The organism is Solibacillus sp. iso_87, from assembly GCF_056173085.1.
In genome coordinates, this window is the sequence record NZ_CM149656.1 from 362843 (window position 1) to 420513 (window position 57671).

The window sequence follows — 57671 nt, forward strand, 5'->3', positions numbered from 1 at the left end:
GATGACTGTTTCTTTTGAAATTTCCTCACCTGTATATTTACGAACAGATGTATGACTGCGTAATAATTCTTTAGTATTCACGTGAACATCTCCCTTTTATGTAATAAGTAACTTGTATATCCTTCAACCTTATTTTAGTCAATATTTTACTTGAAGTCGATTATTAGCGTCTGTTCAATTCATAGGGAGGAGATTTTTGCATATCGTTAAATACAGATAAGAGTAATCAGAATAGAAATCTGAAAATTTTAATTTTTTGTGTTGACATATCGGATTAGTATGTTTTATACTGAGACTCAACGATGGAACACAAATCACATAACTCTTATCAAGAGCGGCGGAGGGAATAGGCCCTGAGATGCCCGGCAACCAGTAAGTGATGAACTGACTAAGGTGCTAAATCCTACAAAATGGACAATCATTTTGAAAGATAAGAGGAGGCAAACTTGCTCATGCGCAACCCTCTTCTTAACTGAAGAGGGTTTTTTTCATTTAAAAAATCCTCCTCAAAAAACACCGATTTCACCATCGATTAAATTTTTGGGGGTAATAAAATGACAAATTTAAGACCAGAAACTTTATTATTACACGGGGGTCAAAAGCCAGACCCGGAAACAGGGGCAATCGCAGTTCCGGTTTACCGTACAACGGCCTATGCATTTAACGACACAGCTCATGCGCAACGTCTATTTGCATTACAGGAAACAGGAAATATTTATTCTCGTATTATGAACCCGACTGTCGGGGCATTTGAAGAACGGGTTGCTTTATTAGAAGGGGGCACAGCTGCAGTAGGGCTTTCATCTGGCGCAGCAGCAGTGGCATTTTCGATTTTAAACGTAGCCGGTGCAGGGGATGAAATTGTTGCGGCAGGTTCACTTTACGGTGGGACTTACAATTTATTCGCAACTACATTGCCTCGCTACGGTATTACAGTAAAATTTGTGGATGAATCAGATCCTGCAAACTTCCAAGAGGCAATCACGGATAAAACGAAGGCGATCTTCGCTGAAATTATCGGAAATCCAAGCTTGAAAGTACTGGATATTGAAGCGGTAGCAAACATCGCTCATGACAACGGTCTTCCTTTATTAATCGACAGCACATTTGCTTCCCCGTACGGAAGTAATCCGATCGAATTCGGCGCGGATGTTGTCATTCATTCTGCAACAAAGTGGATTGGCGGTCATGGAACGACAATCGGCGGAATTGTCGTTGATGCCGGGAAGTTTGACTGGACGCAAGGAAGACATCCAGGATTTACAGAACCGGATACTTCTTACCATGGTCTACGCTACGGAATTGACACAGCAGGCGCTGCATTTGCGACAAAGCTTCGTGTTCAACTATTGCGTGATTTTGGTCCAACATTATCTGCTGACGCGGCATTTAACTTCCTGCAAGGACTTGAAACGCTTCATTTGCGTATTGTCCGTCACAATGAAAACACACAAAAAGTTGCCGAGTATTTAAGAAACCACCCATTTGTGGAATACGTAAATTACAACGGCTTTGAAGATTTTGCGACACATGATTTAGCGAAGAAGTATTTGAAAAACGGCTTCGGATCAATTATTACGTTCGGCATTAAAGGCGAACGTGAAGCAGGGCGTCAAGTAATTGATAACGTGAAATTGTTCTCACATGTAGCAAACGTTGGGGATGCCCGTTCGTTGATTATCCACCCTGCAAGTACAACGCACCAACAGTTATCTGCGGAAGAATTAAAAACTGCCGGCGTATCGGAAGAGCTCATTCGCTTATCGATCGGGTTAGAAGCAGCAGAAGATATTATCGCAGATTTAGAGCAGGCATTAGCGAAAGTTGCGATTGAAGTAGGCGCAGAAACAAACGCATAAAACTTAAAAAGGCTTAGCTTTTCCCATTCGAGAAGCTAAGTAACTTTCAGAAAATTAATTCCTACTATTTTCATAAGTTTTATTGACAAATGTAATACCGAGTAATACAATTGGAATAATAATATTACCAACCGGAAAAAATTTAAAGTGATGTTGCAGCATCATTGGAAGAAAAGGAGTTGTTCAACATGGGGAAAGTATACAGTGCACAAAACGTTGCTGCCTATATTATTTATGAACTAAATGACGTAAAGGAATTTGTGAACGCTTGCGCGATCCAGCAAATTTTGGCGGATGTGAATACTATGTGGCAGCATGTTTTTGGACACAGTGCTTTCTCAGAACAAGCTCACGATCATGCCACAGCGGGTTATGTTATAAAAGAAGTTGCCGAAGAATACAAAATTCATGGTACAGCCCATATTTTATCGCCAGCCAGAGAATGGTTCTTAAAATATGGTGAATTTCAGTTAGTGGAGCGCCCATACGCGGTCCCTAACTACTCGGCAAAAGAGGAAATCGTCATGACCAAGATTTTAACTGCATATCGTTTACGGGCATACAATGATATAAACGTGGCAGTATAAAATAATTCCGGAACACTAGCGAGCCCCCTTGCTAGTGTTTTTTATTTTTTTTACGGTGTATGCCGTTTATTAGAAGAATAGAAACGGTTATTAGAAGAAGTTTTGGGGATATTAGAAGAAATGGTGATGTTATTAGAATTTGGATGAACTTGGGGTTTGGGTATGCATTTTTGAAGGCAAAAAACGGGTGCTGAAACGGTGGTAACGTTTTTATTAGAACATTGGTGCGGGTTATTAGAAGAAGTGTGAGCGATATTAGAAGATTAAGCGAGGATTTTAGCACATTCCGGCCTCATATTAGAACATTAAATGTTTATATTAGAAGACCACAATTTTATTAGAACATTTTAAAATATATTAGATGATTTCCGAATATATTAGAAAATAACAAAACGCTCTTACCACCTAGCCCCAAATACAAGAAATGACTGGAAATACTTACGTCATAGTCCCTAAATTAGCTCTTAAAGAATAAAATTTGGATGAATATTGACCGTTTACAGTAAACAAATGTCCTTCTAGGCGAGATTCCCCTTGTTTTCATGTATTATATAGGATAGAATTTTCTTTAAGATAAATTTTTTGAATTATTCGTTAATATATGTGTGTTAAGAATTTGGAGGAGAAAGGCAATGGCAACAATCAAAGCAGCGATCTTAGGATTTGGCACAGTAGGTCAGGGAATTTACCATATTTTAAATGAAAAGAGGCAGGAGCTTCGCGAAAAGCTAGGTGTTGAACTGGAGGTCGCGAAGATTTTAGTAACCGATGCAAGCCGTGAGCGTGTACCGGGCACAAAACATTTAATGACGGAATCAATGGATGACGTACTGGCGGAAAATAATCTGCAAGTTGTATTTGAAGCGATTGTAAATGAAGAGCCGGCATTCACTTACTTAAAGCGCGCTGTTGAGGCGAAATGCCATGTCATTACAGCGAATAAGGTAATGCTTGCAAAACGGGGCGAGGAGCTTGAAGCATTGGCGAAAGTAAATGGTGTTTTCGTAGGCTTCGAGGCAACGGTAGCAGGCGGTGTGCCGATTATTAAAACAATGAAAAACATTCTTCTTGTCAACGAAGTAAGCTGTGTTCAAGGAATTTTAAATGGAACGACAAACTATATTTTGACAAAGATGCGTGCGGAAGGCTGGAGCTTTGAACAAGCGTTAAAAGAAGCGCAGCAATTAGGCTATGCTGAAGCAGATCCATTTAATGATGTGTCGGGTCAGGATGCATTCAAAAAGCTTATGATTTTATCGAGCCTTGCATTTGGAGAACAGCCAAATTGGGCAGATGTTGAAGTGATCGGCATCGATACAATCTCATCAGAGCAAGTAGTGGAAGCAACAGCGCAAGGTCTGCGTTATCGTCATGTGGCGGAAGTGGAAAAACTCGAAGACGGTACGATTCAGGCAAAAGTGGCACCATTACTAGTAAACAATGAACACCCGCTTTATCCAGTAGACGATGTGTTCAATGCAGTAACGATGGAGACAAACTACATCGGAACATTATCTGTAATTGGACCTGGAGCGGGAATGTATCCGACTGCAAGTGTAATGGTAGAAGATTACGCTGAAATTATCGGTAAACGTGCGGGATTTACAGTAACTATATAATAAGAAGAAAATAAAAAAGAAGCGAACTCTATGGACGAATTCGCTTCTTTTCTTTTAATCTTCATCTTTTATATCGATATCTTCAGGAATCGGTGTGTTCCTCCAGATTTCGATTTCTTCTTTAATTCGTTCGAGTTGTTGATGGTACGTATAAAATTGCGCACTATTAATTAAAAAGTGTTCACCATCATGCACTGCTTTAATGCGACCAGCATAAATGTACTGTAAAACCTGATGTTCAGGCATGCCTATATCTGCTGCAGTTTGTTCTACCGTTTTATACATCATGATGCCTCCTTTTTAGTTTTAGTTAACCTTATTATAAAACGATTTTAATAAAACTTCATCTCGAATAGACTTACAACGTATGATAGCATAATTAATATAATTAAATGGGGTGTGGGATGTGAATATTTTACCGTATCTGTTTGTGCTGCTGGCTGCAATGCTTTGGGGGACTGTCGGAACAACACAAACTTTTTTGTCAGAAGGGATTTCTTCCTTTGCGGTAGCGGGTGTAAGGTCTGGTATTGGAGGCGGGGTGTTGCTGCTGGCGGTTCTTTTAATGCGGAAAATCTCGTTCCGTAACTGGTCATGGAAGTGGACCATTTTAGCAGCAATTGCGATTGCTTTATTCCAAAGTCTGTTTTTCACATCTGTCCGTTTTACAGGAGTTGCAGTAGGGACGGTTGTAACAATCGGTAGTGCGCCGGTATTTGCGGGAATCATCGAGTGGGTGTTTTGGAAAGTCCGGCCAACCCTCGTATGGGCAATTGCGACAGTACTCGCCATTGTCGGCTGTTTACTATTATTTATGAATCAAGGTGAGACGGCGATTAACCCGCTTGGCATTGGGTTAGCATTGACAGCAGGTTCCATGTTTGCGCTCTATACGAATGTGAGCAAGCAGTTGATGAAAAGGGAAGAAACATTGCCTGCTGTGGCAATGACTTTTTCCATCTGCGCACTGTTTTTGTTGCCGCTCGCAGCAAAAGACGGTTTTGGCTGGCTGACAGAAGGCGTAAATATTTGGCCGATTCTTTTTATGGCACTTGCTGCTACAAGTTTGGCATACATATTATTTTTAGGTGGCTTAAAGAAAATCAGTTCGTCAGCCGCAGTGACATTAAGCTTAGCCGAACCTTTAACAGCCGCATTACTCGGTGTGTTTTTAGTAGGGGAACATTTAACATTTGTTGCATGGATCGGTGTTAGTTTATTATTAGGTGGAATAGTTGTGCTAACATTCGGCACAAAGAAAGCTGCTTCATAGGAGGCAGTTTTTTTATTGGCATAAGTCCGCGGTGAAATTGGAACCTCTTTGAATTTAAATAAGAAATCTTAAGAATTTCTTCAGATTTACAGTAGTGAGATGTTAAGAAATGGGCTTTATTATAAACTTATAAGAAAAAGTTGTGAGGTGAGCAAGATGAATCAGCTGACGGTGCTCGTAACAGATGATGATCAGGACATCCGGGACGGCATAGAAATTTATTTGAAAAATGAAGGCTACCGGGTGTTAAAAGCGGCAGACGGGCTTGAGGCAATCGAACTGCTTGAACAAAATGAAGTACACTGCATTATTTTAGACATTATGATGCCGAATATGGATGGAATTACCGCCACATTCAAAATTCGTGCAGAACGCAATATCCCGATTGTTATGCTCAGCGCAAAGGCGGAACAAACCGATAAAATCCACGGGCTTTCAGTAGGGGCGGACGATTATATTACAAAGCCGTTCCACCCGCTTGAACTGATGGCACGCGTAAAGTCACAGCTTAGACGCTATGTGAACCTCGGCACGGTAGGAGAATCCGCTCCGCTTGTCGAAGGACTTGAGCTGGATGCTGCGGCGCGGGAAATCCGTGTGGACGGAGAGCCTGTCAAACTGACACCGACCGAGTATAAAATAACCGAGCTTCTATTAAAGAATGCGGGGCGCGTCTATTCGATCAGCGATATTTATGAGCTCGTATGGAATGAACCCGCTTATAATGCCGAAAATATTGTTGCCGTGCATATCCGCAAGATCCGAGAAAAAATTGAAGCAGATCCAAAAAACCCGCGTTATTTAAAAGTAGTTTGGGGATTGGGTTATAAAATTGAAAAGTAAAATTCTCTCTTGGGTTGGAGCACTCGGCGCGGCATTCGGTTTTTATTTTCTCGGGACATATTTTATCGACTATTTGACAGGGCGTTTTGTACCTTTAGTAAAGCAATTTCTATATTTTTTATAATTAAGTGAGGAGGAAGAAAAATGAAAAACAATAAATTATACCTCCAGCTTTTTCTTATATTTATGGTGGCAACTGCAGTCAGTTTAGTTTTTACTAATGGCGGTCGTTATTTAGGAAAGAATTTTTATGAATCGCAAAATTTTAATAATGAAGCAGAGCAGCTAGTATATGAACTTTCGCAAAATGTATTTAAGAGCCCCACAGAAGAGGATTTTAAAGAAGCATTAACAGCAAGTGAAGAGGAAATCCACAATTACCGTACATATTACGGCACGCTTGCTGAGCAAATTCAAAATATTAAAGAACAATATGCCGGCGATATAGAGGTAGCACAGGATTCTGAAGTCGTTGAGGCGATTGAACAAGAACGAGACGCTAAAATTGCCGACATTAAGAAAAACTTTGAAGATGATGAATATGTAAAAGAGAAAATTATTGCAATAAAGAAAAAAGCGATTCAGCAAGAGCTGAAGTATATGGAAGATGAAAAGAAAAGTATTTCAAGTAATCACCAATACTTTGCTTATGAATTTAAAGATGAAAAAACAGGGGAAGTATACCGTCGCGGAGATGTAGATGAGCAGTCGCTTTATGAAGAAACGTATAAAAATGTTGGAACAAACTTAACAGGTAGTTATACGATTGATTTTATTGAGCATGATGATCTCGGTATTCTAAATAGCAGCTATACAATCGAGCGAGACTTGTCAGGCATTTCCGGTGTTGTGACGGTACCGAAAGCAGCGTTTGCAAATTCGCAATTAGGAAAAGAAAAGCAGGCATTTACTGTTACAAAATATGTGTATTACAGCATTATTCTTGCTGGAATCATCAGTTTTATTTTATTAATGACGTCTTTAGAACCAACGCTTGAGCAATTTAATCGTAAGTTCCAGCTACGTGAAATATTCGAACGTTTCCCGATTGATATTCGCATCGTGGCAACTCTTATTGCAACATACTTCGCGTTTATATTTAACGGTTCTTTTACAAGATCCATCCAGACGCTAATCTATTACTATACGGATAATCGTTCCGGCTTTCTTATGGATTTTATCGTATCAGGCGTTTTAAGTTTTGCGCTTATTGTCGCAATCGTCTTTATGGTTTCCTCAATATTTATAAGTTTAAAAGGGCAGCGTGATCTGGAGGAAATCTGGCCGGAGACATTTACAGCGAAGTTTGTAGATGGTGCCATCTCAATGTTTGAAAATCGTTCAATCGGGATGCAGTCACTAATATTGCTTCTTGTTGTTTTCCTTGGAGGCTTTGGATTTGCTGTTGTTATGACATCAGGAAGTTTCGGCGTTTTCATGTTCTATATGTTCTTATTTGTAGTGTTCTTCATTCCGGCACTTTACATTTTTATGCGTCGTATGGGCTACCTGAACCGTATTATGCAGCATACTGAAAACATGGCGCATGGCCGTCTTACAAAGAATTTAAAGGTGAAAGGGAATTCTCCGTTAGCGAGACATGCCGGAAATTTAAATGGGCTTCGTGAAGGTGTCCGTAACAGTATGAATGAACAGGCAAAAAGTGAGCAGATGAAAACAGAGCTGATTACGAATGTCAGCCATGATTTGCGTACACCGCTCACATCGATTATAACGTATACGGATTTACTGAAAAATCCATCGATCACAGAGGATGAGCGAAAAAAATATATCGAGATTTTAGATGCGAAATCGAATCGTTTAAAAACATTAATTGAAGATTTATTTGAAGTATCGAAAATGGCAAGCGGCAATGTAGAAATTACGAAACAGCGCATCGACTTAGCACAACTGTTGCAGCAGGCGGTCGGTGAGCATGGCGAAGACTTTGCAGCTGCCAATTTGGATTTACGTATCAATATTGCGGAGCAGCCGATTTATGCTCGTGTGGACGGGCAAAAGTGGTGGCGTGTTATTGATAACTTGATTATTAATGCACGGAAATATTCGTTGGAAGGCACACGTGTTTACGTCAATTTGAAGTCGCATGAAGGCAATGCGGAATTGACCGTGAAAAATGTAGCGAAGTACGAACTGAACGAGGAAGCATCCCAATTAATCGAGCGTTTCAAACGTGCCGATACATCACGTCATACAGAAGGCTCAGGGCTAGGGCTAGCGATTGCACAGTCGATTGTTGATTTGCATGACGGGCAATTGGACATCGCAGTTGATGGGGATTTGTTTAAAGTGACGGTTAGTATCCCGACAGATAAATAATGAATGAAAACTGCAGCGAGGGAAGTGTGCCTTGCTGTAGTTTTTGTTTTGGGGGGCGAGGATATTAGAAAATCCCGTTTATATTAAAACAAGTGAACGTCATATTAAAAAAAAACAGTTTTATTAGAGAACTGTAACCGTCACACCTCTCACCACTTTATAAAAGCTTATTGACTAACGCCATATACTCAAAATATAGTAAAATAGCAACATTACAGATGACAAATAAAGTTAGGAGCAACATTACGATGCGTATACTTTTGGGCATAGTGGCATTAGTGATATATAGCGGCCTTACATTTTATCTTGGCTGGAATTTTAGGGCATGGCTGTTGTCGATTCAGCAATTTCGCTGGCCGATTGTTTATTGGACAGTGCTGTTTCTCGTATCATACGGTTATTTTATAGGAAAGCTCCATCCACTGTTAACGCCACTTTCGGTGCTTGGCAGCTATTGGATGTTCTTTTTGCAGTACGGGCTTATCCTCTGTATCATTGCAAATTTAATCATTAAGTTTACACCGCTTACAACGAAACTGGTTGGTACAGGAGTAGTCGGTTTACTGATCGTTTTATTAATTGCAGGTACATATTTTGCATATTCTCCGGTAGTACGAAATGCTACAATTAACATCGATAAGCCTGGAGAGGATATGCGTATTGTTATGGCATCGGATTTCCACCTTGGTTTGTTGTCAGGGAAAGGGCATTTGAATAAGTTTGTTGCACTTTCAAATGAACAAAATCCCGATTTAGTGCTTCTTCCGGGTGATATTGTCGATGATAGTCCAAAGCGCTTTGTCGAAAAAGATATGGGCGAAGTGATGAAAAATCTAAAGGCGACATATGGTGTATACGGAGTACTGGGGAACCATGAATATTACGGCAATGAGATTCCTGAATTTAAAAAGGAAATGGCTGAGGCGAACGTTAACATTTTAATGGATGAAACAATTTTAGTGGCGAATCGTTTTTATTTAACAGGGCGGGAAGATGCGACAAATGTGAACCGCTTAGCTTTAAAAGAGATGCAGCCTGAAAATGAAAACTTACCTTGGTTTGTCATGAACCATACACCGCTGGATTTGGATGAGCCAGCCCGTTTAGGTGTGGATTTTCATGTTTCCGGACATACGCATCGCGGTCAAATGTGGCCAAACCATCTCATAACAGAAAGAGTTTTTGAGTTGGATTACGGTCTTCTTGAAAAAGAGCAGTTACATGCGCTTGTTTCGAGCGGCTTTGGTTTTTGGGGGCCTCCGACACGTATCGGCAGTCGCTCCGAATTATGGGTTATAGATGTAAAATTTAGCGAATAAGATTGCAAAAAGGGGAACGGAAAAATGGAATGGATTGAGCTTTTAAAAGCTTTAATTTTAGGATTTGTCGAAGGGATGACCGAATTTGCGCCTGTTTCCTCAACAGGACATATGATTATTGTTGATGATATGTGGCTGCAAACGAAGGAATTTTTAGGGTCCGGCTCGGCAAATACATTTAAAATCGTAATTCAGCTTGGATCAATATTAGCGGTCGTTTTCGTTATGTGGAAACGATTACTAAGTTTAGTTGGATTATATAAAATAGAAGGTCAGAAAAAGACGCGTTTTAATTTAGGACATGTAATTGTCGGTATTATTCCAGCTGGTATTTTTGGAGTGCTGTTTGAAGATTTTATCGATGAAAATTTATTCAGTATCAAAACTGTAATTATAGGATTAATTATCGGAGCGATCTTTATGATTATTGCCGATAAATTTGGACCGAAAAAACCGGCAATTACGTCATTGGATGATATTTCGTACAGTAAAGCATTGAAAATAGGACTTATCCAATGTCTATCGCTTTGGCCAGGGTTTTCACGCTCAGGCTCAACGATTTCAGGCGGGGTACTTCTTGGGTTGGATCATAAAACAGCTGCGGACTTTACGTTCATTATGGCCGTGCCGATTATGGCAGGGGCAAGCGGTTTGTCGCTTGTTAAGAACTGGGACCAAATTAACGCCGATCACTTTTGGTTTTATGTAGTCGGCTTTGTGAGCGCATTTGTATTTGCACTTATTTCGATTAAATTCTTCCTAAAGCTGATTTCAAAAGTGAAATTAACGCCATTTGCGATTTACCGAATTGTACTGGCACTAATCTTAATTATTGTTTTAGCTGTATAAAAAGGAAAAGGAGCAGTCCTGAATTCGGGACTGCTCCTTTTTGTGCTTATTTATTGAACAGATCAAATAATCCGCCGATACCGCCTTCACCTGCGTCTTTACCGCCACCACCTTGAGAAACTGGTGCTGCAGCAAACACACGGCTAGCCAGACGACTGAATGGTAATGATTGTACCCAAACTGTACCAGGTCCGGAAAGCGTTGCAAAGAATAAGCCTTCCCCACCGAATAAAGCCGTTTTAATGCCGCTTACCATTTCGATATTGTAATTTACGTCTTGTGTCATCGCGACTAAACAGCCTGTATCAATGCGCAATGTTTCGCCTGGCTGCAGTTTACGTTCGTAAATTGTTCCGCCTGCATGTACAAAAGCCATACCGTCTCCTTCAAGCTTCTGCATAATGAATCCTTCACCACCGAAGAATCCTGTACCTAATTTTTTCTGGAATTCTACGCCAACCGAAACACCTTTCGCCGCAGCTAGAAAAGCGTCTTTTTGACAGATGATTTTACCGTCCAATTCGCTTAAATTCATCGGAATAATTTTACCTGGATATGGAGAAGCGAAATATACTTTACGTTTGCCCATGCCATTGTTAGTGAACGTTGTCATGAATAAGCTTTCGCCTGTGATTAAACGTTTTCCTGCGCCAAGTAATTTCCCCATCAATCCGGAGCCCTGATTTGCCGAGCCATCACCGAATACGGTTTCCATATGGATTTGATCTTCCATCATCATTAAACTTCCGGCTTCAGCCACAACCGTCTCCTGCGGGTCAAGCTCCACCTCTACAAACTGCATATCATCGCCGTGTAGGACGTAGTCGATTTCATGATTTTTCATTTTTATATCTCCTTACAATTCAATTTAATATTTACAATAATAGATACGCTTGAAAATTCCAAAAGTTTCAAAAGGATGAAAATAATATTTGTCATCGAATAATATGTATCTGTTATTCTTTTTGAGAAAAAAAGGGAATAAAGTAGAGAATGTCGAATAATTAAAAGGTAAATGAGAATTTGTGAGGTGGAGAAATGAAGCTGTTAAATTTTATTGGTGGAGAATGGATAGAAGACGATTCATTGCAAATGATGCCTGTGATCAATCCTGCAAATGGTGAACAGTTAGGAACGATACCACTTTCGACAAAATTCCAAGTCGAACTCGCTGCTCAAAAGGCGAAAGCGGCTCAAAAAGAATGGGCGCTTGTCCCTGCGCCAAAACGAGCGGATTATTTATATGAAATTGCATTTAAACTAAAAGAAAAGAAAGAACATCTCGCGCAAATATTAACGAAGGAAATGGGCAAGGTCATTGAAGAAGCGCGCGGAGAAGTACAAGAAGGAATCGACATGGCACTTTATATGGCAGCGGAAGGTAGACGTTTATTTGGAGAAACGGTCCCGTCGGAATTGCCGAATAAGTTTGCGATGAGTGTGCGCGCTCCGATTGGGGTGGCAGGACTTATTACGCCGTGGAATTTCCCGATTGCAATTGCGACATGGAAGTCATTCCCTGCGCTCGTTGCTGGTAATACGGTTGTATGGAAGCCTTCTAACGAAACGCCTTTTATGGCTTACGAGCTTGCAAAAATATTTGAAGAGGTCGGCTTGCCGCCAGGTGTCGTCAACGTAGTATTCGGTTCAGGTCCTACAGTCGGAACAGCGATTGTCGAGCATCCGGACATCCGTGTAATTTCTTTCACAGGGTCAACAACGACAGGCAGCAAAGTAGCAGAGCTTGGCGGAAAACATCTGAAAAAAGTTTCGCTTGAAATGGGCGGGAAAAATGCGGTCATTGTAATGGATGATGCTAATTTAGATTTAGCTTTGGAAGGGATTTTATGGAGCGCATTTGGTACGGCAGGGCAGCGCTGTACAGCATGCAGCCGTGTAATTGTGCATAAAAATGTAAAACAGGAGTTGGAAAATCGTCTTGTGGAAGCAACGAAGCAGCTGACAATCGGGGACGGGTTGGATCCTTCAATTAAAGTAGGTCCTGTCATTAATAAGGCTGCGCTGGAAAAAATCAATCATTATGTACAGATCGGTAAGCAGCAAGGAGCGAATTTGCTGATTGGCGGAGTAATTTTATCTGAAGGCGAATTGGCAAAAGGCTATTACTATGCCCCGACAATTTTCACCGATGTGGAAGCATCAAGCATTCTCGCACAAGAGGAAATTTTCGGTCCTGTCATTAGTATTATTGAAGTCAGCAGTTTGGAAGAGGCCATTGAAGTAAATAACGGTGTAAAGTTTGGCTTATCAAGCTCGATTTTCTCGCAAGATGTCAACACAATCTTCAAAGCACAGCAGTTGCTTGATACAGGTATTGTTTATGTAAATGCCGGAACAACAGGCGCGGAAATTCACTTGCCGTTTGGCGGGACGAAAGGTACAGGAAATGGTCACCGCGATTCAGGTCAGGCAGCTCTTGATGTTTATACGGAATGGAAGAGTATTTATGTAGACTACAGCGGCAAGTTGCAACGTGCCCAAATCGATAATAACGCTTGATGATTCATTTTTAAGAATCATCACATCTCAAAATTCTGGACGCAATCACGCTGATGCGTAATTGACTTAATAAAAAGGGGGATGTTTACATGAAAGTAGTAGTGTTAGGTGCAGGGTTGATGGGGAAAGAAGTAGCGCGCGATTTAGTCCTTAGTGAAGATGTGGAAAAGATATATTTAGCCGATGTTTCAACAGGTCCTGCAAAGGAATTCGTTAATACATTGAATACAGATAAGGTGGAAGTAATTCAGCTTGATGCAGAAGATGACAAAGCATTGCACGATGTCATCAGCCGTGGTGATGTAGTAGTGAATGCCCTGTTCTATAAGTTCAATGAACGTGTTGCCAAAGCTGCAATTGATGCAGGGGTGCACTCGGTAGATTTAGGTGGCCACATTGGCGGAATTACAGAATCTATTTTCGAACTGCACGGTCAGGCAGTCGATAGAGGTGTGACGATTATTCCGGATTTAGGTGTAGCACCGGGAATGATCAATATTTTGACAGGTTACGGGGCAACAAAGTTTGATTCTGTAGATTCGATTAAACTTTATGTAGGTGGTATTCCAACAACGCCACAGCCTCCACTGCATTACATTCGTGTGTTCTCGCTGGATGGGGTATTCGACCACTATACAGAGCCTTCGAAAATGATTCAAAAAGGTGTTCTTACAGAGGTCGAGTCTTTAACTGGACTGGAGCCGATCTACTTTGACGAGTTCGGAGTCTTAGAAGCATTCTATACATCAGGCGGAATTTCAACTTTATATAAAACATTCCCTCATGTGAAAACACTCGAATACAAAACGATCCGCTATAAAGGTCATGCGGAACAATTTAAATTGCTAGCTGAACTAGGCTTCCTTGATAAAAACAATAAAGTTGAAGCAGGCGGCCGTGAAGTAAATGTCCGGGAAGTAACGAGGGAAGTATTACAGAAAAAACTGGATATCGGCGATAATGTCGATGCTGTCCTATTGCGTGCAATTATTTCAGGAGAAAAGTCGGAAGAGCAAATTACGTATGAATATGAAATGGTCGTAAGAAAAGATACTGAGCAAAATGTGACGGCGATGGCACGTGCAACGGCAAATACAATTTCAATCGTGGCCCAAATGATTGGCAAGGGACTGATTGTGGAGCGTGGTGTATTTGCACCTGAAACTGTTGTGCCAGGTCGTGAGTTTATTCAGGAAATGGCGAAGCGAGGTGTGGATATTAAAGAAACATCACACCGTTCATCAATGATTGTAAAGTGGTAGGAGTGAGGGTATGAACTTCGAATTTACGGAAGAACAGAATCTTTTACGAAAAACAGTAAGACAATTTGTTGATGCAGAAATTATCTCTTATATTGCCGATTGGGATGCTGGCGGCGGTTTTGATCCAAATTTATGGAAGCGACTTGCTGAACTGGGGTTAATGGGAGTTTGTGTACCGGAGAAATACGGCGGAGCAGGAATGGACTATAATTCACTTGCAATTGTCTGTGAAGAGCTGGAGCGCGGGGATACGGCATTTCGTACGGCCGTTTCCGTGCATACTGGCTTAAATAGTATGACGCTCATGCAATGGGGCACAGAACAGCAGAAGCAAAAATATTTGCTGCCTCAGGCAAAGGGCGAGAAAATCGGTGCATTCGGACTGACAGAACCTGGTGCCGGATCGGATGTTGCGGCGATGAGTTCATTTGCAAAACGTGATGGCGATTATTATATTTTGAACGGTCAAAAAACTTGGATCTCCTTATGTGATATCGCAGACCATTTCCTTGTATTTGCCTATACAGATAAGGAAAAAGCACATCACGGCATTTCGGCATTTATCGTGGAGCGTGAATGGGCTGGGTTTAGCTCGAAGGCGATTAAAGGCAAATACGGTATTCGTGCAGGCAATACAGGCGAACTGTTCTTTGAGGATGTCAAAATTCCGGCAGAAAACTTGCTCGGTGAAGAGGGAGAAGGGTTTAAAATTGCGATGTCCGCTCTGGATAACGGCCGTTTTACGGTTGCTGCAGGCGCGGTCGGCTTAATTCAGGCATGCATCGAAGCGAGCGTCAAGTACTGTAAAGAACGCGAAACTTTCGGCAAACCGATTGGTGAGCATCAACTAGTCGGTCAAATGCTCGCAAAAATGGAGGCCGGCTATGAAATGAGTCGCCTGCTTGTGTATCACGCAGGAGAGCTGAAAAATAAAGGCGTGCGTAACACGAGGGAAACATCGCTCGCCAAATGGCAAGCGTGCGACTTTGCGAATAAAGCAGCGGATGATGCGGTTCAAATCTACGGGGCATACGGCTATTCCGATGAATATTCAGTAGCCCGTTATTTACGGAATTCCAAAGCACCGGTCATTTATGAAGGGACACGCGAAATTCATACAATGATGCAGGCAGATTATGTGCTTGGGAAACGTGCAGATAAGAAGTTACGCTGTATGCTGCCAAGCTGGCCTTTTGAATAATTTGATGAGGCGAAAGGTTTTAGTGACCTTTCGCTTTTTTGTATTGCAAGCGGGGGACTGGTGATCCGGTTGTTTTGGATGGGGCTTGGCGAATATGTTGCTGGAGTAGGCGGTTATGTTGAGTGAACTGATGAATATGGAAAAGAAGTTGACGAATAAGTCAGTTCAAGTGGCGAATACCGTCTAGAAACTGGCTGTTAAATTTTCACATGTGTAGCAATAGATGTCTGTAAAATTGAGGAATTAGCCTAATAAATAAAGGTGTCGTTATACTTTGGTAATTCATGTTAATATTGACTTATATAACTAATCAGAGTTAAGGAGGAGAGAGTAAAATGGCACTAATTCGTACAATGCATGCTGAAGACATTCCACAAGTTCAGGATGTGGCAAAAAAATCTTGGAATGCTACATATGAGGGAATCATTCCTTTGGAGATTCAAGAAATATTTCTAAAGACGGCCTACAATGATGAAAGGATGAAACAGCGATTGGAACGTTCTTTTCTTTTTGTAGCTGAAATCGATAGCAATATTATAGGGTTCGCGAATTTCTCTCCTGTTAATGAAGAAGGGAAAGCTGAACTAGGGGCTATTTACCTTTATCCAAAATACCAGGGAAAAGGGGTTGGCTCGGCTTTATTGCAAAAAGGAATTAATGAACTGGGCGGCTTAAAGGAAATCTATATAAATGTTGAAAAGGATAATGAAATTGGCAAGAGCTTTTATGACGCAAAAGGTTTTCAAGTGGTGAAAGAGTTCGATGATCAATTTGAAGGCCATACGTTAAAAACAGTGCGAATGGTATTGAATGTGTAGCTTTGTCAGTAAAATCAAGGGGAGAAATTAATATGAATACTGAAGTTCAAAACCTTTACAATAAACTAATTGATGCCTGGAATAGACGTGATGCCAAAGAGATGTCTGATCAATTTGCAGATCAGGGAGTCCAAATTGGATTTGATGGCAGTAAGTTAATTGGCAAAGAAGAAATTTTGGCGCATCTTACGCCTATTTTTGAAAATCATCCAACAGCTCCATTTATAACGAAAGTAAAAAAGATACGATCGCTTGGAACAGATGCAGCAATTTTATATGCGATTGCGGGAATGATTCCTCCTGGAAAATCAGATATTGAGCCTGCCGTAAACGCCCATCAAACACTGGTCGCTGTGAAAAAGAACAACGGCTGGCAAGTGGAGCTATTTCAAAATACTCCTGCACAGTTTCATGGAAGGCCGGAATTAGTGGAGGAAATGGCGGAAGAATTAAGGCAGTTGCTTTAGTTTCAGTGGAGAGTGATAGGAATGGTTAGCTGGAAGAGTAAGGGTGTGCTGGGTGCGGTCGTTTTATGTGGTGTAGTTTGGTTTGTCCACCCGGCACAAGATCGGGTAAACGAATTGGAAGAACAAATAAGTGCGCAATATACATACGCAAATCCTCTATTGAGAGATACGGTTAAAGCTCTACTTGAATACGACTTTAGTGAACCATTAACTGATGAAAATGAAGAGGATTTCAACAGGCTTACTAAAGAGTTTTGGAATGTAATTAATCTGTTTTTCAGTGGCGGTACGGTACATTCAGAATGGCAGGATACAGTGGATGATACAAAAATCTATTTTATGAATTATGCAAATGGTTCACCGCTCTCTGAAAAAGAAGTTGCAGATTTTTATCAAGTACTGAAGGCTACCCGTTTAATATCCATGGACTTAAGAGACTATACGAAGCATAGTGAGTTCTATGACGCAATGCATTCAGAGGATCATGAAATGGTGGAAGAAGTGAAAAAACGATTAGCTTGGAAATATAAAAATAGGGAGGAATAACTTTGAAAATAGGCGATATCATTACATTTGAACGTACATCTACAGCAAAAGATGTTGAATTATTTACGGAAGTTTCTTGTGATGAAGATGTTCATCATATTACACCGGATGAACAGGGAAGGCTCGCAGATTTTGATTATGCAATGTATCCGGTGCTGCTGAAATTGAAAGACGCAAGCTTTAAAAAAATAACGGATCGTCTTTGGGCGAATATAGAGTGAAAAGGGGGAGCTTAGTATACTGAGCTCGCTCTTTTTTTATGAAGCAATTTTACATTCTAAGTTATAAATAAGCTGAAAGAGCAAATGCTAAATGAAGTATAAATGACTAAAAGAAGTGTAGATTATGATTCTATATACGGAAAAAGGAATAGGTTATATTAACCGAATTTTAATATTCCAGTATATTTATTTGGATAAAATAATTATATATGGAGTAATTTTATTATTCTAGAGATAAGAGGAGCTACAGAAGATGAAGAAACTTGGATACTTATTTTTAGCAATGTTCTCAAGTTTGATGCTTGCTGCATGCGCGGAACAAAAAAGTGAAGAAAAAGAAGTAATTACAACAAGTGCTAATCAGAGTGACTGGTCTTATGAGGAATCGACTGGACCTGAACACTGGGGAGAACTCGATCCCAGTAATTTAACATGTGTGAATGGAAGCGAACAATCGCCGATTAATGTTGAAATTCCCGAAGTAAAAGCAGATGAAAATTTAAAAGGGACTGAGATTCACTATGAACCAAGACCGTTTACATTAGAAAATAATGGTCATACGATACAGGCGAATGCGACAACAGAAAGCAATCACATTATTATTGAAAATAATGAGTACAAGCTTTCACAATTTCATTTCCATACACCAAGTGAGCATCAGTTTAACGGCCAAAACTATGATATGGAACTGCATCTAGTACATAGTGACGAGAATGGAAAGCTGGCAGTTATTGGGTTGATGATTCAAGAAGGAAATGAAAACAAACTTCTTTCTTCAATGTGGAATGAATTACCGACAGATAAATCGGCAAAAGGTGATTCCGAAGAACATGTCATTGACTTACAAGCTCTACTGCCAGAAAATGAAACGACTTTCCAATACGCCGGTTCATTAACGACACCTCCTTGTACAGAAGAAGTACAGTGGATTGTTTTTGAGCAGCCGATTGAAATGTCAGAAGCACAAATAAAAGCATTCCAGCAAATTTTCCCGGACAATCACCGTCCTGTTCAGCCGATAAATGAACGGGAAATTAATAAAAATGGAGAATGAAGAGTTAAGTAAAAACACGCAAACCATGGTTTGCGTGTTTTTTTATGTTAATGTTAACGATTCAATTATATAGCAGATTCCTTTTATTTACTGTATACTTATCTTGAATTCAAGATAAGTTATTTCGATGATGGAAAGGTGATTCAGAGTGATTGTACATAATCCTTCTACTAAGCGTTTTACAGCAAAAAATGAATGGCAAGAAACACATTTTAGTTTTTCATTTGGTCCGTATTATGACGAAAAAAATATCCAATTCGGTCCATTGCGTGTTTTAAATGATGACATTGTTAAACCGAACAAAGGCTTTGGCATTCATCCGCACAGGGATGCAGAAATTGTATCCATTGTATTAAAGGGGCAGTTAAAGCATGAAGATAATTTAGGGAATGTCGGTACACTTCAGTACGGCAATGTGCAAAGAATGACAGCTGGTACGGGAGTCCTTCATTCGGAGGTGAATCCAACAGAAGCTGAGGATACTCACTTTTTACAGTTATGGATTCTTCCAAATCAGAAACAGTTAACGCCATCATATGAAGATATTACGTTTGACCCTGATAAGTTAAGAAATGAATTGTTACCAGTCGTTTCTCATAATGCGGGGGGAAATGTAGCGATGATCCATCAGGACGTTACACTATATCTTTCAAAATTAGAGGCGGAAAAAGAAATTCAGTTCCGGCAAGAAGAAGGACGTAAAATTTACGTATTTGTCATTGAAGGAGAAGTTTCACTAAATGGGGATGTTACGTTACAAAGACGTGATGATGCACGAATCACCGACCTTCATTCGTTAACAATAAAAGCAAAAAAGGATGCATTTATCCTTTTAATAGATCTGCCTGGAGGTGAAGGATAGATGCTATATGTACGTCATACTGTCGGCAGCAGACTATTCTGCGAAACTACAGAATATGAGATCAAACCAGTTGAAAACAGTTGGGAAATTTCATTTAAAGTTGATCAAGAAATTGCCAATACATTATTAAAATTCAGAGATGAACTCAATATTTTTTATGTGGAAGAAGATAACCAGAATCAAAAAACATGGTTCTATTCATCAGAAGGGGATGTGCGTTTCTTAGAGGATGAAAGTAAATGTATAATCTTGGCTGATCATAAAACCGTTTATCCGGTGTAATCATACACGATAATAAAAATGAGGGTCCCTGCCTACTATTTAGACAGGACCCAAGTTCATTTATTTCAGCATTGTCGTTTTTAGAAATTCTTTTGTTCGCTCTTCTTTCGGATGATTGAAAAACTGATCAGGATCACCGCGCTCGATAATTTCCCCATCATGCATATACACGATCCAGTCAGCCACTTCTCTGGCGAAGCCCATTTCATGGGTAACAACAACCATTGTCATTCCTTCTTGAGCCAATTCTTTCATCGTTGTTAAAACCTCTCCGACAAGCTCTGGATCAAGTGCTGATGTCGGTTCATCGAAAAGCATGATGTCCGGTTCCATTGCAAGCGCTCTGGCAATTGCTACTCGTTGCTTTTGCCCGCCAGATAGTTTATTTGGATAGACATCGGCTTTATCTTCCAAGCCGACTTTTTCCAGGAGTTGTTTTGCTTTGGAGATTGCCTCCTTTTTGTCAATGCCTTTAACCATTACCGGAGCTTCAATAATATTTTCCAAAACAGTTTTGTGGGGGAATAAATTGAAATGTTGAAATACCATTCCTACTTTTTCCCTTATGTTGTTAAGGTTATCATTTTTAGGATCGACTTCTTTGCCCCCTATGGTAATACTGCCGCTATCTTTTCTTTCTAAAAAGTTTAGACATCGAAGGAGAGTACTTTTTCCTGAGCCACTCGATCCTATTAAACAAACAACATCGCTTTCGAAAACGGTCATATCGATATTTTTTAATACATGTAAGTCTCCAAATGACTTATTCAATTGATTAACTTTAATCATTTCATTTGCTTCCATTGCTTACGCCTCCTACCTGTCGCTAATTGCTAATCTCTTTTCGAAACGGTTTACTAAGAATGTTAATAATGCCACTAACACTAAGTAGTAGATCGCTACGATAAGTAAATAAGTCATTTCGTCAAAGTTATTAGATCCTAGCGTTGTTGCTACATTAAAGAGTTCATTCATCGAGATAAATGCGGCTAACGAAGAATCTTTCAAACCGATAATGAACTGGTTACCCAATGGCGGTAGCGCACGGCGGAATGCCTGCGGAAGAATAATTCTTCTTAATGTCAGAACCTTGGTCATCCCTAAAGAACGTCCTGCCTCCATCTGACCTTTATCGACTCCTTGGATAGTACCTCGAAGAATTTCAGAAATGTATGCGCCATTGTGAAGTGCCAAAGCAAGTGAAGCAGCCCAAAAATCAGGAAGAAGGAAAATTCCGCTTAGTCCAAAGTAAAGGATAAAGATTTGAACAATTAGCGGTGTTCCGCGGACTAAAAAGACATATATATCTGAAATGAGTTCTAAAACTTTAAATTTTGATATTTTCATTAACGCAAAGAAAAGCCCGATTACGATACCGATTAAAATGGATACAACCGTTAACTCCAAAGTTAAGAGCATGGCTTTAAGGAAAACATCTTTTGTATCTACTAATACTTCTAGAAAATGTGAAAAACTTGGCACTGTACCTACGTCCTTTCTTATTTAGAGGATTGAATTATTCAGGTTTTTTTGTAATGTCCTCACCAAAATACTTCATGCTAATCCGAGTAAGGGTTCCATCTTCCCGGAGTTTTTCCAGCGCCTCGTTTACTCGCTTTAATAGGTTAGGGTTATCTTGAGGGAGTACAATCGCTTGTTCACTGCGTTCGATTAACTGCTGCCCTTCAACTTTAAAACCTTCTTTTGCAGCATTTTTTCCGGTAACAAAATCGGTGATTACCGCATCATGACGACCGCTGTTTAACGCCTGCAAAGCAGTGATGTCACTGTCATAGGTTTTAACATTATCGGTATACCTGGAAGCTGTATCAGCGTAGGTTGATCCTTTAGCTACAGCGACTTCCATTCCGGCTAAATCATCAACAGTTTTGATTTCACTTTCTAGACGGGTAAAAATCTGCGGTCCAGAATAATAATAGGGGGTAGAGAAAGCAACATGTTTGCTTCGCTGTGGATTAATCGTGTGGCTGGCAACAGCTACATCTGCACGGCCAGTCTTGACTCCTTCTACAATACCTTTAAACTTGATCCGTTTTTGAACCGGTTTTAGACCGAGTTCTTTTGCGATCGCTTCACCAACTTCGATATCAAAGCCTGACATCGAAAGGTCCTCATCGTTAACATAACTGAATGGTTTAAACTCTCCAGATGCAGCAAAAACAAACTGATCTTTATGTATCAGTTCAGATCCGTCGGCAAGCTTTTCCTTCTCCGCACAAGCAGATAAGAAGCAGGCCGCGATAAAACTGAATATCAATATTAACTTTTTTTCCAACCGCATATTACGTATCAACTCCTCTCGTGTATTTCTGCAATTTTTTTGCTAAGTATCTTACTAATAAGTGTGAATACCCTTTTAATTCCTCTAATAAACAACGAGTGTCATAATTTGTACAAATTTTATACGATTTTTTTCATCTCAAAATGTCGAGTATTTTTATAATTGCTTTGCTAATATGTATCCATGAAGGAGGGATATGTTGCTAAAAGAATTAAATCAGGTGATTGAATATATTGAAGAACATTTAACCGAGGACTTGTCCCTTGAAAGCATTGCACATTATGCCGGGGTTTCCGATTATCACTTTAGAACAGTATTTTTTCACCTTTCTGGGATGACATTAAATGATTATGTGAAAAACAGAAAACTATCGGAAGCGAATAAGGACTTAATAAATGGAGAAAAGGTAACTGATGTTGCGTTTAAATACGGTTACCAGTCAGTTGACGGTTTTACTAGAGCATTTAAAAAATGGTGTGATTGCTTACCTTCGGATGTCATCAAAAAGAAAATAAGTAAATCATTTCCTAAACTTACATTCGTTATTACAGTAAAAGGAGGAATTTCGATGGAATGGAGAATTGAGAATAAACAAGCTTTTAAATTAGCAGGGGTAAGCAAACGTGTGCCTATGCAGTTTGAAGGGGTAAATCAGGAAATCGTAAAGCTGGCCCAAAGCATAACGGAAGAACAAAGAAAAGAAATGCGCGCACTGCAAAATATAGAGCCTTTTGAAATTGTGAATGCCTCTTACCATGCTGATGCGAACTTCCTGAAAGAAGAAGGGGAGTTAACGCACTTGATCGGTGTCTTAACAACTGAAACTGAAGTAAGTGATCGGTTAGACAAAATGCGAGTAGAAGCAAGTACGTGGGCGGTATTTCCAAATGAAGGACCGTTTCCTGCCACGTTACAAGAAACAATGGCTAAAACATACTCGGAATGGCTTCCTACTTCCGATTATGAGATTATTCAAGCACCCACTTTTTCGTTTACTAAAATGGATGAAAATAAAGAAGGTTATGCTTACAGTGAAATTTGGCTTCCTGTTCGGAAAAAATAAAAGGCAGGATATACTTGTACTAAGGTAGAACAAGTGTAACTAAAGTATAAATAGCGGGAGGGGATCGAGTGGCCCTATTCATTCCAAAATGTATGAAATGTAATAATGAAATTAAAGACGATGAAAAAGTATTGATTCATATGCGTTACCCGAAGCGAAAAGGGTTTACGGAAATCAAAGCTTATTTGAATCTGGAAGGCAAATTTATTTGTGAAAAGTGCTTAACGGAAATCAATATTTAAACATAAAAAAGTTGCTCCATTGGTAAATGAACCTGGAGCAACTTTTCGTATGTTTAGGCAACTTTTTTACATGCTTCTGCACATTTAAAGCATGCTTCCGCACATTTTTGGCAATGGTCATGATCATGCTTTTTGCATTCATTTCCGCATGCTTCACAAATTTTTGCGCAAACGGCAGCCAGCTCGTAAATAAACGGTGTACCTCTAGAAATCGCCTGTTCCAAGTAGTTACAAATATCTGCGCATTCTCTGTCCAAACGGATACATTCCGTCATCATCTGAACGTGATCCTCTTTTAAGCAGGCGTCAAAACAGTGGTTGCATGTTGCCATACATTCATGTAAAGTTTGCAGCAATTGTTGATGTTGCTCATGTGACATAGCCTATTCCTCCTCATTACATCTTGTACACTTTAATTTTCCCGTTATTCTTTTCAGTAAACTCACCTAAATAATCTTAAAAAATTGTAAGGTTATCTTATACCTTGTAGGGGTATAATAAGTTGGTGATCAAATTGAAAAAAAGGGAGAAATGCAGCGATGAAAAGAAAGAAATTAGTAAGAGGTGCGCTAGTTTTATGTACAGCGTTTGTTTTAGCAGCTTGCGGTGGAAATGAAGAAGAGTCAAAATCTAAAAAAGAAATGGACCATTCACAAATGGATCATACCCAAATGGACCATTCAAGTTCAGGTGAAGTACCAGAAGGACTGGCTGATGCGAAAAACCCTACATATCCTGTGGGTGGTGAAGCGGTGATAAACGCTGATCATATGGGAGGTATGGACGGTGCAACAGCAACAATTACCGGTGCATTTGATACAACTGTCTATATGGTTACTTATACTCCAACAACTGGTGGTGAACCAGTTGAAGATCATAAATGGGTCATCCATGAAGAACTTGAAGATGCCGGAGAAGAACAATACAATTCCGGTGAAGAGGTAGTATTAAATGCGGATCACATGGACGGGATGGAAGGCGCGGCAGCTACAATCGATTCGGCTGAGCAAACGACCGTATATATGGTGAGCTATAAAGATACAGAAACTGGTGAAGAAGTAACGCATCATAAATGGGTAACAGAAAGTGAACTTTCCCCTGTGGAATAAATTGCGAAAAATAATTAAGCCTTAGTTAATAAATAGGTAAGGTCCTTCACATAATGGTGTGAAGGGCTTTTACATATTGGACAAAGCGGTAGATTACATGAACTAGCGATTTTAATGTTAAACTCATTAAATGAACATATAGTTAATATAAAAAATGAATTTAATTATGAGCGATATAGAATCCCTTTAAAAGTAATTGGATTATGTAGTTTTCTTTAACGCTGATGAAGGGAGAGATGATATGGTAAAGGACTTCGAAAAAGTAATGGATTCCCTTTCAAAAATAAATGTTTTATCCAATCCGAATAATGAGCCAGTAACAATCATTGGTGAATCAGAAGATATAAAATGTGTAGGGATCGGGACCGATGCGGCAGTTTTTCAGTCCGAAAATGCCCCGGCGTATGCCTTCAAACTATATGCGAAAGACAAAGCAGCAAAAGTAATGTTGGAAGAAGGTGTTTACCGAAAGTTAGGCAATTCGCCTTTCTTTTCAACATGCTATGGCTCGAACGACAATTGTCTCGTATTAAGTTACGAGGAAGGGAAAACGCTCTTCGACTGCATTCTTGAAGGCATCCATATTCCGGAACAGATAATACAGGATGTTGAAGAAGCAAGAGAATATGCGCGCAGCAAGGGGCTGAACCCGCGTGATATTCATTTGAAAAATATACTGCTGCAAAACGGCAGAGCTAAAATAATCGATGTTTCCGAATATATGATGTCCGGTAATGATTTTCGATGGGAACATTTAAAAAAGGGCTATGAGCAATACTATCATTTAATTGACGGGAAATCCGTACCGATCGGCGTAGTTGAAACCGTTCGCAAGTGGTATAACAGGCGAGGGAAGAATTCCTTGTCATTTGAAGAAATTACAACACCTATTTTAAAACTTTTCTTTAAAAATTGATGAGCTATATGCCATTCTACAAAAAAGCTTCGCAATTCGATGATCTAAATCATCCGAATGCGAAGCTTTTTTAGATAGATCGATTTCGTATTTTTTCGATTAGTGAAGAAATCCATTCACCTTCATTTTCAAAACGACTTATAAAATAGCCTGTTAAAAAATCTCCACCTTCTTTTTTAGAACCTTCCAGCTTAACCTGCATATTCAAGCTTTTAATATGATCTCTTTTCTTTTCAAGCTTTCGTAATTTCTCTTCAAGAACCATAATGATTTTTGCACGATCCACAAAGTCCAGATTCATTAAACCTACAATTGTATCTGATAAGGAATCTGCTTTTTCGAAAAGCTGATAAATTTTGTTTGGAAGCAATGCAAGACCCTGTTCTGTAATGGCGAAAACTTGCTTATCCGGCCGGTTCTCTTCTTTAATAATTTCTGTTGGCTCAATAAGTCCTTGTTTTGTCAAAGACTCGAAATGATAATAGAGCTTACTTTCTGACAGATTGGCCAGTTTGTCAAAAGGAATCGGTTCTGACAGCTCTTTTTTTAGTTTATATGGATAACTGTTTTCTTTCGCTAACTTGCTCAATATATAAATTTGGATGGACATAGTATTCTCCTATACTTTATACATGTTAATTTCCGCTTACATAAATACAACTCGTGCCTGAAAATAGCACGAGTTGTATTTTTCCTTAGTTTAACAAAGTTATGCGATAACTTCATCCGCTTTTTTTAAAGAAGCTGGTTGTTCAGCAGGTGCATCAACTGGCAGCGGCTTATGGAAGATCCAAACAATAAGGACATTAATAAGCATTGCTCCGGCACCTACTGCAGCTAACCCCCATAGGTACGGGGCAGGGCTGATCGAACCGAACATAATCGCTAAATAGGATTGAACCGAATGGTACATCGGTGTAATATAGCTGAACCATTCATATGGTGCGTACATCATATCACGAGGAATTGTTGCACCGTTTGCCAATGTTTGCATTAGCAGAATCGGAATGTTAAGAATCATACCGCCTTCACCAAGGATAAAGATTGGAATTGCACACACATTAAATGCAGCCATATACAATAAAATCTGCTGACCGGATACAGGCAACAATACTGCCATGTCGACATCTGCAATTGAAAAGGCAACAGTTAATGAAGCGATAGTTGAAAGTACCGCAATCATTAATGCAGTCAATTGTACATACATAAATAAGCGTGTTTTGCTCGCTTTGCCACGGCTCACTTTAAATGAACCGACCAACTGCATACCTGCAATCATTGCACCTACATAACAAGCCATTGTTAAAAACATTGGCAGCATACTGTTATGCATTCCCGTTGGCACATCATTCATAATGACAAAGTTTCCAGTGTAGCTGTTTTCGATTTGCGTTGCCATTTCAGCAGCCTGTTCTTCCGGAAGGTTAAAGTTCATTAAAATACCTTGGGCTGTTTGCTGTGAGAAGTTTGCACTTAATTCGTTATTAATCTGAGTAACTACAGATGACATAGAAGATGAAACCATTGTTGATGAAGCTTCATTTACTGTGAAATCAATGTTAGTACCTTTACCGCTCTGTGCATCCGCCGAAAAGTTTTCAGGGATATGAATAACTAATGCAAGTTCATTATGCTCTAAATCTTTCAGAGCCTGTTTATTTGTTAAGTCTGTTTCGATTGTCTTAAATGGTAAGCTTTCGCCTAGCTGACCGGCAATCTGACTGCCAGCTTCGCCTTTGTCATCATTTACGATGGCAATTTTTAAATCATCCATATTGCCGGGTATTGCTGTATATCCAGGTAAAAAGATTCCGAGCATCGCTACCGCATAAAATATTCCCATAAAAATAGAAGCAATTGCTCCTTTTGATTTTAAAAACTGTTTAAATTTCACTTATTGTTTCCTCTCTTATACAAACTTTAATTTAAGTACTCTAATTAAAGTACTTTGCTTTTAGTATTCTATAATATTAATGATTTACCTGTAAAGTAATAAATAGGTCATAAATATCACGATACTGTGAACAGGTCGAAAGAGAACTTTAATTTACCCATGGAGATGTCTAGTATAAAATTTAAAAAATTCTGTAACTTTTACACTCTTTCCCAGTCTAATTCAATACAAAGTATGGAAAGGGAGGGTTTACATGAAAAACGGCAAACTTTTCGGGATAGGGCTTTTCGCATCACTTGTAGCGGTTTTGGCACTCGGTTATTTTATGTTCGCTAAAAATGCGGAAGTGCAGGCAACGGGTATTTTATTCGAAGGGGAAACGTATTCAATTACGTTAAAGAAGCCAATTACGGAAAAAAGTTTAACAGATGGGTCCATTCTAGTTGTCGATGAAAACGGCAATAACGCTAAAGTGAAATTTTCAGTTGTTAAAGCCGGGACTGCTTTATCTGTCGAAGGGCTTAGCGTAGGGAAGTACACACTCGAAATTAAGCAAACCGCATACGCGAAAAATGCAAAGTCGCAGCAGGAACAGTCGGTAGCACTTGAAGTTGTAAGGAAAGTGGAAAAACTTACTACAACAGAAGATTTAAAAGATTACTTTAGGGCGTTTGTAGCGCAAGAAAATGCGGGATCGAGTCGCTTTAACGATATGGTAAAAGAAGAATCGGCAATGTCGATGGAAAACAAAGATTCAGGCAGTGGCGGACCGAGCTACTCTACAACAAACAACCAGGTTGAAGGAATTGAAGAAGGTGACATTACGATTACGGACGGCCAATCGATTTATACGATTGTCGACAATAAAGTAATCATTGTTGATGCTAAAACTTTGCAGGTAGTAAAGCGTTTAAAGGTCGGCAAAGATATTTATCCATCGCATTTAATGCTGCATGATCAAACATTAATTATCGGATACACACAGTATGTGGAAACACAAAGAGAGCCGTATTATGACAGGAAATCGGTTACGAAAATTGCCTTCTATGATGTGAAAGATGCAAAAAATCCTACATTAGTACGCGAAGTGGGGCATGACGGGGATATTACGAGTCTCCGTAAAGCAGGCAACTATTTGTACGTTGTATCAAGTCGTATGCCCAACTACTGGCTGCTGCAGGAAACACCGGATGTAGAGCTCCGTCCATCTACGTACGATGGGGAAAAGGAAACTGTTATGCCGGTCGATAAAATCCGTATGCTGCCTGAAAGCAATGAACCGAATTATTTGATCGTATCTGCAATCGATATGAGTAATGTAAAGTCGAACGCATGGAAAACAGAGAGCTTCCTAGGTAACAGCGGGCAATTGTACATGTCAGAAAACGCAATCTATATTGCATCGATGAATCAATATCGTTTCTGGCCAGCAATGGAGAGCACATCCACATCATCGGATACAACGGTATCCAATACAATGCCGGTGAACCAAAACGATGAAACGACAATTTATAAAATTTCTATTGATAAAACAGCGGTGAAAATGACAGCACAAGGTAAAGTTCCTGGTTCTGTATTAAATCAATTCTCAATGGATGAGCACGATGGGCATGTCAGAATCGCAACTACAGAAGGCAGTGCATGGGGAACAACAGCCAATTCGAAAAACCATCTTTTCATTTTGGATGAAAACTTAAAACAAGTAGGTGCGGTCAAGGACCTTGCGAAGGGGGAACGCATTTACTCCGCTCGCTTTATGGGAGACAAAGCGTATTTAGTAACATTTAAAGAAACAGATCCGCTCTTTGTTATTGATACGAAAAATCCGATGGCACCGAAAGTGTTAGGGGAGCTGAAAATTCCAGGTTTCAGTAATTACTTGCATCCAATTGGCGAAAATCACTTGTTAGGTATTGGTTATGATACGGAAGTGAAGATGGAAGAAGGGTCAAAAGAGCCGGTTGTCTATACAAAAGGAATGAAACTGAGCCTGTTTGATGTGACGGATTTCAATAACCCAAAAGAACAGCAGGCGGTTGTAATCGGTGGTCGTGGTACTTATTCTCCTGTGCAGTATGACCATAAAGCATTGTTCAGAGATTCACGTCAAAACTATTACGGCTTCCCAGTTACGATTTACTCGCCAACAGGTGAGGAAGACCAGCTGAAATATGAAGGAACAGGTACTCATATTTACAAAGTAACACCTAAAGGAATTGAGCTTGCAGCGGATATGATCGAAAAGGCGCGTCCTGGTGAACAATATGAAGATTCATATAATGTTGTACAGCGTCTTCTTTATATTGATGATGAGCTATTTACAGTATCCCGCTCAAAAGTGACGAGCTTCAACGGTAAAACATTTGAAAAGCAACAGATGGTAGGTTTCTAATAAAGATTCAACCACAAGCACAGGTGGTATTGTGCTTGTGGTTTTTTCATGTCCAAAAAAACATAAGGAGGGATTCAGGATTTCTTAAGAATTTCTTCATATTTAGCCTTTCTAAATATTAAGATTTGCCCTTTACACTAAAGTTAAGTGAAAAGGAGTGAACGATGATGATTAAAGTAACGAACTTACAACATACATTCTCTATCGGTAAACGCGGAAAGGAAAGACAGGTTCCGGTTCTGAGAGATGTATCATTTGATGTTAAGAAGGGGGAAATCGTAGCAGTTGTCGGAAAAAGCGGATCGGGTAAATCGACACTGCTTCAGATTTTAGCGGGCTTTATGAAGCCGGAACACGGATCGATTGTAGTAAATGCACAGGAAATTGCAGCATTCAATGAAGTTCAGAGTGCAAAGTTCCGGTTAGAAAACTTCGGCTTTATTTTTCAAAACTTTCAGCTCATGCCAAGTTTGACGGCATTTGAAAATATTGAATTACCGTTAAAACTGCAAGGGATGAACGTATCGGAACGCAAAAAACGGGTTGAAGTAATCATGAAAAAGGTCGGTTTATCGGAAGTGACGGACCATTATCCGAATGAATTATCAGGCGGACAACAACAGCGGGTTAGTATTGCTCGTGCACTTGTGACGAATGCACCGATTTTGTTGGCGGATGAGCCGACAGGAAGCCTCGATTCAGAGACAGAGCAGGATATTTTAATGCTTATCCAGCAGCTGAACCGCGAATTGGACCTGACATTTATTATTATTACGCACGATGAGGAAGTAGCGATGATTGCGGACAAGCGTTATCGCATGCATGACGGTCAATTGGTGAAAGAAGGTGAACACAATGCTTTTTAAAGATCAGGTAAATTTTGTGATGCAGCATATTAAGAAAAATAAGCTGCGTGTATTTATGACGGTACTTGCCGCAACGATGGGCTGTGCGTTTTTAATCGTGCTTGCTTCAATCGGCTTTGGATTGCAGGATTCGATTGAAGATGAGATTTTATCGAGTGAAACGGTGACTCAAATTGAAGTGCTCGGCAGTCAAGCGCTGTTTACTGAAGAGGAAGTAGCGGATATTGAAGCAGTAGAAAATGTACAAACGGTATTAAAAACGACAAGTGTGGATGCTAATGTAGCAGGCTACATGGGAGACCGTGATACGTCTACATCACTGCGTTTAGTGGATTTTAATGATTATGCATCGGTAGCGAAACCGTTATCGGAAGGGAAATATCCTGAAAATGAAAAAGAAATTATTGTCGGCTATCATTTCGGCCAATCATTATTGAATGAAGCGGACCGAAAATTAGTTGAGGAAAAATCAAAGGCAGCAGAAGCGGAAGGCACTTATTACGACGGTGCTGAAGAAGGATACAAGGATTCGCTTATCGGCAAGGAAGTGGAAATTGCTCTAAGTACACATGAACAGCCGGATGTACTGTCAGAGCGTATGACGTACACGATTGTCGGTGTTATGCCAGAGCCGGCTTACGAATGGGCAACTGAAAACTGGATTTATATGATGGATGAGCAACGTGAAGTGATTGAAGATATGTATAGCGAAGTAATTGCTGATGTAGAGGTAGCTAGCGATTTTGAACTGTTTTTTGAGCGCTTTGATATTTATGCGGAAAGCTTGGAATATGTAAAGCCGATTTTAGAAGAGTTACGCGGGAAAGGCTACGGTGTTTATTCCGTTACAGAACAGCTGGATGAGTTAAATGTCTTTTTCCTAGTATTGAAAGCCGGACTTGTTTTTGTTGGAACAATAGCAGTATTGATCGCATCAATCGGAATTTTCAACACGATGACAATGGCTGTGACAGAACGTACGCGTGAGATTGGTGTATTAAAAGCAATTGGTGCCAGCCCAAAACTAATTCAACGTCTGTTTTTAATGGAAAGTACGTTTATCGGAGTTATTGGAACAGTTCTAGCAATTGCAATTTCATATATTGTAAGCTTTGCATCAAATGCGCTATTGCCGCTTATTTTAAAGGCAGCAACAGGTGAAGATGGATTCAACAATGTACAATTTTCAGCGATTCCGTGGCAGCTCGTAGTGATTGCTGCAGCGATCAGTATCGGCGTGGCGATGATTTCAGGTTTGCGTCCGGCACGTAAAGCTACAAAAATTGAAGTAATGCAGGCGTTAAGACAGGAATTATAAAATCAAGATAGCTAAATTAATTTAAGGACCAAACATACTTGTGTTTGGTCCTTTTAATTTGAAAGTTCGATATTGCAATTTGAAATGAGAAATCTTCAACCTTAAATTCCCGTTTACTACGTTAGACAGGCATTTTTGATTGATTGCTTAAAGGGTTCGAGCGCATAACTAATGTAAACCAGACGGCAAACCCAAAATAAATTAATGTCAAAATTAAGAGTATGAAATGAAACTGCTCCGCCAACTGCCGGATTAGGGCGAAAAAGACAACAATACAATGCATCAGATTTCCTAATACGACGGGCTTGTTATAGATGCCCCCGATTAAGGCAGAACGTGTAAACCAGTTTAACATTGCGAATCCTAAATATAGTCCACCGATGATTTGCAGAAGAATCAGAGTAACAGGTGAAGGGTCAATCCCTATGGTTTTTGAAATTTCTTCGGGAATAAATGTTCCTGCCAACCCCACCAAACCCATCATCACGCCACTACTACTCAAAAGCCATGTCGTTTTCATTTTGCTTCCTCTTTTCTTAAATAAAACTTAAATAGCAACAAGAAAATTCTAAACAAGGCATGTGCCAGTTTTAAATCGCAATAAACTAAAAGAATAGTACTAAGTAAGTTAGCAGGACACGTTAAACGACCCTGTGGTTTTGGTATACCCTAATTTTTCCGAAACGTGAGGCGGTGCTGGCGGCTGGAAGTTCTAATAAATCTTAAAATGTTCTAATATATTTTTATTTACTCTAATAAACTTTCGATTTTCTAATATCGCTTTCTGATCTTCTAATATCGAGACGAGTTTTTCTAATAACCAAACTTTTGTTCTAATATAAGTTCCCTCTCTACTCCTGAAAACAACCTATGGGTAGGTAATTTAATATATTCGGGGTAACACCATATATTACCTTTAAGCAAATTAGGTGTAATTATTGAAAAGGAATGGAGTCCGGTTCTAGGACGAAATCAACCGTGCCACCAGCCGGTTTTACAATTGATGTAGACTAAATATTCATACTCGCCTTTGCCATTCTTTTGAATAAACACTTCATAGTATGAATTTCTGTCGTACACTAAACGATTTTATCGTTTTTCGATACAAATTGTTCCTTGATGTTGGTGATGGCTTTCGCTTTCACACCCGGCGCCCATGTAATATTGTTAATTTTTTCATAATGAATCATCCATTCTACGCTATTGAATTTATTAAATTGGTAATGCTTATTTTTTCCATTTCTAATACCGCCTCTTAATAATAGGATTTATATCTGGGGAAAGGGTTACAAAAAAGTTACAGTTAATATTCAATGGGGGATAATGAAGAGGTGTATTATTAGAAATCCTTTTTCAGAGCTGCATGAATACAAAAGCGGTCCTCCCTAATTTGGGGAGGACCGCTGCTTTTATCTGATTTACTAATTAGATAAAATAAATGTTACGAAGCTCTACGCATGGATTTCATAATAAAGCTTACAACGAATACAAGTATAATAGCACCTAGTAAAGCAGGGAAGATATAGAAATCAGAAACTTTAGGTCCCCAACTTCCTAGAAGCATACCACCAATCCAAGCACCAACAATACCTGCGATAATATTACCGATAATTCCACCTGGGACATCTTTACCTAAAATTGCTCCTGCAAGCCAACCGATAACCCCGCCAATGATTAAAAACCAAATAAAACTCATAATTTCCATCTCCTATTTTTTATTTTAACTATTTCGCGATAGTGTTTTATAACCTTTATTGACTTCTTTCAAACATTTAAGAGAAAAAAAGTTGCGAAATTTTAATGGAGATTGCGGATTTTAATCGTGTATTTTTGAGAAATCTCTAGTTTTTCAAAAGGGTTTCCAATAATCACAGCCGTTGCTCCAGTTCCGGGAATGGCTGCTCCTGTAATATTGCAATGACTTGCTGGATTTGCTGGTGGGTTTTTTCGTTAATCGTCGTACTGAACGGAACGAACAGTGCCCGTTCGCTAAGTTGTTTAAATTGCAGTGCCGGCATGGAATGTCACCTCATTGTTGGATTGAATCATTATGTATGGCATGACAGTAACCTCTGTTCAGCAAACGAAAGTAGCCCTGCTGGTACATAGTATTTGTGTGCATGGGACGGGGAGCATGCGGTGTTTTTTGCAAAACGTGCACGTCAGGAACTGGAACAGCAGGGGGGAAAAGTTCAGGCATTTCGAGCGTTTGAGTAATATCTAATGAGAAGTGAGGATTAAGTGCCCTCAATTGAGGATTAAGTGCAAGCATCTGAGGATTATTTCGATAAAAGTGAGGAATAAGTACAAGCATTTAAGGATTAAAGCAAAAAGAGTGACGATTAATAATCACCACTCTTTTTTAAAGTTACTTTTAATGATACGGCAAAATTTCAGAAACCGTTAAAAATTCATAGCCTTCCTTTTGTAAGTAGGCAAGGACAGGCTCCAGACCATCTGCTGTAGATTGATGAATGTCATGCATTAACACGATTGCGTTATTATGCAATGCCTCTTTCACCATCGGGAACAGCTTTTCTGAATCGCGGTATTTCCAGTCGAGTGTATCAATCGTCCAGTTGACCGATTTACATGGGATGGCGTTACGAATCTCCTCATTAATCGCCCCATATGGAGGACGGAAAACAGTTGAATTTTCGCCCGTCGCATGGATAATCGCTTCCTCTGTGGAATTGTATTCCTTTTCAATTTCTGCCGGAGACATTTTCGTTAAAACGGGATGTGACCACGTATGATTACCGAGTTCATGACCGCTATCAAGCACTTCGCGTACTAAGCCCGGATAATATTGCGCCCGGCTTCCAAGCATAAAGAATGTCGCCTTTGCATTGTACTTTTCCAGAAGCGCTAAAATTTGTTTCGTTACTTCCGGGTGTGGACCGTCATCAAACGTAAGGGCAATCCGTTTTTTTGATGAGTCCTTATCACTAGGAATAATCGTATTTTCGGATTGCATCGCTATTTGGAAATCAGATGCTAAAAGCGGGTTGATGAATGATAAAGGAATTTCAACTACCGGTACACCTGCTTCCTGCTTTGCCACTTCACCTTCATTAAAGTAAATGAAAAGAGAGTCATCTTTTAATGCAAAACGTTTAAATAAACGCCATTTTGGCTCGGTAGCGAATGCGAGCTCCTTTTCTAATACATACTCTTTATAAGCTGGATTTTTAAGCACTTCCGATTGGATATGTGCTGCAAAAGTTTTCAGGCTTTCTAAATCCTCATTTAAAAGATCACGAATATCAAACAAATCGCCTGTTTCATAATCAATTAGAAATGTTTGAACCGTTGTTTGCTTCTCTTCGGTATTTAAAATCGTTTTATTCGTTAAAACAAATGAGTAATAATGATCATGTTCGAATGTTTCAACAGTTATCGTTAGATTGCCTGTTAACTTCTTTGAATTCTGCTGCAGGTGCATCATGCTTATGTAATATTGTTTTGATTGTTCTATATATGTCGTTACCGCATGATTAAAAGCTTCATATTCCGTTAGCGGATATTGAACGGTATAGGGCATTTTCTTGTCATAAGAGCGATCTTTGACAATTTTTATTCCGGGGAATTTTGACGCTTCCTCCGTAATGGTATGTTCTTTAGCGGATGTTTTGTCGGTGTGCCGGAAAATCGGATCATCGATTAAAAAAGTTAAAAAAATGATAATTGCACCTAAAAAACCGATAGCGCCAACAAGAAGTAAGTCAATCCAAGGACCACGCCGTTTTCTGTAAGGGTTTGTCATGATGTACCGGGTTCCTTTCTAATTGGGATAATCTATTATCTATGTCCTGAAGAAGGTCATTGTAAATTTTAAGGAAATACACTGTTCTGTCAGCATAAATTGCACGAAAAAAGACTATTATTTTTCGATTGCTTCAAGTAATATGAGCTAAGAAGTGGAAGGGGGTCCCTTGAATGAATGCTGAAAATACTGAACTGGCGCTCGACTGCTTTTTGCTTGCTGGTCGTATTATGATTGAAAGCGGTGCTGAAACATATCGAGTGGAAGATACAATGCTAAGAATGGCCCGTTCTCAAAATATGATGAATGCACAAAGCTATGTTACGCCGACAGGTATTATTTTCTCTCTAGGTAAAACACAGCCTACACAAATTACATCGATTCCAACACGAATTACAGATTTACATCGAATTGTGCTTGTAAACAATGTTTCACGTAAGCTTACATCTCAAATGATAACATTAGAGCAGGCGTATGACGAGTTAAAGAAGATAGAAAAAACAAATTATTTCCTCCCGATTTCCGTGCAAGTTTTGGCGGCATGTATAGCGAGCAGTGCCTTTTTATTGCTGTTTAAAGGAACGATTTCGGATATCCCGGCTGCCTTTGTTGCAGGAGGCGTCGGCCTGTATATTGTGACGATCCTTCATAATATGACCCGCGTTAAATTTTTCTCCGAGTTTTTAGCATCGGTAGGAGTGGGTGCTGTTGCATATCTCGCAGTATATTTTAATGTTGGTACGGAAATAGACAAAATTATTATCGGTTCGGTCATGCCACTAGTGCCGGGTCTGCTCATTACGAATGCTGTCCGCGATTTAATGGCAGGACATTTCACGGCAGGAATGGCAAAAGGTGCCGAAGCCTTTTTAACAGCGTTTGCGATTGGTTCAGGTGTTGCGCTTGTGCTTTCGCTATAAATTTTTGAATCAATTCGGAGTGCGATCATTGCAAGGTATGATCGATTGGAGGGGAGCGTTCGTTGATGGAGCATGTTTTAGCTCAAATCGTTATCAGTTTTATTGCGACCGCCTGTTTTGGTGTCATTTTTAATGCCCCGATCAAAACAATCCCGGCATGTGGTTTCGTCGGTGCTGTAGGGTGGGCAGTATATTATGTTCTTTTCGAAAGCGGACTGGATGATGTTCGCGCATCTTTTCTAGGGGCATTTGTCGTTTCATTAGTAGCATATTTCTTTGCACGCAAGTTTAGGATGCCGATGATCATATTTAGTGTTTCCGGAATTATTCCACTTGTACCTGGGGGCATTGCATACAGTACGATGCGCAATGTAATGGAGCTCGACTATATTGCCGGTCTGGAAAATGGCATGAGGGCATTTATGATTTCCGGCGCGATTACGATGGGACTTGTATTTGCAGAAGTAATGATGCAGATTATCCTGCGTATAATGAGAAAAGGTAGAACTTCGATTCAATCCTTTACAAAAGTAAAAAAGAGAAGCTCGTAAAGCACTGATCATCAGTTGCCTTACGAGCTTTTATTTATCCTAATAACGAAGAAATTTCCTCTGTAGAGCTCGGTTTGCTTACGAAGTATCCTTGGATGACCTCACATCCGATGCCAGTTAGGAACTGCATTTGTTCTTCAGTTTCCACACCTTCTGCAACGACCATCAGATTCATTGATTTTCCTAGCTGTACCATACCGTTTACGAGCTGCTGGTTTTTTTCTGATTTTAGGGAACGGATAAATGTCTGGTCAATTTTTAAAATTGAAATCGGCAGAAGCTGCATGTAACGGAACGAGCCGTAACCTGTACCGAAGTCGTCAAGCGCAAAGACAATGCCTTCATTTTCAAGTGTACGCATTTGCTTAATAATTCCTGTTTCAGCTTCAGCTTCCAATGCGAATTTTTCGGTAATTTCGATTTGCAGTAAATTTGCCGGGCACCCAGTACGGTCAAGTGTTTCCAAAATGGACTTGGCCATATTCTTATCGCGGAACTCGCGCACAGAAGAGTTGATGCTAACTTTGATCGGTTGGCCCGCATTTTTCCATAGGGCTGCTTGTTCACATGCCTTTTCCAGCATAAACGAACCGATATTATTAATGAGACCTGTCTCCTCAGCGATAGGGATCAGTTCATCAGGTGATACAGTACCGATTTCTTCATCATCCCAACGGACTAATGCTTCGACAGCTGTGATTTTACCGCTTCTTAGATCAAGTTGAGGCTGGTATAGAACATGCAGGTTTTTCTGATCTAATGCAAGCAGTAATCGTTTTTCAACTATCGATCTGCGGTTTAACGCAGCATGTGAAGATTTTGATAATGAGACGATGCTGTCACCGCCCGCACTGCGTACAGAAGCGATCGTAGCCAATGATGCCTTCATTAATTGAGAGAATGTCATTTGATCTTCCGGGAAGCGTGTAATCCCGCCGCTTAATGAAAGTGGGACTGCTACGTTACCGCTGTAGATTGGATTTTGCTGTAAATAATTCAGGAAACCTTGTGTAAACCATTCAGGTAATGGTGTAATTACGACAAATTCACTTTCATTAATACGAGCCATCGTACTATCTTGGAAATACATTTTCATACGTTTCGTAAATTCTAAGATTAGGGAATTCCCGGCTACGCCATCATGTAAATCCTTAATTGTGTAAAACTTATCGATACTTAAGTAAACGAATGAAAAATGGCGCTCTTCTTCGATCATTTCCCCGATAATTTGTTCCAGACGGTGAACATTCATCATTCCTGTTTCTGTATCGATATATGCGATTTTCTCCAGCTGGAACTGAATCTTTTTCTCTTTTGTAATATTCCGCTCAATCAGCAAATACTCGTTCTTTTCAGATGTTTGGCCCATCATCGGAATCGCCGTTAAATGTACCCAGTAAAGCTGCTCATCCTTTGTCAATTTCTCAACTTCACCTTGCCAAACTTGCCCGTTTTGCAACGTTTTCCAAATTTCAAGGACAACTTTTTCCGATTCGGGATTTTGCGGGAACAATTGCCACAATGTTTTCCCGATGACCCGTTTTGGTGTCCAGCGGCTTGCTGTTAAAAATGGCTGATTTGTTTGAGTAATAAAGCCGTCCTGGTCAAGTGTAACGGTCATGAATGATTGGTGGATCCCGTTTTTAAGGTCGACTAAATGCTGCTGTTCTTCATCCATTAAACGAACTTCTTCATTTGGAATACAAAGAACAAAAATTGCTTGCTCATTTGCAAAGACAGTCGGCTTCGTATAAAGAGTGCAAGTTTTGGAAGATTGACCTTTCAGTGAAAGAGGAATGTTGTGCAAACATAACGCTGCCGAACTTGTTAAAATGGATTCAATGACATCGTCACCTACTTCTGAAAAAAGCGTGTCGTGTATGGAATTTCCGATTAGTTCTTTTGTCTCTTGCGTTGGATAGTCTAATTGACGGAGATTTCCATGAACGAGTGTACCATTAGGTAAAAGTACAAAAGAAGGAAAAGAGGTATCTAGTAGTGGCTCAGTACTAGTAGAATAGATTTGTTCTTTTGTCATAAGTTAAGTCTCCTTAATTAATTAATTCATATTGCAATTATAATTAAATAACATCGTTTAGTCATTTAAGATGGATTTTTATTTATGAAAAATAATCATGCATAGGATTATTATACCTTATTATTGGGTAATAAGTAGTTAAATTTATGCATCTTTACTAGAAAAATTGTATCATGAAGTTATTTTATTTTTAATGAAAATAATAATTGTGGAAAGATAAATTGAACGGATTAATGCGCGAGTATTGCGTTACTTCGATAGCTTTACTAAAATAAAGAAATTATAGTAGTTAGAATTGGAGTAGAAAGAATGAACTTATCGGCAATAACAGTGTCGTTTCCTTTAGATGAAGAAACATATGAAGAAGTACAGAAACTATGTAAAACAGCGGCCGTTTGTGATGGCGTACTATTAAATCAAGTCATGAATTTACCGATAGCGAAAAGCTATGAAATGCGGGGATTTTATGTTCTTGTATATGATGATGAAAAAAATTTGCTGGTCGGAGCAGGTACTGCAGTCGATTTGATGGGATTAAATACGTATGAATGGTCGATGCTCGTTGCACCGATGTATCGTCAACTTGGAATTGGTACGGCGATATTGAACGTGCTGAAAGAAGGATTGGCGATGCGTGAAAGTGAAGGGGAGCTTGCAATAATCGTGGAAGGTTCACATTACGGGAAAGAATTTCTTCAAAAGAACGGGTATTTATACAGCTTTTCTGAAGCAACATTGGAAGCCCGTGCAGAAGTTCTGCAAAAAGAGGGACCTGTTACTTTACGCCCGTTTATGCAAAAGGACACGGAAGCACTAGTCGCGATTTTCAGTGATGCGTTTGGCGATATTCGTGAGGAATCATTGGAACTGATTGAGTTTAATACAACGACTGAAGGCCTAGTCATGTGGACAGCCGAAGTTGATGGTGAAGTCGTAGGCACAGTGACGACCCGCAAAGAAGGCGAAGTACAGTGGATTACGGCATTTGCGGTATCTCCAAAAAGACAGCGCCAAGGGATCGGCACGCAAATTTTAAACTTCGTGAAAGATTATGCGCTCCGGTCGGGTGACAGGACAATTTTACTCGATGTGGAAGTCGAGAATATGGCAGCCCTTCATGTATACGAAAAAGCCGGATTTATGAAGTCATCCCAGCTTGATTATTACATTTATATTGGATTGTAAGCGAGTAGATTCAAGTGCTTACGAAGTAAACGTTCATGAATGTATGAACGTTTTTTTTATGTGAAAAATGAACGGTTATGAATGGTTTATTCGTTTTGAAGAGCCTTTCAACATGAATATGTCGAACGAAAGTATAGTGGAATTAGGCAATTTTCAAGGAAGGGGGGATATTTTGAAAGTACTGATTGTATCAATGTCTACTTTGTTTATAGAAGCATTACAAATAGCGGTACAGGATAAGCGGCCGACTTGGCAAATAGATACTTATCCCATACAAGCTCCAATATTTAATCAGACATTACTAAAAAAAATTAACGAACAGCGTATTGATATTGTGGTGATTGAAACAACAAATCAGCATTTCGCATTGATGAGTGAAAGTCTAAAGAAAGTAAAGGGTCCCGAAATAGACATCATGCTCCTTGTAGATTCAAGGATGGGAGAGGTTTACCATCACTTAAAGGATGAGGAGCGCTGGGCAAGTGTCACAAAAAATACAGGGCTGGACGAATTTTTATTACTGATGGAATCGTTTAAAAGTAATACACCTCATTTAGTTGAGGTTTCTTTAAAAGAGTTGGATAGAAAAATCCTGAAAGATTTAGCAGTTGGCCATACATTTGAATTTATTCAGCGTACAAGAGGACTAACGGCTGAAGAGATCGATCAGGCCCTTTACCGGATAAACACCTATTTTAGAGTACCAAATTATATTGAGTCGATCAGTAAGGCATTTGAGCAGAAAATCATTGCGTATTAATCATCTAAGGAGGCAAATAAATTGAAAAATATTTTAAGGGCTGTAGTTGGAGTAGTTATTGGAATCGCTGTTATTTCTATTATAAAAATGTTCAGCTAGGAGAGGTGCATAATGACATTTCAAATTAAAAATCTAAATAAAAGTTTCGGCAGTAAAAAAGCGGTGAACAATATTTCAATTTACTTAGAAGAAGGCCGGATTCTGGGAATGTTAGGTCGAAATGGTGCCGGAAAAACAACGACAATTCGGATGATGTTAGACCTTATTCCAAGGGATAGTGGACAAATTTTATGGAAAGGAAAGCCTTTCTCTAAGAATAAATTAAAAATAGGTTACTTGCCGGAAGAACGTGGACTTTACGCCAAAATGAATGTTCTGGATCAGATTATTTACTTTGGCATGTTGGAAGGTATGAACAAAAAAGAGGCGAAAAGAGAGGCACTAAAATGGTTGGAAAAGCTTGGAATCTCTTATGCGGCCAAGAAGCGTACCGAACAATTATCGAAAGGGAACCAGCAAAAAGTACAATTAATTACGGCGATTATACATGACCCGGATTTTATCATTTTAGATGAGCCGTTCAGCGGGTTAGACCCTGTTAATGCAGATATGTTGAAAAGTGTCGTAAAAGAATTGATTGCTAAAAAGAAAACGATTATCTTCTGCAGTCATCAAATGGAACAGGTTGAATATTTCTGCAGTCAAATCTGTATTTTAAAGGACGGGAACCTGATTGTTTCTGATGAGTTAGCGAACGTTAAAAGTTCCTATGATTATCGCTACTTGGAATTGGAAACATCAGCTGCGGACTTAAAGGAATACCTTACGCTTAAACAATATGAATTTACTGAGGAAAACAACAGGTATAAGTTACGAATTCCAAGAAGCGAAAAAATATATCAGCTCATTCAGGAGTTCGGTGAGAAATTCGAGCTGCATGGGATTTCATTAAAAGAGCCGAGCCTGCATGAAATCTTTATTGAACGGACAGGAGGGGATATAATTGCGTAATTTCAGCATTGTATTTAACACTGTCTTCAAAGAAGCGGTTAAAACAAAGGTATATGTATATATTACGCTCTGTCTGCTTGTGCTAAGTGTACTGCTCTTTGCATACCCAACAATTTTAAGCAAATTTGAGAAGGATAGCTCAGAAGAAACATATAAACTCATCAATCGAACATCATTAGGATTAACAGAACGAGATCTAGCTAAAGTAGATGGAAACTGGGAGATTGTAAACAATGCAAGGATAGAAACGCTAAAAGAAGAGATTAAATCAGAAAAACTGGCTGGATTCTTTGTGTTGGAAGATCGAGTGGATATGATGCAACTGAATATTTTTATGCCAAAAGTGAACAACGAACTACTGCTTACGCTAGAATCTTATATTGAACAAAAGAGAGTGGCATCTATTGTAGAAGCGCAATCCATTCATCCGACGGTTGTTCAGGCACTAAACGCACCTTTACAGACAAACTTTGGTTCATTATATGAAACAGAGCCAAATGCCTTACTTATTGTTTATGGATTGATTGCTATTATGTTTTTGGCCATTTCCACATACGGGAATAATGTTGCAACAGCAATTGCGTCCGAAAAATCTTCCCGGGTTATGGAAGTCATGATTACAAAGGTAGCGCCAGTACCGATGATGTACGGAAAAATTTTAGGCATTGGTCTAGCAAGCTTAGCGCAATTATTCATCTTTATCGGCGGCCTCCTATTATGGGCAAACTTAGGTATTTTTGAGATTACTGAAGGGTCGTTTGTACAGACTGTAATAGAGACAATTACGTGGGGGACAGCCTTATATATCCTCATTTTCTTCATCATTGGGTACTTCATCTATGCGACTTTATTTGCTATTGTAGGATCGATGGTAAGTCGTCCAGATGATTTATCGAGCGCAACAATGCCAATTGTCATTTTATTGATGGCGAGTTTGACAGTAGAAATATTGTTTGTCATGGATTATCCTGAAGGCACTTTGACAAAAGTAACTTCGTACATTCCTTTTACAGCACCAATGAGTGTACTGATCCGTATTGTCTATAATACGATTGCCCCGGGAGAGATTATTATTTCATTGGTGGTGATGCTTTTATTTATCGGCTTATTTGCTGGGATAGCTGCAAAAATCTATCCAAAAGGTGTTCTGAAATCAGATAGTTTAACATTAAAACAATTAATTCAATTTAAATAATCAGTTCTAATATTTCACAACGTATTAAGAGTTTTCTCAAAAGTTAAGGCAGCTTTTGAGGAGACTTTTTAATTTCATTTATTAGTATATAATGGATGTAAAGTAGTGACGGAGTGTAAATGAGTGGACGGACTAACTATTGAAGTGATTATAATATTTCTTGTTCAATATTTGATGCTACTATTTTTTAACACATATGTATTAGAAATATCATGGTCAATAAAACAATTACTAACGATTGTATTAATTATATTTTTACCAACTTCTATATTGTTTCAATTTATTGATGCAGTTTCAATTCTAAACTATTTAGCCATTTTAATATGGATGATTTATAGAAAAACCCAAGCAGTTATCCATATTTTTCATTTGTTGGCATCCCTTATTTTTTTAGTTATTTCGGATAATATTTCAAGTATAGCGACTTTTCATCTGCTTGGTGGAATCGGTAATGAACAACTGACATTTTTATGCTATATAACATTATTCATCCTATTGGGCTTCCTATTTGCTTTTTTCTATAAACGCATTGCAAATTTGATCAATCGGTGGGTATTCCACCGTTATGTCTCTTATATACTCGTGTTCCTTGGTGTTGTTGCAGTAGTATTTATGTATATCAATATCATGAAAATTGATCATGGGAATTTTAATGAGAGCGTCCAGGATAATTTGGTAATGTTTTTAATTTATATAGCAATACTGACAATCAGTATTTTTACCATTGTCTTTTTAGCATTTAAACAATTCAAAATGGAGCAACGAGAACAGGAAATAAATAACTTCGAATCTTATGTTGCGTCACTTGAACAAATTAATCAGGATATGCGCAAGTTTAAACATGATTACGTCAATATTTTATCTTCTTTACGTACGTTTATTGATGATAAAAACTATGATGGTCTCCATACATACTTTTACGACCACATACTAGAAGCGAGTCATCAGGAACAGTTAAATCAGCACTCGATGATGGTATTAAATAACTTGAAAATTAATAGTTTAAAAGGGTTATTAACGACAAAGATTTTACAAGCTCAATCCCACCAAGTTCCCTTTCATATTGAGATTGTGGAAGAAATCACTGAGATCCCGGTAGATCCGATTATTTTAAACCGTGTGGTAGGTATTTTGCTGGATAATGCAATTGAAGCGGCACGAGAAACAGAGAATGGGGAAGTACGTACAGCCTTTATTCATATGAAAGATGCCATTTTATTAGTCGTAACTAACAAATTTAATGAGTCAGCAAATATAAAAGTACATGAAATTTACCAAGAAGGCTATTCAACAAAGGGAGAAAATCGAGGCCTAGGCTTAGCTAATTTACGTCAAATGAAAAATAATCTACAAAATGTTAGTATAAACACAAAAATTAGCCCGCCTTATTTTATTCAGGAAATTGAGTTTAAAAAGGGGTAGATTAGATGAATATAGTTATTTGTGAAGACGATCGATTTCAATTGGAGAGAACGAAAGAAATAATTGAGAACTTTGCCATGATGGAAGATAACGGTATGAAAGTTGTACTTGCAACTACTAATCCACATGATGTTGTCTCATTTTTAGAAAACGAAAAGGCGGACTGTTATTTTTTAGACATAGATTTAAAAGACGAAATTACTGGAATTACGTTAGGGAGTAAAATTCGAGAGGATGATCCTATTGCTAACTTAGTGTATATTACAACGCATGCTGAAATGAGCTTTCTTACGTTTATTTATAAACTGGCTGCATTAGATTTTATTATTAAAGACAGTCCGGATACGTTAAAGGAAAAGATACTATCCACTTTAAAAGAAGCTCATCGACGATATTTAAAATTAGGCGAACTAGAAAGCGTTCAAAAACTGCAAATCAAAACTACGGGACGTACTTATAATATTGATTTCCAAAATATTTACTTTTTCGAAGCATCTTCGGATTCGCATAAAGTGATATTGCATTTGGAGAATGAACATATTGAATTTTACGGACGTTTAAAAAATTATGAAGGGCTACATCCCGATCTTTACCGCTGCCATAAATCTTTTATAGTGAATAAAAGTAAGATAACAAACATTGATTCTAAAGAAAGATCAATTATATTAGACAATGGTGAATTTTGCTATGCATCCGCAAGGCTGATTAAAGGTTTATTAAAGCAAACTGCTTTAACTTGAAGGGATTTATGATTAAATTCTCAATTTACGAAGATGGCTTTTCGTGCACGGATACAGCGCCTACCACTGTAAGTGCCGCCTTTATAAAGCAGCTATAAAAAAGACACAATAGTTTTAAACGAATTCCCATGCCACAACAAAAGGAGCAGTAAAGGCACCTTTACTGCTGCTATTCGCGCTATATGAGAAAACTCTTTAACCTTTATAGAAAAAAACGCATGGTATGCTTCACTCACTTCATCAAAAAAGCCTCTTTCGATGGACCGATTAGATAAAGCTCATGCATGGCACGGGTTAAGGCAACATAGAGCAGTTTCCGGTCAAGCGGATTATCATCATAAGGTGTTTCAAATGACGTGAGAATAACCGCATCAAACTCTAAGCCTTTTGCCAAGTGACTTGGAATAACGAGAAGCTTTTGCTGATCGATTGCTGAATTTTCGTCGAGCAGCTGAGCAGGGATATCCGAGTTTTCAAGCTCTTCAATTAACTGAACGGCTTCATCAGTTGTTTTACAAATGAGTGCAATGGATTGATGCTGGTTGTCGCGAATTTTTACAAGCACGTCTTGAATAATAGCGCCATCAAAACTTTCAGCGGCGATAAATTCTGGTACTTTCCCATGACGGACAACAGGTTCAACAAGCGGTAAATCCTCATCCATCTGCATCAGAATTTCATTGGCAACATCCATAATTTCAATTGTTGTTCGGTAACTTTTTTGAAGTGTTGCATACGTTGCGCGCGGGAAAAGAGAGAGTACCGGCTGCCACTCTGTCAGTGAGCGGTAGCTGTGGATTCCTTGTGCAAGATCTCCAACCATTGTGAACATATCCGTTTCAAGGCCGGCTTTTAGTGCAGCAAGCTGAAAATAGCTGTAGTCCTGAACCTCATCGATAAAAACGACGCGCATTTTCCACTTGTCATCAATGCCTTTAATTTTAGCCTGTAAAAAGTAAAGGGCCGCCAAATCCTCCAGCACCCAACGTTCTTTCTGATGCGTTTTTATAAAATGTGCAACTTCTTCCAAAGGCCATTCAGGAGCAAGTTCACCCATCAATTCACGATTTGTCAAAAGCTCACGGTACATCTGTTTCACTTTTACTTTCTGGAATTTTTTCATATAGACTGTTGCAATGGATTTTGCTTCCTGCTTAATTTTAGGAATGCGGGCATCCCGTTCATCAATGAGCTTTGTCACAGTACGACGACGTTTGTCTGCGTCACGCATGCCACTTAGTGCTCGGCCAATTGCATCTTCATAGCGTGTATTCAGTGTCGCGAGCACTGCCGCCGTTTTCCGTTTCACCTCTGTTTGAATTACCTTTTTTATACGTTCAAGCCGTTTTTCCACAGGCATATAATGAAATTCCACCAAAAACAGCTTTCTTAAATGTTCTCCCTTCATAATGCGGTATTTTTCAATAAATACATCATCAAACAATGCGGCAAGCTTCTGTTCATGGTGCTCGATATAGCGGTTCATCATAAGTTCATAAAATGGACTGCCTTTTGTTTTCGAAATCATGGCACTCTCTTGCTGTACGGAAGGGTTGGCAATGAGTTGCTCGAGCTGTTCATTCGGATTCTGCAGTTTTAATTTCAGATTCAGTGCATCAAGCACATATTGCGCATACGTTGTTTGGCAGATTTTATCGACGCCAAGTTCCGGTAATACATCGGCAATATAGTCGATAAATAACCGGTTTGGTGCAAGAATCATCAACTGTTCAGGATTGAAATGCTCGCCCATTGTATAAAGGAAATACGAAATCCGGTGCAGGGCGATCGTTGTTTTCCCTGAACCTGCTGCACCTTGTACAAGGATCGGCTGACGAAGATGTGCGCGAATAATTTCATTTTGTTCTTTCTGGATAGTCGAGACGATTTCTGTTAACCGGACATCGGCTTTTCCTTCCAGCGCTTCTTGCAGGAGCTCATCATTTGTTGTTAAATCGACGTCACGATAATTGATCAGCTCGCCGTTTTCAATTTTATATTGGCGCTTGGCAAACAAATGACCGGAATGTGTTTCATCCCGGACATCATAGGAAATATCGCCAAGGCGGCCATCGTAATAGACATTTGCGACAGGGGAGCGCCAGTCAACAATAATCGGTTCATGGGTCTCACTATGGAAAAGTGAAGTCTTTCCGATATAAAGAAACTCCTCATTTTCGTTTTCGCGTTGGAAATGGATTCGTGCAAAATACGGTTTTTGCCGAATCGCTTCCAACCCTTCTTTTTGATTACGGGCAAGCTCGAAAAAACGTGTATTCATTAAAATATTCAGGAAGCTGTCACTGGAGTCCAAATATTCCACATTGGCCATCGCAGTACGGATATTTTCCTGTGCCGTTTCAATATCTTTTTTCGAGCTATTTAAAATCTGATCCATATAATGGATTGTTTCGTGCAGACGATGTTGTTCCTGCTTAAAATCTTGAGCTGTCATTAAATTTCCCCCCTAACGTGTTACCACTTTGCAACATGTTCTTCAATGCACCCAAGCATTTGCTGGATATGCAGTGTTTTGCCATCGTCGAGTTGAATAAATCCATCGTAATAACCGACCATCTGATGGACAGAGGAAACGATGAGTTTCGCATTCGTTTCTGCCACACGTTCAAAAAATGGCGTGAAAGTTAAGTTGACGCGTCCGCTAAATTTCGTTTTGACCGTCCACGGATGCATGAAATTAGTGCGATCATAGTGAAATAAAACATCTTCATGAATTTTCGTCATTTCACCGTCAATAAAGATCGCATTTTCGGTCATGCCTGTTCCATCTGTCCATTTACCGCCAAAGTTTAACCCAATCCGCTGACCACGAACGCGCTGTGATGCCATGCCCCAGTTCCATGTTGCTTCACGAGGCCATACACCGCGGCCGTAATCGAGTACAGCGAAGCTTTCTTCCGGTGTGAATGTGAACGTGCGGTTCCCGATTTTTACAATTCCAGTAGTTGGTAACGTGTGATGTTTCGCCGTGAATTGGAATGTTCGGCGATTCCATGGAATGACTACATTGAGGGAGTCATCGTCTTTCGGGTGTGCAATCGTCAGCTCAGCATGTAAAGGGTCCCCGTCAAAATCAGGCGCGGTTACTGTTAAATGGGTCTCGCGGTTGAAGTATGTAAGTTGAATGGACATTTCAGAATTTTTATATTGAATTGTTTCCAGCACTTGTGTTGGCATTTTTACTTTTGCCCCAAGCGGAATTAAAATTGTTTTTTCAAAGTAACGTTGTGTTTCGTATTCGAGGAAATAAACAAAGCATACAGCCGCGTAATCCATATGACTGATTGTCGCGGAAAATAAAATTTCCTCACCATATACACACCAGTAATTCCATTTTTTCTTGCGCATAAAATGCCCTGACAAATTACTGTCGATAATAGGTCTTCGTGCAAAACCGATTGCTTCCGGATTTAAATTCCCTTTTTTATCGCAAAGGGCTATAGGAAAAAAAATTTCCCTTTCTGCATGTTGTGTCATCATAATTCCCCCTAACCGTTTCATAATTTCAATAAAATAATTGTAGCAGACATTTACAAAAACAGGGGATTTTTGCTCTACATTCACAACACTTTCATAATTAGAAAGTACTCGACATACGCTGTGAAAAAAGGAGAAGATTGTTGCCTACTTATAATCGGATGGCTGCTGTTGCATATGCAAATAGATGGTGGGACAGCTTTAATCCTGAATATCCGGTATTCCGGGATGACTGTACGAATTTTATTTCCCAATGTTTACGTGCTGGAGGGGCTCCAATGCGGGGGGCACCGAATCGGGGGCAAGGCTGGTGGATGATCGGACAACCGGAGCGCTGGAGTTATAGCTGGTCTGTTGCACACTCCCTTCGCTGGTATTTGGAAACGTCCACCCAAGGCTTACGCGCGACAAGGGTAAACTCGGCAAGTGAACTGCAGCTTGGGGATGTCATTTTTTATGATTTTACGGGGGACGGCCGCATGGATCACAGTACAATTGTGACGCGCATAAAGCAGGGCGTTCCTTATGTTAATGCCCATACATCAAACAGCAGTGACCGCCTCTATACGTATGAAGATTCTACTGCCTATACTCCGAATATGCGGTATTACTATTACCATATTGAGGATGAGTTTTGAGGGGGTATTTAGGAAGGAGAGAGGTAAAAAAAAGCGGAGTTTCTCCGCTTTTTTAATCTCTTGCTTTACCGTATTGTCGTAGCCTGTCTAATAATGAAATTTTTAATACATTTCACGCCATGTAATATGTTAAATATAGATCATTCATGCTAATGTAATAGTAGTAATTGAAGGAGGATTTGGCGATGACTTTATCAGTAAGAGACGCAGTATTACAACGCCGTTCGATTAAGCTGTTTAACGGACAGCAAGTTGACAAAAAGGCGGTAATGGAAATTTTGGATGATGCAAAATGGGCACCGAACCACGGCAACCGTCAGCCATGGCGCATTGTAGTAGGTGCAGAGGAGCAGCTTCCAAAAGTACATGAACTGCTTCGTGACCTTGCAGTTCCGAAATGGCAGGAGCTTTCAGAAGATGCGCTTGCAATACAAATGAAAAAATTCACATTGGCCGGTGCGTACGCATTTGTGCTTGTGACTGAAGATGTTCGTCAAAAAGAACGATTAGAAGACTATGCGGCAGCCGCTTGCTATTTACAAAATGTGCAGCTATTGGCATGGGAAAAAGGCATCGGTACTTGCTGGAAAACACCGGGCTTCTTAGACAACCCGAAATTCCGAGAAGCATTAAATGCACAACCACATGAACGTGTCATTTCGATGTTCCAGTTCGGTTATTACGATAATGTGCCAAATGTAAGAGTACGTAAAGAGCTTTCTGAATTCGTAACGGAATTTGGTCAATAATAGGATTGAATGCATGGGGAAACAGTGATTTCCTTGTGCATTTTTTTATGGCAACGCAAGTGGCTACTTAATATTGCATTTGTGTAATATTATTTACCTGCACTTAATTTGAATTCGAGATAATTACATAATAGAATTGAATGTTGTATAAAAAAATATAGAAGAGGAATTTATTCAAGAATACCGAGAGATTTCACCAAAGGAGTTATTATGCAATTTAAAAGTTTAAAAACCCGGTTAATGATCATTTTGTTATTAGTTGGAATTATTCCTGTTTTTTCGATGGTTACGTACAATTATTTTGCGACATCAAACAGCTTCGAAGCTGTTCAATATGATCAGCAAAATGAAATCGAACTAGGTGTTACCCAATATTTTGAACAAACCGCAGCTGATCTGCAATATTTAGTCGAGCTGTATGCAAGCGATCAGGAAATTCAGCAATTGCTGATGAATAATGATCGTGCTGCTGTTCATTCTGATGGTGAAGCATTATTTAACAAATTAAATGCACAGCATAAACTGGCAGTTATGGAAATTGGTGATGAAAAGGGCACGGTGTATTTAAGAGGTCATAACCCTGAAAAGTTCGGGGATGATAAGTCCGATATTACCGCAATTCAAGGTGCACTTGAAGGAAATGCTTTCAGCGGGTTTGAGTATGGCTCAAGTGGATTGGCTGTACGAGCGTTTGCCCCAATTAAAGTAAATGGACAAATCGTTGGAACATTGCAAATAGGCCTTGGCAATGAGTTTATTGCAGAAGTGCAAAATCTATTCCCAGGTATGTCGCTTCAACTTCTTGATGGGGATGGTGAAATTGTCGAATCATCAGAGCAAGCAAATATCGGAATGAAACTAACTGGTGAGGCGGTTTCGGATGTATTGGCCGGAAAGTCAAAACGACTGAAAAATGATGACAGGCAAATAATCGAAAGCTTTTTACCAATGAGAGATCCTGCTGCTACTTCAGTTATCGGCGGAATACATATCGTACAAAATATAGAAGAGTCGCAAGTCGCGATGGTCAGCATGATTAACATGAGTGTTATAATTTTAATCAGCACAATCATTCTTGCTGTCCTTGTTGCATTATTCTATAGTCGCTCCTTAACAAAGCCGATTTTCCACGCTTCACAATTGATGCATATGCTAAGTAAAGGTGATTTGGCACAGCGTATGGATGACCATGGTCGTCAAGATGAAATTGGCCGGTTAATGACGGATATAAAAGTTATGCAGGAAAATCTGCACGGGACAATCTCGGAGGTTTCTTCTGCATCAAGCGATGTATCAGCTCAAAGTACAATGCTTGCCCAATCGACAAATGAAGTCTCCACAGGTGCACTGGCGATTGCCGAAACGATGGAAGCACTGTCGCGCGGCATTGAGACGCAAACAAATGAGATTTCGGAAGTGTACGAAGCGGTAACGGATTTTTCTCATACATTAAATGAAACGACTGAGCAAGGAACGAAGCTTGGGATGCTATCGCATAACGTTCTTTCCCTATCATCAGAAGGTGCAAAAATGATGGGAACTTCAAATAGACAGATGGAACAAATTCATGGAATGATGCATACAGCGATTGAAAAGATGGGGGATTTAGGCCAGCGTTTTGGCCAAATTTCCTCATTTGTCAAAATCATTGAAGATGTCGCCAATCAGACAAATCTACTAGCCTTAAATGCATCCATCGAGGCAGCTCGTGCAGGCGAACATGGAAAGGGATTTGCCGTTGTAGCCGAGGAAGTACGAAAACTTGCCGAACAAGTGGGCAAATCGGTAACGGAAATTACAACGATTGTCGGTACAATTCAGTACGGAACAAAAGAATTAAGTCATTCATTACAGCAAGGCTTTACAACAGTTGAAGCAGGTTCATCGCAGCTTGCTGTTACTGCTGAAACGTTTAAAGAAATCGAACGCTCTGTACTGCAAATGGATCAGTTTATGAAGCAAGTGCTTGTTCAGCTACAATCGATGAGCAAGCAAGGGCAGGAAATCAATGATTCCATGCAGGAAATTTCGGCGATTACTGAGGAAACAACAGCTAGCGTAGAAGAAACGACGGCTACAGTTGTTCAAACAAGTGCCACGATGGAAAGTGTTGCGGCAACGACAGAGCAGCTTGCTGAATTGGCTGAGAAGTTGGATGCTATTGTCAAAGAATATAAAGTGTAATTTGATGAAAAACGAAAAGGAGTTGCCACATTTTGTCGGCAGCTCCTTTAATTATTCCCTGACGAATAATTTGCAAGTTTTGATAGCAACCTAGTGTACAATTCATCTAAGAAAGGATGAGATATAAATGAAAAAAGTATTATTTCTGCTCGGGCTTCTATTATTGGCAGGGTGTTCGGAGGAAATAGTCGCGTATGAGGGGATGCCGTTAAAAATTGCTGTATTAGGGGAGTTCCAAGATCATTACAATACGAATATAGAAATTGTAGAAATTACATTCGAGGCACTTGAAGAAGTGGTTACGGATTCATCTTTACAATTTGATGCACTTTTTATTACGCCAACTGTATTTGGACAAGCTTCCCGAGATGAATATATTAAGATTTATGAAGAGGCACTCATTCCGATAGTTTATTATGATGCAGCGAAAGGGCATTTTGCTTTTACGAAAGAAAACATAACGTACGATACACTGCATTTTCAAAATCTTATAAACGGTTCACATTCAACGCTTTATTTACAAAATGAAATTCCTGTAGGGGATGAATTGGCAGAGAAAAAAAGTGGTATCTATGTTTGCAATTTTTATTTAAACAGAGATCGTTATGATATTATGTTGAAAGAAATTTATGAGAAAATCGAAACGCTAACTTGATATAAGAGGAAAAAATCCCATTACCGCTTTTCCGATCATAAAAGCAATAATGGCAAGTGAAGCGGCTAAAATAATTTTTGATTTCTTATTCATATATAATTCCTCCCGAAAAGGATTGAACAACTTGTTGATTACGATTACTATGTTTAGTTTAAAATGAATCTGTATATGAAGCAATCAACAGAATATTTTGAGGTGTTGAGTGGAGAGGAAAGATTGTATTTTTGAGTAGATGAACAAACAAATTGAGAGAAAAAAACGTTTCTTTCTTAAATGGGGAAAGGAGCTTATTGTTTGTATGCTCTATTTTAAAATAAGTTTTGTATGGGTGAGATGGGGAAAAGGTACTTACGAATAATTTAATGGAGGGATGCAAATGTTTTTTGATGAGCCGAAACAGAAAATTGATGTTGCCTATACGAAACAGGAATTGCTAGAAAAACTCCAAGAATTACGTAGACCGGACAATGAATTGGAAGGTACACATATTTATGTTTTAACAAAGGATGTAGACGAATTTCACTCCATCGCACGTGATCAGCAAGTATCACTTATTACAACAAATAGTGTCCGCAGTATATTGAAAACAGCATTGACGAAGGAATCGCCAATTGAAGAGAAAATTCGCCGCCTCGGTTTGCCGGAAAACAAGCGGCTTGAATACGAAAAAATCATTGAAGATGGCGGGAAACTGCTAATAACAGGTACCGACCCATTTGATGAAGAAGATTGGACAGGTCATACACTCGATAATTGGATTACAAATCGTTCCAATCCATCGAACCTCATTAACAAAGGGGTAATGGATGAACGTCCTGTCCCATTTGAGCCTGAGAAAAAGTATGAATCATTACCGAATACAAGTGTTGCAGGAGATTTTGGACGCAGCAGTGATGTGGATGATCCGGATATTATTCCGTTAAAAGACGATCAGCGCATTGTTCGCGATCCGAATACAAAGGAAATAGGAATTTATCAAGCACCGCACGAAAAACAAAATTAAAAGGAAAGTCAGACTGTTCTTTAGGGGCGGTTTGGCTTTTTTATGTGGGGTGGGGGCAATTTATTAGAACAATTGAGGAGGTTATTAGAACCGGAGATATTAAAACAAAGAGCAAACATTTTAGAACACCCTCGGTAATATATTAGAAAAACGACAGTATATTAAAACAAATAAAAATATATTAGAACATTTCAAAGTTTATTAGAAAATGCACCACGCCAAACTGCCAAACCATCAATAGAAAAACAGATTTTTAAAGGGAATTAAGTCTTTTTATAGAATATTTTGTATATATGTGAAAGGGGATAATGACATGGACAAAGTAGTAGCTTCTGTACAACAGGCGATTGGGGCAATAGACGATGGAGCTGTATTATTAGTGGGAGGCTTCGGATTATGCGGTATTCCCGAAAATCTAATTCAGGCGGTAAAAGATAAAGGAACAAAAAATTTGACGGTTGTCAGCAATAACTGTGGTGTCGATGATTTCGGACTCGGTGTTCTATTGCAAGACAAGCAGATCACAAAAATCATCGCTTCGTATGTAGGGGAAAATAAAACATTCGAACAGCAATTTTTAAACGGCGAGCTTGAGGTGGAGTTGACACCACAGGGCACATTGGCGGAACGCATTCGTGCTGGCGGTGCGGGCATACCAGGTTTTTATACGGCAACAGGTGTTGGTACACCAATCGCAGAGGGGAAAGAGACGAAGGAGTTCGACGGCAAAACATACTTGCTTGAACGCGCGATTACAGGGGATTTTGCGCTTGTGAAAGCATGGAAAGCGGATCGCTCCGGAAATCTTGTGTTCCGTAAAACATCTCGCAACTTTAACCCGCTTTGTGCGACAGCAGGTAAAGTGACGATTGTCGAAGTGGAGCAGCTTGTCGAAACTGGCGAACTGGATCCGGACGAAATTCATCTGCCAGGCATTTATGTGCAGCATATCGTCCATACCGAGTCATTTGAAAAGCGCATTGAACGCCGCACTGTAAGGGAGGAAGCTTAATGGATGCACGCATGAAAATTATCCGACGCGCAGTGAAGGAAATACAGGACGGAACATATGTAAATTTAGGTATCGGGATGCCAACACTGATCGCAAATGAAATTCCTGAGCATTATAATGTGATGCTGCAGTCGGAAAACGGACTGCTCGGAATTGGGCCATACCCGACAGAAACAGAAGTTGATGCAGACCTGATCAATGCCGGGAAGGAAACGGTCACAGCCAAAGTAGGGGCGACATTTTTTGATAGCGCGGAAAGCTTTGCGATGATTCGCGGTGGGCATATTGATTTGGCTATTCTCGGTGGAATGGAAGTTTCTGAAGAGGGGGACTTGGCCAACTGGATGATTCCCGGAAAAGTAGTAAAAGGGATGGGCGGGGCGATGGACTTAGTTGTCGGCGCTAAAAAGGTCATCATTATTATGGAACATACGAACAAATACGGTGAGTCGAAAGTAAAACGTGAATGCTCATTGCCATTGACAGGCAAAAGTGTCGTTCACCGGTTAATTACCGATTTGGCGATCTTTGATTTTCAAGATGGCACGATGCAGCTAGTGGAGCTTCAAGATGGGGTGACACTGGAGGAAGTACAGGAAAAAACAGAGGCTATGTTTGAAGTGAAACTGTAAATATAATGCGCAAAAAGCAGATGAGCTTTTTGTGCATTTTTTAATTTCCTTATAACAGCTAAGTGACTTTTACTCTATAAAAAATGAAAACAATAGAGAAATAATGAGTAAATAAATATACACCACTATTGGTAAAATAAAACAATCGCTCTACCTTGGATACAAATAAATTGATAGATTCCCTCTATATACGATTACAGAATTGATGGATATTCTTAAAGAATAAATTATTATTTTAATAATTTTGAAAATTAAAGTGATGGAGGGGTCTTATGAAAAAGAAAGCATTAGCACTATCCTTAACTGGCATTTTGGCACTGGGAGCTGTGACACCAGCTTCATTAACTGCCTATGCTGTAGGTGAAGGACCGAACTATGGTGGAAATGAATCGATTCAAACGTCTATCCTATATACTTACGATGAAATGGTAGATTATCTTAAAAAGCAAGACGCAAAACAGGATGCTATGCAGCTTGAAGTGATCGGTCAAACTGTAAAAAAACGAGATATTTATATGGCAAAATATATTACAAATCCAAATAACCCGACAATACTATTTTTGACACAACAGCACGGTAATGAACAATTAACTACAGAAGGTGCATTGGAATTTATTAAGCATCTTGGCACAGGTAAAACAAAGGGCGTTCTTGATAAGGTCAATATTCTTATTGTGCCAATGTTAAATGCAGATGGTGCGATGGGAGATGTCGACTTTTCTCTAGATGATTATATCGCAGACGGCGGACGTAATTTAACTCGATACAATGCTGTAGGGGCAGACTTAAATCGTGATCATGTTGATAAAGTGCACCCGGAAACACAGGCTCTTCATAAAAATGTTTTACAAAAGTATGATATTGACTACATGATTGACCTGCATCATCAAGGTACTCAAGCAAGACGAGACGGAAAATTAGTATCAGGATCTATGCTTTATCCTACGAATGATAAAGTGAAGCCGGAAGTATTAGAGAAATCGAAAAAATTGGGAGCTGTTGTATTTAATGCTGTTGATTCTACTGGGTGGGGACATTTAGCGAAATATAATGGCGGCAATGGTGAGAATATCGGCCGTAATGGCGCGGCAGTTCAATATGATATTGCTACACTTCTTTTTGAAATGCGCGGAATGTCTGATCACTTCAATGAATCGGCAGTTATTGGTCAAAAAAGTAATGGTTACTTAATCAAACAAACGATTACAACACTTGATGCTGCGGTTCGAGCAATAGCAGATCGTTCAATTGAAACTGCAGATATCAGTTTCTGGGATACATTAGATACCCAAAAATAAAGAAAAAAGTAATGTGCAAAAAAGGAGCAAGAGAGTCTTAGTATGAAATCTTTTGCTCCTTTTTTATATTCACTTAATCTGCTTTCTTCATTAATTTAGCATCAAGTGATAATGGAGAACGATCAGCGAACATGTAATAAATGCCTAGTGCTACGTAAATAACTTCTAATTCATATCCAGCATAAGTACCGTCACCAAATAATCCAAGGGGAAGTTTAGCTGTGAAGATTGCACCAATCATAATCACTGCAAATAATGCACCAATTACCCGAGTACCAAGTCCAAGGATCAATAATAAACCACCAACTAATTCAATGATTGCCACTACAAATGCAAGACCACTCATTAAACCAAGTGATTCGAAGTAACTTGCTGTATTCTCGATCCCAC

General features: G+C 39.4%; 58 protein-coding genes and 1 riboswitch (2 of these 59 running past the window's edge). Of the genes, 41 read left to right on the forward strand and 17 right to left on the reverse strand.

The window, feature by feature from the left end:
- Positions 1 to 81: the 5' end (the start) of an oxygen-insensitive NADPH nitroreductase gene (gene nfsA / locus AC0VXV_RS01820; RefSeq protein ID WP_475530095.1), read on the reverse strand. 654 nt of this gene lie to the left of the window's left edge; the window shows 81 of its 735 coding nt (coding positions 1–81); it begins with the start codon at positions 79 to 81; the stop codon falls past the left edge of the window.
- Positions 82 to 322: 241 nt separating this feature from the next.
- Positions 323 to 437, forward strand: a riboswitch (SAM riboswitch).
- Positions 438 to 554: 117 nt separating this feature from the next.
- Between nfsA and AC0VXV_RS01825 the strand changes: the two genes are divergently transcribed.
- The 3 genes from AC0VXV_RS01825 (at position 555) to AC0VXV_RS01835 (ending at position 4065) form a co-directional block, all read left to right on the forward strand.
- Positions 555 to 1859: an O-acetylhomoserine aminocarboxypropyltransferase/cysteine synthase family protein gene (locus AC0VXV_RS01825; RefSeq protein ID WP_475530096.1), complete on the forward strand. Its 1305-nt coding sequence runs from the start codon at positions 555 to 557 to the stop codon at positions 1857 to 1859.
- A gap of 188 nt (positions 1860 to 2047) precedes the next feature.
- The gene (locus AC0VXV_RS01830; RefSeq protein ID WP_475530097.1) at positions 2048 to 2446 is read left to right on the forward strand and encodes a hypothetical protein; all 399 of its coding nucleotides are present in this window, start codon (positions 2048 to 2050) and stop codon (positions 2444 to 2446) included.
- A 632-nt stretch (positions 2447 to 3078) separates the two neighbouring features.
- Complete coding sequence (locus AC0VXV_RS01835) at positions 3079 to 4065, forward strand: homoserine dehydrogenase (protein WP_475530098.1); 987 nt, start codon at positions 3079 to 3081, stop codon at positions 4063 to 4065.
- Between the two features lie 54 nt (positions 4066 to 4119).
- On the opposite strand, the gene AC0VXV_RS01840 is transcribed toward AC0VXV_RS01835, so the two are convergent.
- Positions 4120 to 4350 (reverse strand): DNA-binding protein, encoded by a 231-nt coding sequence (locus AC0VXV_RS01840; protein WP_475531382.1) that lies wholly within the window; start codon positions 4348 to 4350, stop codon positions 4120 to 4122.
- 121 nt (positions 4351 to 4471) lie between these two features.
- Between AC0VXV_RS01840 and AC0VXV_RS01845 the strand changes: the two genes are divergently transcribed.
- From AC0VXV_RS01845 to AC0VXV_RS01865, 5 genes are all read left to right on the forward strand, one after another.
- On the forward strand, positions 4472 to 5338 hold the full coding sequence (locus tag AC0VXV_RS01845; protein WP_475530099.1) for a DMT family transporter: 867 nt from the start codon (positions 4472 to 4474) through the stop codon (positions 5336 to 5338).
- 156 nt (positions 5339 to 5494) lie between these two features.
- A complete protein-coding gene (locus AC0VXV_RS01850) occupies positions 5495 to 6181 on the forward strand; it encodes a response regulator transcription factor (protein ID WP_475530100.1) in 687 nt (228 codons plus the stop codon).
- 144 nt (positions 6182 to 6325) lie between these two features.
- A complete protein-coding gene (locus AC0VXV_RS01855; protein WP_475530101.1) occupies positions 6326 to 8521 on the forward strand; it encodes a sensor histidine kinase in 2196 nt (731 codons plus the stop codon).
- Between the two features lie 248 nt (positions 8522 to 8769).
- A complete protein-coding gene (locus tag AC0VXV_RS01860; RefSeq protein WP_475530102.1) occupies positions 8770 to 9840 on the forward strand; it encodes a metallophosphoesterase in 1071 nt (356 codons plus the stop codon).
- A 24-nt stretch (positions 9841 to 9864) separates the two neighbouring features.
- On the forward strand, positions 9865 to 10689 hold the full coding sequence (locus tag AC0VXV_RS01865; protein WP_413079293.1) for an undecaprenyl-diphosphate phosphatase: 825 nt from the start codon (positions 9865 to 9867) through the stop codon (positions 10687 to 10689).
- 46 nt (positions 10690 to 10735) lie between these two features.
- On the opposite strand, the gene AC0VXV_RS01870 is transcribed toward AC0VXV_RS01865, so the two are convergent.
- Positions 10736 to 11533 (reverse strand): TIGR00266 family protein, encoded by a 798-nt coding sequence (locus AC0VXV_RS01870; protein WP_475530103.1) that lies wholly within the window; start codon positions 11531 to 11533, stop codon positions 10736 to 10738.
- Positions 11534 to 11727: 194 nt separating this feature from the next.
- On the opposite strand from AC0VXV_RS01870, the gene AC0VXV_RS01875 reads away from it, so the two are divergent.
- From AC0VXV_RS01875 to AC0VXV_RS01920, 10 genes are all read left to right on the forward strand, one after another.
- On the forward strand, positions 11728 to 13209 hold the full coding sequence (locus AC0VXV_RS01875; protein WP_475530104.1) for an aldehyde dehydrogenase family protein: 1482 nt from the start codon (positions 11728 to 11730) through the stop codon (positions 13207 to 13209).
- Between the two features lie 89 nt (positions 13210 to 13298).
- Complete coding sequence (locus tag AC0VXV_RS01880) at positions 13299 to 14471, forward strand: saccharopine dehydrogenase family protein (RefSeq protein WP_475530105.1); 1173 nt, start codon at positions 13299 to 13301, stop codon at positions 14469 to 14471.
- Between the two features lie 10 nt (positions 14472 to 14481).
- The gene (locus AC0VXV_RS01885) at positions 14482 to 15672 is read left to right on the forward strand and encodes an acyl-CoA dehydrogenase family protein (protein WP_475530106.1); all 1191 of its coding nucleotides are present in this window, start codon (positions 14482 to 14484) and stop codon (positions 15670 to 15672) included.
- A gap of 335 nt (positions 15673 to 16007) precedes the next feature.
- On the forward strand, positions 16008 to 16490 hold the full coding sequence (locus AC0VXV_RS01890) for an N-acetyltransferase family protein (RefSeq protein WP_475530107.1): 483 nt from the start codon (positions 16008 to 16010) through the stop codon (positions 16488 to 16490).
- Between the two features lie 32 nt (positions 16491 to 16522).
- Positions 16523 to 16957 carry an SgcJ/EcaC family oxidoreductase gene (locus AC0VXV_RS01895; protein WP_475530108.1) on the forward strand — a complete coding sequence of 145 codons (435 nt, stop codon included), beginning with the start codon at positions 16523 to 16525 and terminating at the stop codon, positions 16955 to 16957.
- Between the two features lie 21 nt (positions 16958 to 16978).
- The gene (locus AC0VXV_RS01900; RefSeq protein ID WP_475530109.1) at positions 16979 to 17503 is read left to right on the forward strand and encodes a hypothetical protein; all 525 of its coding nucleotides are present in this window, start codon (positions 16979 to 16981) and stop codon (positions 17501 to 17503) included.
- 2 nt (positions 17504 to 17505) lie between these two features.
- On the forward strand, positions 17506 to 17724 hold the full coding sequence (locus tag AC0VXV_RS01905; RefSeq protein ID WP_475530110.1) for a hypothetical protein: 219 nt from the start codon (positions 17506 to 17508) through the stop codon (positions 17722 to 17724).
- Between the two features lie 253 nt (positions 17725 to 17977).
- Positions 17978 to 18778, forward strand: a complete 801-nt coding sequence (locus tag AC0VXV_RS01910) for a carbonic anhydrase (protein ID WP_475530111.1) — start codon at positions 17978 to 17980, stop codon at positions 18776 to 18778.
- Positions 18779 to 18926: 148 nt separating this feature from the next.
- The gene (locus tag AC0VXV_RS01915) at positions 18927 to 19640 is read left to right on the forward strand and encodes a pirin family protein (protein WP_475530112.1); all 714 of its coding nucleotides are present in this window, start codon (positions 18927 to 18929) and stop codon (positions 19638 to 19640) included.
- A complete protein-coding gene (locus tag AC0VXV_RS01920) occupies positions 19641 to 19922 on the forward strand; it encodes a hypothetical protein (protein WP_079523823.1) in 282 nt (93 codons plus the stop codon).
- Between the two features lie 60 nt (positions 19923 to 19982).
- Here AC0VXV_RS01920 and AC0VXV_RS01925 read toward each other — a convergent pair whose 3' ends face one another.
- The 3 genes from AC0VXV_RS01925 to AC0VXV_RS01935 are packed head-to-tail and all read right to left on the reverse strand — an operon-like array spanning position 19983 to position 22224.
- Positions 19983 to 20726, reverse strand: coding sequence for an amino acid ABC transporter ATP-binding protein (locus tag AC0VXV_RS01925; protein ID WP_475530113.1), 744 nt, complete (start codon positions 20724 to 20726; stop codon positions 19983 to 19985).
- 12 nt (positions 20727 to 20738) lie between these two features.
- Positions 20739 to 21404 (reverse strand): amino acid ABC transporter permease, encoded by a 666-nt coding sequence (locus AC0VXV_RS01930; RefSeq protein ID WP_079523821.1) that lies wholly within the window; start codon positions 21402 to 21404, stop codon positions 20739 to 20741.
- A gap of 34 nt (positions 21405 to 21438) precedes the next feature.
- Entirely contained in the window at positions 21439 to 22224 is a 786-nt protein-coding gene (locus AC0VXV_RS01935; protein WP_475530114.1) for a transporter substrate-binding domain-containing protein, read from the reverse strand.
- Between the two features lie 199 nt (positions 22225 to 22423).
- Between AC0VXV_RS01935 and AC0VXV_RS01940 the strand changes: the two genes are divergently transcribed.
- Together AC0VXV_RS01940 and AC0VXV_RS01945 are read left to right on the forward strand one after the other, a co-directional pair.
- On the forward strand, positions 22424 to 23287 hold the full coding sequence (locus AC0VXV_RS01940) for an AraC family transcriptional regulator (RefSeq protein ID WP_475531383.1): 864 nt from the start codon (positions 22424 to 22426) through the stop codon (positions 23285 to 23287).
- A gap of 68 nt (positions 23288 to 23355) precedes the next feature.
- The gene (locus AC0VXV_RS01945; protein WP_475530115.1) at positions 23356 to 23529 is read left to right on the forward strand and encodes a Fe3+ hydroxamate ABC transporter substrate-binding protein; all 174 of its coding nucleotides are present in this window, start codon (positions 23356 to 23358) and stop codon (positions 23527 to 23529) included.
- 53 nt (positions 23530 to 23582) lie between these two features.
- Here the strand turns inward: AC0VXV_RS01945 and AC0VXV_RS01950 are convergent, their stop codons facing one another.
- On the reverse strand, positions 23583 to 23909 hold the full coding sequence (locus tag AC0VXV_RS01950; protein ID WP_475530116.1) for a four-helix bundle copper-binding protein: 327 nt from the start codon (positions 23907 to 23909) through the stop codon (positions 23583 to 23585).
- A gap of 159 nt (positions 23910 to 24068) precedes the next feature.
- Here AC0VXV_RS01950 and AC0VXV_RS01955 point away from each other — a divergent pair, with 159 nt between their 5' ends.
- Positions 24069 to 24638 (forward strand): YdhK family protein, encoded by a 570-nt coding sequence (locus AC0VXV_RS01955; protein WP_475530117.1) that lies wholly within the window; start codon positions 24069 to 24071, stop codon positions 24636 to 24638.
- Positions 24639 to 24879: 241 nt separating this feature from the next.
- Positions 24880 to 25554 carry a serine/threonine protein kinase gene (locus AC0VXV_RS01960; protein ID WP_475530118.1) on the forward strand — a complete coding sequence of 225 codons (675 nt, stop codon included), beginning with the start codon at positions 24880 to 24882 and terminating at the stop codon, positions 25552 to 25554.
- Positions 25555 to 25624: 70 nt separating this feature from the next.
- Here the strand turns inward: AC0VXV_RS01960 and AC0VXV_RS01965 are convergent, their stop codons facing one another.
- Together AC0VXV_RS01965 and AC0VXV_RS01970 are read right to left on the reverse strand one after the other, a co-directional pair.
- Positions 25625 to 26164, reverse strand: a complete 540-nt coding sequence (locus tag AC0VXV_RS01965; RefSeq protein ID WP_475530119.1) for a PadR family transcriptional regulator — start codon at positions 26162 to 26164, stop codon at positions 25625 to 25627.
- 99 nt (positions 26165 to 26263) lie between these two features.
- Positions 26264 to 27448, reverse strand: a complete 1185-nt coding sequence (locus AC0VXV_RS01970; RefSeq protein WP_475530120.1) for a YhgE/Pip domain-containing protein — start codon at positions 27446 to 27448, stop codon at positions 26264 to 26266.
- Between the two features lie 253 nt (positions 27449 to 27701).
- Between AC0VXV_RS01970 and AC0VXV_RS01975 the strand changes: the two genes are divergently transcribed.
- The 3 genes from AC0VXV_RS01975 to AC0VXV_RS01985 all read left to right on the forward strand — a co-directional run bounded on the left by AC0VXV_RS01975 (position 27702) and on the right by AC0VXV_RS01985 (position 32024).
- A complete protein-coding gene (locus AC0VXV_RS01975; RefSeq protein ID WP_475530121.1) occupies positions 27702 to 29840 on the forward strand; it encodes a beta-propeller domain-containing protein in 2139 nt (712 codons plus the stop codon).
- 167 nt (positions 29841 to 30007) lie between these two features.
- Entirely contained in the window at positions 30008 to 30706 is a 699-nt protein-coding gene (locus AC0VXV_RS01980) for an ABC transporter ATP-binding protein (protein ID WP_475531384.1), read from the forward strand.
- On the forward strand, positions 30696 to 32024 hold the full coding sequence (locus AC0VXV_RS01985; RefSeq protein WP_475530122.1) for an ABC transporter permease: 1329 nt from the start codon (positions 30696 to 30698) through the stop codon (positions 32022 to 32024). The genes AC0VXV_RS01980 and AC0VXV_RS01985 overlap by 11 nt, the downstream gene beginning before the upstream one ends.
- A gap of 121 nt (positions 32025 to 32145) precedes the next feature.
- Here AC0VXV_RS01985 and AC0VXV_RS01990 read toward each other — a convergent pair whose 3' ends face one another.
- The 4 genes from AC0VXV_RS01990 to AC0VXV_RS02005 form a co-directional block, all read right to left on the reverse strand.
- On the reverse strand, positions 32146 to 32544 hold the full coding sequence (locus AC0VXV_RS01990) for a multidrug DMT transporter permease (protein ID WP_475530123.1): 399 nt from the start codon (positions 32542 to 32544) through the stop codon (positions 32146 to 32148).
- A 921-nt stretch (positions 32545 to 33465) separates the two neighbouring features.
- Positions 33466 to 33720, reverse strand: coding sequence for a GlsB/YeaQ/YmgE family stress response membrane protein (locus AC0VXV_RS01995; RefSeq protein ID WP_475530124.1), 255 nt, complete (start codon positions 33718 to 33720; stop codon positions 33466 to 33468).
- Between the two features lie 172 nt (positions 33721 to 33892).
- Positions 33893 to 34042 carry a hypothetical protein gene (locus AC0VXV_RS02000; protein WP_475530125.1) on the reverse strand — a complete coding sequence of 50 codons (150 nt, stop codon included), beginning with the start codon at positions 34040 to 34042 and terminating at the stop codon, positions 33893 to 33895.
- A 356-nt stretch (positions 34043 to 34398) separates the two neighbouring features.
- Entirely contained in the window at positions 34399 to 35790 is a 1392-nt protein-coding gene (locus AC0VXV_RS02005) for a polysaccharide deacetylase family protein (RefSeq protein ID WP_475530126.1), read from the reverse strand.
- Between the two features lie 173 nt (positions 35791 to 35963).
- Between AC0VXV_RS02005 and AC0VXV_RS02010 the strand changes: the two genes are divergently transcribed.
- Entirely contained in the window at positions 35964 to 36710 is a 747-nt protein-coding gene (locus AC0VXV_RS02010; protein WP_475530127.1) for a threonine/serine exporter family protein, read from the forward strand.
- Positions 36711 to 36775: 65 nt separating this feature from the next.
- Positions 36776 to 37261 (forward strand): threonine/serine exporter family protein, encoded by a 486-nt coding sequence (locus tag AC0VXV_RS02015; protein ID WP_475530128.1) that lies wholly within the window; start codon positions 36776 to 36778, stop codon positions 37259 to 37261.
- A 34-nt stretch (positions 37262 to 37295) separates the two neighbouring features.
- Here AC0VXV_RS02015 and AC0VXV_RS02020 read toward each other — a convergent pair whose 3' ends face one another.
- Positions 37296 to 39299 carry a sensor domain-containing protein gene (locus AC0VXV_RS02020; RefSeq protein ID WP_475530129.1) on the reverse strand — a complete coding sequence of 668 codons (2004 nt, stop codon included), beginning with the start codon at positions 39297 to 39299 and terminating at the stop codon, positions 37296 to 37298.
- A gap of 309 nt (positions 39300 to 39608) precedes the next feature.
- Here AC0VXV_RS02020 and AC0VXV_RS02025 point away from each other — a divergent pair, with 309 nt between their 5' ends.
- From AC0VXV_RS02025 to AC0VXV_RS02050, 6 genes are all read left to right on the forward strand, one after another.
- Positions 39609 to 40484: a GNAT family N-acetyltransferase gene (locus tag AC0VXV_RS02025; RefSeq protein ID WP_475530130.1), complete on the forward strand. Its 876-nt coding sequence runs from the start codon at positions 39609 to 39611 to the stop codon at positions 40482 to 40484.
- Between the two features lie 172 nt (positions 40485 to 40656).
- Positions 40657 to 41244 (forward strand): glycosidase, encoded by a 588-nt coding sequence (locus AC0VXV_RS02030; RefSeq protein ID WP_475530131.1) that lies wholly within the window; start codon positions 40657 to 40659, stop codon positions 41242 to 41244.
- Positions 41245 to 41355: 111 nt separating this feature from the next.
- On the forward strand, positions 41356 to 42255 hold the full coding sequence (locus tag AC0VXV_RS02035; RefSeq protein WP_475530132.1) for an ABC transporter ATP-binding protein: 900 nt from the start codon (positions 41356 to 41358) through the stop codon (positions 42253 to 42255).
- Positions 42248 to 43450 carry an ABC transporter permease gene (locus AC0VXV_RS02040; RefSeq protein ID WP_475530133.1) on the forward strand — a complete coding sequence of 401 codons (1203 nt, stop codon included), beginning with the start codon at positions 42248 to 42250 and terminating at the stop codon, positions 43448 to 43450. The genes AC0VXV_RS02035 and AC0VXV_RS02040 overlap by 8 nt, the downstream gene beginning before the upstream one ends.
- Positions 43451 to 43573: 123 nt before the next feature.
- Positions 43574 to 44872 (forward strand): sensor histidine kinase, encoded by a 1299-nt coding sequence (locus AC0VXV_RS02045; protein ID WP_475530134.1) that lies wholly within the window; start codon positions 43574 to 43576, stop codon positions 44870 to 44872.
- Positions 44873 to 44877: 5 nt separating this feature from the next.
- Entirely contained in the window at positions 44878 to 45612 is a 735-nt protein-coding gene (locus tag AC0VXV_RS02050) for a LytR/AlgR family response regulator transcription factor (RefSeq protein ID WP_475530135.1), read from the forward strand.
- Positions 45613 to 45844: 232 nt separating this feature from the next.
- Here the strand turns inward: AC0VXV_RS02050 and helD are convergent, their stop codons facing one another.
- Both helD and AC0VXV_RS02060 read right to left on the reverse strand, forming a co-directional pair.
- Complete coding sequence (gene helD, locus AC0VXV_RS02055; protein WP_475530136.1) at positions 45845 to 48067, reverse strand: RNA polymerase recycling motor HelD; 2223 nt, start codon at positions 48065 to 48067, stop codon at positions 45845 to 45847.
- A 20-nt stretch (positions 48068 to 48087) separates the two neighbouring features.
- A complete protein-coding gene (locus AC0VXV_RS02060; RefSeq protein ID WP_475531385.1) occupies positions 48088 to 49110 on the reverse strand; it encodes a DUF2804 domain-containing protein in 1023 nt (340 codons plus the stop codon).
- A gap of 140 nt (positions 49111 to 49250) precedes the next feature.
- Here AC0VXV_RS02060 and AC0VXV_RS02065 point away from each other — a divergent pair, with 140 nt between their 5' ends.
- The 8 genes from AC0VXV_RS02065 (at position 49251) to AC0VXV_RS02100 (ending at position 57281) form a co-directional block, all read left to right on the forward strand.
- Entirely contained in the window at positions 49251 to 49748 is a 498-nt protein-coding gene (locus tag AC0VXV_RS02065; protein ID WP_475530137.1) for an amidase domain-containing protein, read from the forward strand.
- A gap of 185 nt (positions 49749 to 49933) precedes the next feature.
- On the forward strand, positions 49934 to 50497 hold the full coding sequence (locus tag AC0VXV_RS02070) for a nitroreductase family protein (protein WP_475530138.1): 564 nt from the start codon (positions 49934 to 49936) through the stop codon (positions 50495 to 50497).
- A 210-nt stretch (positions 50498 to 50707) separates the two neighbouring features.
- On the forward strand, positions 50708 to 52681 hold the full coding sequence (locus AC0VXV_RS02075; RefSeq protein ID WP_475530139.1) for a methyl-accepting chemotaxis protein: 1974 nt from the start codon (positions 50708 to 50710) through the stop codon (positions 52679 to 52681).
- Positions 52682 to 52808: 127 nt separating this feature from the next.
- On the forward strand, positions 52809 to 53336 hold the full coding sequence (locus tag AC0VXV_RS02080; RefSeq protein WP_475530140.1) for a hypothetical protein: 528 nt from the start codon (positions 52809 to 52811) through the stop codon (positions 53334 to 53336).
- Positions 53337 to 53712: 376 nt separating this feature from the next.
- A complete protein-coding gene (locus tag AC0VXV_RS02085) occupies positions 53713 to 54339 on the forward strand; it encodes a YflT domain-containing protein (RefSeq protein WP_475530141.1) in 627 nt (208 codons plus the stop codon).
- A gap of 313 nt (positions 54340 to 54652) precedes the next feature.
- A complete protein-coding gene (locus AC0VXV_RS02090; RefSeq protein WP_475530142.1) occupies positions 54653 to 55351 on the forward strand; it encodes a CoA transferase subunit A in 699 nt (232 codons plus the stop codon).
- Positions 55351 to 55983 (forward strand): 3-oxoacid CoA-transferase subunit B, encoded by a 633-nt coding sequence (locus AC0VXV_RS02095; protein ID WP_475530143.1) that lies wholly within the window; start codon positions 55351 to 55353, stop codon positions 55981 to 55983. The genes AC0VXV_RS02090 and AC0VXV_RS02095 overlap by 1 nt, the downstream gene beginning before the upstream one ends.
- 272 nt (positions 55984 to 56255) lie before the next feature.
- The gene (locus AC0VXV_RS02100) at positions 56256 to 57281 is read left to right on the forward strand and encodes a M14 family zinc carboxypeptidase (protein WP_475530144.1); all 1026 of its coding nucleotides are present in this window, start codon (positions 56256 to 56258) and stop codon (positions 57279 to 57281) included.
- Positions 57282 to 57354: 73 nt separating this feature from the next.
- On the opposite strand, the gene AC0VXV_RS02105 is transcribed toward AC0VXV_RS02100, so the two are convergent.
- Positions 57355 to 57671, reverse strand: the 3' portion of a protein-coding gene (locus AC0VXV_RS02105) for a DoxX family protein (RefSeq protein ID WP_475530145.1). 85 nt of this gene lie beyond the right edge of the window; 317 of the gene's 402 nt are visible here — the last part of the coding sequence; the start codon falls outside the window, past its right edge; the stop codon is at positions 57355 to 57357.

Excerpts from the sequence above, each read along its gene's own strand:
- AC0VXV_RS02035 (WP_475530132.1), top strand. The coding sequence starts at position 41,356 with ATGACATTTCAAATTAAAAATCTAAATAAAAGTTTCGGCAGTAAAAAA.
- AC0VXV_RS02085 (WP_475530141.1), top strand. The coding sequence starts at position 53,713 with ATGTTTTTTGATGAGCCGAAACAGAAAATTGATGTTGCCTATACGAAA.
- AC0VXV_RS02025 (WP_475530130.1), top strand. The coding sequence starts at position 39,609 with ATGAACTTATCGGCAATAACAGTGTCGTTTCCTTTAGATGAAGAAACA.
- AC0VXV_RS01875 (WP_475530104.1), top strand. The coding sequence starts at position 11,728 with ATGAAGCTGTTAAATTTTATTGGTGGAGAATGGATAGAAGACGATTCA.
- AC0VXV_RS02005 (WP_475530126.1), bottom strand. The coding sequence starts at position 35,790 with ATGACAAACCCTTACAGAAAACGGCGTGGTCCTTGGATTGACTTACTT.
- helD (WP_475530136.1), bottom strand. The coding sequence starts at position 48,067 with ATGACAGCTCAAGATTTTAAGCAGGAACAACATCGTCTGCACGAAACA.
- AC0VXV_RS01865 (WP_413079293.1), top strand. The coding sequence starts at position 9,865 with ATGGAATGGATTGAGCTTTTAAAAGCTTTAATTTTAGGATTTGTCGAA.
- AC0VXV_RS02075 (WP_475530139.1), top strand. The coding sequence starts at position 50,708 with ATGCAATTTAAAAGTTTAAAAACCCGGTTAATGATCATTTTGTTATTA.
- AC0VXV_RS01855 (WP_475530101.1), top strand. The coding sequence starts at position 6,326 with ATGAAAAACAATAAATTATACCTCCAGCTTTTTCTTATATTTATGGTG.
- AC0VXV_RS01885 (WP_475530106.1), top strand. The coding sequence starts at position 14,482 with ATGAACTTCGAATTTACGGAAGAACAGAATCTTTTACGAAAAACAGTA.
- AC0VXV_RS02000 (WP_475530125.1), bottom strand. The coding sequence starts at position 34,042 with ATGCCGGCACTGCAATTTAAACAACTTAGCGAACGGGCACTGTTCGTT.
- AC0VXV_RS01995 (WP_475530124.1), bottom strand. The coding sequence starts at position 33,720 with ATGAGTTTTATTTGGTTTTTAATCATTGGCGGGGTTATCGGTTGGCTT.
- AC0VXV_RS01835 (WP_475530098.1), top strand. The coding sequence starts at position 3,079 with ATGGCAACAATCAAAGCAGCGATCTTAGGATTTGGCACAGTAGGTCAG.
- AC0VXV_RS01895 (WP_475530108.1), top strand. The coding sequence starts at position 16,523 with ATGAATACTGAAGTTCAAAACCTTTACAATAAACTAATTGATGCCTGG.
- AC0VXV_RS01950 (WP_475530116.1), bottom strand. The coding sequence starts at position 23,909 with ATGTCACATGAGCAACATCAACAATTGCTGCAAACTTTACATGAATGT.
- AC0VXV_RS01890 (WP_475530107.1), top strand. The coding sequence starts at position 16,008 with ATGGCACTAATTCGTACAATGCATGCTGAAGACATTCCACAAGTTCAG.
- AC0VXV_RS01935 (WP_475530114.1), bottom strand. The coding sequence starts at position 22,224 with ATGCGGTTGGAAAAAAAGTTAATATTGATATTCAGTTTTATCGCGGCC.
- AC0VXV_RS02015 (WP_475530128.1), top strand. The coding sequence starts at position 36,776 with ATGGAGCATGTTTTAGCTCAAATCGTTATCAGTTTTATTGCGACCGCC.
- AC0VXV_RS01975 (WP_475530121.1), top strand. The coding sequence starts at position 27,702 with ATGAAAAACGGCAAACTTTTCGGGATAGGGCTTTTCGCATCACTTGTA.
- AC0VXV_RS01955 (WP_475530117.1), top strand. The coding sequence starts at position 24,069 with ATGAAAAGAAAGAAATTAGTAAGAGGTGCGCTAGTTTTATGTACAGCG.
- AC0VXV_RS01985 (WP_475530122.1), top strand. The coding sequence starts at position 30,696 with ATGCTTTTTAAAGATCAGGTAAATTTTGTGATGCAGCATATTAAGAAA.
- AC0VXV_RS02020 (WP_475530129.1), bottom strand. The coding sequence starts at position 39,299 with ATGACAAAAGAACAAATCTATTCTACTAGTACTGAGCCACTACTAGAT.
- AC0VXV_RS01850 (WP_475530100.1), top strand. The coding sequence starts at position 5,495 with ATGAATCAGCTGACGGTGCTCGTAACAGATGATGATCAGGACATCCGG.
- AC0VXV_RS01960 (WP_475530118.1), top strand. The coding sequence starts at position 24,880 with ATGGTAAAGGACTTCGAAAAAGTAATGGATTCCCTTTCAAAAATAAAT.
- AC0VXV_RS02070 (WP_475530138.1), top strand. The coding sequence starts at position 49,934 with ATGACTTTATCAGTAAGAGACGCAGTATTACAACGCCGTTCGATTAAG.
- AC0VXV_RS01860 (WP_475530102.1), top strand. The coding sequence starts at position 8,770 with ATGCGTATACTTTTGGGCATAGTGGCATTAGTGATATATAGCGGCCTT.
- AC0VXV_RS02095 (WP_475530143.1), top strand. The coding sequence starts at position 55,351 with ATGGATGCACGCATGAAAATTATCCGACGCGCAGTGAAGGAAATACAG.
- AC0VXV_RS01825 (WP_475530096.1), top strand. The coding sequence starts at position 555 with ATGACAAATTTAAGACCAGAAACTTTATTATTACACGGGGGTCAAAAG.
- AC0VXV_RS01980 (WP_475531384.1), top strand. The coding sequence starts at position 30,008 with ATGATTAAAGTAACGAACTTACAACATACATTCTCTATCGGTAAACGC.
- AC0VXV_RS02080 (WP_475530140.1), top strand. The coding sequence starts at position 52,809 with ATGAAAAAAGTATTATTTCTGCTCGGGCTTCTATTATTGGCAGGGTGT.
- AC0VXV_RS01900 (WP_475530109.1), top strand. The coding sequence starts at position 16,979 with ATGGTTAGCTGGAAGAGTAAGGGTGTGCTGGGTGCGGTCGTTTTATGT.
- AC0VXV_RS01925 (WP_475530113.1), bottom strand. The coding sequence starts at position 20,726 with ATGGAAGCAAATGAAATGATTAAAGTTAATCAATTGAATAAGTCATTT.
- AC0VXV_RS02050 (WP_475530135.1), top strand. The coding sequence starts at position 44,878 with ATGAATATAGTTATTTGTGAAGACGATCGATTTCAATTGGAGAGAACG.
- AC0VXV_RS02100 (WP_475530144.1), top strand. The coding sequence starts at position 56,256 with ATGAAAAAGAAAGCATTAGCACTATCCTTAACTGGCATTTTGGCACTG.
- AC0VXV_RS01880 (WP_475530105.1), top strand. The coding sequence starts at position 13,299 with ATGAAAGTAGTAGTGTTAGGTGCAGGGTTGATGGGGAAAGAAGTAGCG.
- AC0VXV_RS01840 (WP_475531382.1), bottom strand. The coding sequence starts at position 4,350 with ATGTATAAAACGGTAGAACAAACTGCAGCAGATATAGGCATGCCTGAA.
- AC0VXV_RS02090 (WP_475530142.1), top strand. The coding sequence starts at position 54,653 with ATGGACAAAGTAGTAGCTTCTGTACAACAGGCGATTGGGGCAATAGAC.
- AC0VXV_RS02010 (WP_475530127.1), top strand. The coding sequence starts at position 35,964 with ATGAATGCTGAAAATACTGAACTGGCGCTCGACTGCTTTTTGCTTGCT.
- AC0VXV_RS01830 (WP_475530097.1), top strand. The coding sequence starts at position 2,048 with ATGGGGAAAGTATACAGTGCACAAAACGTTGCTGCCTATATTATTTAT.
- AC0VXV_RS01990 (WP_475530123.1), bottom strand. The coding sequence starts at position 32,544 with ATGAAAACGACATGGCTTTTGAGTAGTAGTGGCGTGATGATGGGTTTG.
- AC0VXV_RS01920 (WP_079523823.1), top strand. The coding sequence starts at position 19,641 with ATGCTATATGTACGTCATACTGTCGGCAGCAGACTATTCTGCGAAACT.
- AC0VXV_RS01965 (WP_475530119.1), bottom strand. The coding sequence starts at position 26,164 with ATGTCCATCCAAATTTATATATTGAGCAAGTTAGCGAAAGAAAACAGT.
- AC0VXV_RS01910 (WP_475530111.1), top strand. The coding sequence starts at position 17,978 with ATGAAGAAACTTGGATACTTATTTTTAGCAATGTTCTCAAGTTTGATG.
- AC0VXV_RS02060 (WP_475531385.1), bottom strand. The coding sequence starts at position 49,110 with ATGACACAACATGCAGAAAGGGAAATTTTTTTTCCTATAGCCCTTTGC.
- AC0VXV_RS01870 (WP_475530103.1), bottom strand. The coding sequence starts at position 11,533 with ATGAAAAATCATGAAATCGACTACGTCCTACACGGCGATGATATGCAG.